We start from the raw sequence: 44707 nt of genomic DNA, 5'->3' as shown, positions 1-44707 counted from the left end.
CCTCCATGATCGAGTGCCCCTCGGCGCATTCCAGCACGATCCGCGAGCGCAAGGCCAGAGCCTGGGCCGTCGAACGACGCCGCATCCAGCCCTCCAGCACCACCCGCTGGGCATCGGTCACCGACAATGGCGGAATCTTCGGACCCGGACGACTCATGCCCAACCAACGACAAATCTCCGACTCAGGTCACTAGGGTTTGCTTCCTTGGTGGTAGGCCCTCGCAGTGGGATGCCAGTCCCGGCGGGGGCCGAAGTATTTCTCGGTCGTTTGCGCTGAGAGTAGGGGAGTCGGGGACCCGAAAAGCCAGCCGAGCCGGTGATGTTCACCCGCCCGAGTGACGACGTGCCTCGGGCGGGAGGGGTGGGGCTTGGTGGGGTTCTTTTCGCCGAGTTCTTGTTATTGGTAAGGCGCCGATGGCACCGCAACCTCAAAACGTGGGTCGCGGTGCCGTAAAGCTCAGTTCCGCCCAGACGGTCTTGCGCGGGATGCGGCCCTCGGTTACTCCCCAGCGGTCCGCGAGCGTTTCCACGAGCAGCAGGCCACGGCCGGATTCGGCGTCGGGGGCGGGTGCTTGGGGGCGGGGGAGTTCCTGGCCTCGGGTGTCGGTGACCTCGATACGGAGGGTCTCGCCGACGACGTAGAGCGTGAGCCGGAAATCGCGGCCGGGGACGCGTCCGTGGTCCGCCGCGTTGTTGGCCAGTTCGGCGACGAGGAGGCGTGCCGGATCCAGGGGCAGTTCCCAGGAGCGGAGCTGCTCCGTCGCGAGCAGTCGGGCGAGGCGGGCGCCGCGTGGCGTGGGGGAGAGCTGCACGCTGAAGTTGCGGACGGCGGTCGTGAGTTCGGCGGATTTCTGGTTCACGTCACTCAGCGTGGAGCCGTGTGCGTACCGTGAGAAGTGACTCAGTGAGTACGCGCGATCACTGTCCGGGGGTCGTCCGGTGGTGTCGGTGCTGTCGGAGGCGTGGGGTTACGTGCCGCTGTCGCACGTCACGCGTCGTGAACATTTCGACGATTTTGTCCCTGGAGTGCTCGAATGAGCGTGCTGTGAACATTTTCGGGGAGTTGTTCACGGTTTTCTGGGGGTGGTCGAGGTGGCGGGCGGGGTGCCTAAAAATATGAATTGTGCGTTTTCTTCACCGAGAGGCAGTGTCGCGATCTAGCGTGAGTGGTGCCCGGTCGGTTGCGTGGTGTGACTGTCCGGTGCTGTCCGGACGGTCGGAGTGGTTGGTACGGGTAGGGCGTCGCGGTACGGCGCGGGACGACGGAGGGGTGCGGCATGACGGCGGTGGACGGTGAGATGGTACGGCCCGTGGAGGCTGCGGGTGAGGTGGACGAGCCGGGGTGGGAGGTGGACCCGGACGACGAGTGGGGCGTCGCGGTCATCACCACGGTGGGGCGGCAGTTGAAGCTGCGGCGCGAAGCGGTGGGCATGCGCGCCGGTGACTTCGGGGCGGCGGTGGGGTACGGGGAGGACCTCGTATACAAGGTCGAGGGCGGGAAGCGGATTCCCCGTCAGGAGTATCTGGACAGGGCCGACGAGGTGTTGGAGGCCGGTGGGCTCATCTCGGCGGCTTGGGAGGACGTGAAGAAGGTCCGGTACCCGAAGAAGGTTCGGGAGCTGGGGAAGTTGGAGTCGCAGGCGGTTGAGGTCGGGGTGTACGAGTGCAACATCATCCCGGGCTTGTTGCAGACGTCAGAGCACGTGCGGATCTTGATCCGGGCAGCGCAGCCTCCGTACTCACCGGATGACGTGGAACGCATGGTGGCCGCTCGGCTGGCCCGGCAGTCGGTGTTTGAACGCGACCCTGCTCCGTCCATCCACTTCGTGGTGGAAGAGGCGCCGCTGCGCCGACAGGTTGGGGGCACAATGGTGTGGCGACAGCAGCTCGAACACCTGCTGGAGGTAGGGCGATTGAACAGCGTCACGCTTCAGGTCATGCCGACCAACACGGATGCTCACCCAGGCTTGGACGGCAGGATCGAGCTGCTGAAGTTCCCGGACGGTACGGCTGTGGGGCGCGCTGACGGCCTGTTCAACGGACGGCCCGTCTCCGACCCGAAGCAACTCCGCATCCTGGAGTTGCAGTACGGCACCATCCGGGCGCAGGCACTCCCGCCTCGGGAGTCGCTGGCCTTCGTCGAGAAACTGCTGGGAGAGACATGATGCGCAAGGCCTCCGCCGGGGATGCCTCCGAACTGGCGTGGTTCAAGAGTAGCTACAGCGGTGGTACCAACGGCGAGTCCTGCGTCGAGGTCGCCGCCACCCCCGGCACCATCCACATCCGCGACTCCAAGACCACCGAAGGCCCCCGCCTGACCCTCACCCCCGTCGCCTGGGCGGACTTCCTGCCGTACGCGTCGGAGAACTGACCGCCGACTCGGCGACGACCTCCTGCGTCCCCACCACCGCGAGCAGCTCCAGCAGCCCCGCGCTGTCCGTCCCCACGGCCGGTGTGAACCAGAGCAGCCGCTGCCGCCCGTCCTCGCTGATCAGGTTGAGGCAGTTGACCTCGACGAGACCCAGCGTGGGGTGGAGGAGCCGTTTGCGGTCCTCCCGCCGGAACGCCACGTCATGGTCGGCCCACAGCGCGGCGAACTCGGGGGAGACGTCGAGCAGCGTACGGATCATCGTGCCGGTCTCCGCGTCCTTCGCGTCCCGCCTCGCGGCGGCGGCCCGCAGGTCGGCGACGAAGGAGCGGGACTTGCCCGCGTGGTCGGCCTCGGGATACAGGTTCCGGGCGTCGGGTTCGGTGAACCAGCGGTGGACGAAGCTGGCCCGGGGCCCCCGGAAGCCGGACTGGTCGCCCAGCAGCGCCACCGCCAGCGGATTCTGTACGAGGGTGACGTGCAGGTCCGTGATCACCTGGGCCGGGGTCGAGGTCATCCGGCCGAGCAGGTCGAGCATGCCGGGGTGGACGTGCGAGGCGGCCCCGCCCTGTGCGGGCACCGGGCGGTCGGCGAGCCGGTAGAGGTAGTCCCGCTCGTCGACGGTCAACCGCAGCGCCCTCGCCAGCGCGGCGATCATCTGCTCGGACGGCTGGGATCCGGCGCCGCGCTCCAGCTCGTTGTAGTAGTCCACGGACGCCCCGGCGAGCTGGGCGACCTCCTCACGGCGCAGCCCCGGCACCCGGCGGCGCGGTCCGACCGGGAGGCCGACGTCGGCCGGGCGGATGCGCTCGCGCCGCGAACGCAGGAAAGCTCCCAGCTCGGCGTACTTCACAGGGCTCATGCCGTCCATTCTGCGTCCCGTCGGGGTGGCGACCCAGGGGATGACATCCCCTGGTTGCGCGGGCCGGCCGCGCGCATCGTGGAGTCATGAGCACGCACACACATCAACAGACGACCGCACCGGAGGCCGGCACCCGGAGGGTCGCCGTCGTCACCGGCGGATCGCGCGGCATCGGCCGGGCGGTCTCGCAGAGGCTCGCCGAGGACGGACTGGACGTCGTCGTCAACTACGCCCGCGACGCCTCGGCCGCCGACGAGACGGTGAAGGCGATCGCCGGGGCCGGCGGACGGGCGATCGCCGTACAGGCGGACGTGGCGGAGGAGAAGGAGGTCGCCGCGCTGTTCGACCGGGCGGAGGAGGAGTTCGGCGGCGTCGACGTGGTCGTGAACTCGGCCGGGCGGATGACTCTGTCGCCGATCGCCGACCTCGACCTGGCGGCGCTCGACGCCATGCACCGCACCAACATCCGCGGCACCTTCGTCGTCGCCCGGCAGGCGGCGCGGCGACTGCGGGCCGGGGGGTCGTTCGTGGGGTTCTCGACGTCCGTCGTCGGCACGCAGTTCCCCACGTACGGCGCCTACGCGGCCAGCAAGGGAGCCGTGGAGGCGATGACGCTGATCCTGGCGCGGGAGCTGCGCGGTCGGGACATCACCGTGAACACGGTCGCACCCGGGCCGACGGCCACGGACCTGTTCCTCGACGGCAAGACTCCCGAGCAGATCGACCAGCTCGCGAAGACCCCGCCCCTGGAGCGGCTGGGCACCCCCGACGACATCGCGGCCGTGGTCGCCTTCCTCGGCAGTCCCGCCGGGCACTGGGTGAACGGCCAGATTCTGCGCGCAAACGGAGGAATGATCTGACATGCCTTTCGCACACTTCAAGGTCCCCGCGGGCACCCTCACCGCCGAGGACAAGAGGAAGATCGTCGAGCGCACCACCGACCTGTACGCGGAGATCTACGGCGAGCGGGCCCGCCCGACCACCGTCGTCCTCGTCGACGAGGTCCTCGACGGTGGCTGGGGCGTCGGCGGCGGCGTCCTGACCGCCACCATGCTCAACGGCGACGCTTGACCGCTGTCCGGGACGCTCGGGTAACCTTCGTCCCGGACATCCGTTAACGACCGGTATGCGAAAGATCGGTCTCACATAGTGGTCACGCCCTGCGCGGGGTACTGGCCAGGATGTTTACATGCGCGTAACACTTAGGTGTCCCGCGCACGGCAACGGCGCCGAGCGCCCACCACCGGACCGACCCGGACGACGGCCTGTACGGCCAGGGCCCCGTACATCTGCGTACGCCCCCACACCCCCCGTACCCCCGTCCCTCCGCCCCGGTCTCCGGTGCCCGCCGTGCCAGAAAGGCCCCCTGTGACGACGCGAAGCGAGACCAGGACCGCGCTCGACCACCTGCTCACCGAGATCGAACACCGCAACCCGGCCCAGCCCGAGTTCCACCAGGCCGCCCACGAGGTGCTGGAGACGCTCGCGCCGGTGCTCGCGGCCCGCCCCGAGTACGCCGAGCCGGGCCTCGTCGAGCGGCTGGTCGAGCCCGAGCGGCAGGTCATCTTCCGGGTGCCGTGGCAGGACGACCAGGGCCGGGTCCACGTCAACCGCGGCTTCCGCGTCGAGTTCAACAGCGCGCTGGGCCCCTACAAGGGCGGCCTGCGCTTCCACTCCTCCGTCAACCTGGGCGTCATCAAGTTCCTGGGCTTCGAGCAGATCTTCAAGAACGCGCTGACCGGCCTCGGCATCGGCGGCGGCAAGGGCGGCAGCGACTTCGACCCGCACGGGCGGAGCGACGCGGAGGTCATGCGGTTCTGCCAGTCGTTCATGACGGAGCTGTACCGGCACATCGGCGAGCACACCGACGTCCCCGCGGGTGACATCGGCGTCGGCGGCCGGGAGATCGGCTACCTGTTCGGCCAATACCGCCGGATCACCAACCGCTGGGAGGCCGGTGTCCTCACCGGCAAGGGCGCGGGCTGGGGCGGCTCGCTGATCCGCCCGGAGGCCACCGGATACGGCAACGTGCTCTTCGCGGCGGCCATGATGCGCGAGCGCGGTGAGGACCTGGAGGGCCAGACCGCGGTCGTGTCCGGCTCCGGGAACGTCGCCATCTACACCATCGAGAAGCTGGCCGCCCTCGGCGCGAACGCCGTGACCTGCTCGGACTCCTCCGGCTACGTCGTCGACGAGAAGGGCATCGACCTCGACCTGCTGAAGCAGATCAAGGAGGTCGAGCGCGGCCGGGTCGACACGTACGCCGAGCGTCGCGGCGCCTCGGCCCGCTTCGTGCCCGGCGGCAGCGTCTGGGACGTCCCGGCCGACCTCGCGCTCCCGTCCGCCACGCAGAACGAGCTGGACGAGAACGCCGCCGCCACCCTCATCCGCAACGGCGTGAAGGCGGTCTCGGAGGGCGCGAACATGCCGGCGACGCCCGAGGCCGTTCACCTCCTCCAGCGTTCCGGCGTCGCCTTCGGCCCCGGCAAGGCGGCCAACGCGGGCGGCGTCGCGGTCAGCGCGCTGGAGATGGCGCAGAACCACGCCCGTACGTCGTGGACGGCGGCGCGGGTCGAGGAGGAGCTGACGCACATCATGAACGACATCCACACCACCTGCCACGAGACCGCCGAGCGCTACGACGCCCCCGGCGACTACGTGACGGGCGCCAACATCGCGGGCTTCGAACGCGTCGCCGACGCGATGCTGGCCCAGGGCGTCATCTGACGGACCGACCCCCGAGGGGCGGGCCCTCCCGGGGCGCAGGCTGAACCCCGGGAGAACAACCCGCGAACACGGCACGGAGCGCGGGCGGCGGCTTGCTCAAACCCCTACCGCTCGTGTGAACACTGTTCTTGTCTGTTCGAATGGTGCGCGCAGCGGACAGTGAGACATCGGTGCCCGAGCGGGCGGAGGAGCGGTCGAAGCAGCCGCTCCCGCCGCTCGCCATAACGGTGCCGACGGGCCGGCCGTCACTCGCCGGGCCTCGCGCCCGCCCCCGTGGGCAGGCCGCGCAGGGCGGGAAGCGCGCGGGCGGACGCCTGTACGTCATCGACGGCATCCGCCTGCTCGCCGCGCTGATGGTGGTCGCACACCACTACGCCGGCACCTGGCGCGCCGACCGCCCCGGCAACCTGATCTGGGACCGCCCGGTGTCCGAGATCATGCCCACGGTGTTCCGCGTCGCCTCCTACGGCTGGATCGGCGTCGAGATCTTCTTCGTGATCAGCGGCTTCGTGATCTGCATGTCGTGCTGGGGCCGCACACCGCGCCAGTTCTTCATCTCCCGCGTGATCCGGCTCTACCCGGCGTACTGGTTCGCGGTCGTGTTCACCACGGCCGTGCTGATCGCCGTACCCGGTGTGTGGGAACGCCTCCGCCTGCGCGAGGTCCTCCTCAACCTGACCATGCTCCAGTCCGGCTCCGGCGTACCGAACGTCGACGGCGTCTACTGGACCCTCTGGTCCGAGCTGCGCTTCTACCTGCTCTTCCTGGTCGTCGTCGCCATGGGCCTGACGTACCGCAGGGTCGTGCTCTTCTGCTGCGTGTGGGGCGCGGTCGCGATGTTCGCCCCGGTCGCCGACCTCCACCTGCTGGAGCTGGTCGCCAACCCGGACGGCGCCTGGTACTTCATCGCCGGCCTCGCCCTCTACCTCATGCACCGCTTCGGCCAGGACCTGCTCCTGTGGGGCATCCTCGCCATGGCGTGGCTGATGGGCCAGCTGGAACTGGGCGACCGCATCGACGAGGTCGAACGCGTCTCGGGCTGGCGCGGGAGCGTGGCGATCTTCACCGTCTTCCTGCTCTTCATGGTCGCCGTGGCGCTCGGCCACACGGACCGGATCCGCTGGAAATGGCTGGTCACGGCCGGTGCCCTGACGTACCCGCTCTACCTGGTCCACTACGCGGCCGGCACGACCCTCATCGCCCGCCTCCACGACACGATGGACCCCCGGCTGCTCCTCGCCCTGCTCACCACGGGCTTCCTGCTCCTGAGCTGGCTCATTCACCGCTTCGTGGAACGGCCGGTGTCGCGGCTGCTGAAGAAGGGCCTGGACACGTCCTTCGCACGGTTGCGGAACGCGGACGCCCGGGGGTGACGGCCTGACGGCCACGGCGTCACCCGAACGCGGTGACCGGTCACGCGGCGCCGGAGCCGGTTCCGTCTCCGGTGCTGTCGTCCGTACCCGGGGCTGACGCCTTCGCCAGGCGGCCCAGCAGCCTGGCGTAGACCGTCGTCGCCGCCGCGACGACCGTCGCGATGGTCGACAGGGCCAGGATCCCGAGCAGCGCCGGCCACTGGCGCAGTTCGCTGTCGCAGAGGGAGCCGTCCCGCTGGAACGGGTCGATCAGCGGGCCCTCGCAGCGCGGGACACCGTCGTAGGACTCGGGGCCGTACGAGGAGAGCATCAGGAACGCGAAGTACATCCACAGCGCGAGCGCCAGCAGAATCCACACGACCGACCACTTGTCCACGCGGCCGGCGTCCCGAAGTGCCTTCGACGCCTCACCCTTGGTCGCCTCCCTAACCGTCACGCGATCCCCCAAGTGTCCGCCCTGGTCCCGTCGGTGACCCTACGTGGTGATCGGGGAGCGTCCGTGCGGCGCGGTCCCCGACCGACGGGACGGAAGGGCGAAGCCCGGTACGGCAGCCGAGCGGGTCGGCCGGACTCACCCCGCCCGTACGCGCCGGTCCCGGCTCCGCCGCCGTTCCCACACCGGCAGGTCGTCCATGTGAGCCGAGCGCGTCGCCAGTACCGCCGCCACCCCGGCGACCGCCACCCCGGCGACCGCCACCCCGGCGAGCGGCAGATAGCCCGTGAGGTGGGACGCCGTACCGGTCAGCAGGGGCACCGCGCACGCGCCCACCACCGCGTAGAGCGCGACCAGCCCCAGGCGCACGACCGGGGACGTGCCGCACAGGCCCGGCCAGTCGCGCACGTGGAAGGACGGGTCCGTGGACTGCTCCGAGGCCACTTCGCGCTCCCGCAGGCGACCCAGGTCCGCGGGGTAGGCCGCGCAGTGGAAGATCCGGCCGTCCGGGGCGACGAAGACGCAGACGACAGCCTTGCTCTCGCGCACCAGGCGCCAGCGCGTCGCCCACATCAGCCGGCCGCCCGCCGGGCCGAACTCCGCCGCCAGCGCGGGTATCGCGGCGTCCGGCACGAGCAGCCGCAGCCTGCCGCCGTCGTGGACGGCATAGAGGGTACGGAGGACGTCCACCCGCGTCGTACCGGCCCGGGCGCCGACCGTCGTGTGCTCGTTGCGGACCGCCGTCAGCGCGGTGACTCGCAGCGACTTCACCCGGCCTGTCGCGGCGTCCTCCACCAGCACCCGGCGCGGCCCGTCCGCACCGCGGTGGCGGCCGAAGACGGCGATCACCACGATCGCCGCCAGGAGGGTCGCGAGCCACGGGCCGACGGAGAACGGAGGGCGCCAGGTCTGGGCGTACGCGCCGAGGTCCGTGCTGTCGTCCACCCAGCCGCCCAGCTCGGGGCGGCCGGGGGAGTGCAGGACGTCGACCTCGTTCCCCTGGTAGGGGAGCCCGGCCACGATGCCCCGGTCCACGGTCAGCCGGGTACCGTCGGGCAGCTCGGTGGTGAGGTCGGCGTACCAGTAGCTGCCGAACTTGCGTCCGGAGACGCCCACGTTCGACTTCTCCTCGGAGCTGACGCCGGTGATCGTCCCCGTCGAGACGACGGCACCCGCGTCCTGGATGCCGGCCAGCGCACGGCCCTGGTGGCCGTCGGGCTGCCAGGCGAGGAGGAGGGCCGGGACCAGCGCGAACCCGGCGAGGGCGGCGGCGGGCAGGCGGCCCAGCGAGGCGAACGGGGTCCGGGGGATCACCGCGGGCAAGCGGTCGGTGGGGACCGCGGTGACGGGGGCGTCGTCCGGTGGGGCGGTGTACCGGGGTGCCCGCCAGGTCGCCGCCACCCAGGCGAGGCCGCACAGCAGCGTCGCGCCCAGGACGACCAGAAGGTCCCAGCGCGGTACGGGCGCCCCGTACCGCAGCAGCGGCAGCAGCGCCGCCACCGCCGCGCATATCAGCGCCGCACCGCCCCAGCGCCTGGTCCAGACCGTGGATCTTCGCATGGACGCATACAACCGTCTGGCCCGTGGACACGGATAGCCTCGTGCGCCGGTTTCGCCCGGTTCCCGGAGGTCCCGTGGCCGCGGCTCGGGCCCGGTGAGGTCGCCTCCGCGCGAGCGCCTGTTTGACCTCCGTCACCTTCGGGGTATTCTCTCCGGCCCGATTGGCCAGGCCCCCGCCCCGTATGGCAGACTAGCGGAGTTGCTCGGTCGAGTGCCGATGCTGCGCGCCTCCCGCCGGGGGGACCGGAAGCGAGTCCCACAGTACTCGTCGTCCCACGTATTACATCGAGAGGTGTAGGGGCGGACGTACGGGAATCTTCCGGGAAGCGTCAGCGGGGTGCAGACCAGGCGCCCGGTGGGCCTCTCGCCCCCGCCCCGCGGTTCCGGAAGGGCCCGCGACTCCCACTGCAGGGAAGTCCCGAAAGGGACATCCGTTTCAGCGAGAGCGCGACACGCCCGACCGCGTGGGTCGGAGGGGGAGCGGAAGAAAAGGGACCACCGGGTCCAGAGCGTTTCGAGAGACAGGACTACTGAGTAGCCATGGCGGGACAGAAGATCCGCATCCGGCTCAAGGCCTACGACCACGAGGTCATCGACTCTTCGGCGAAGAAGATCGTCGAGACGGTGACTCGCACTGGTGCGTCGGTCGCGGGCCCGGTGCCGCTGCCCACTGAGAAGAACGTGTACTGCGTCATCAAGTCGCCGCACAAGTACAAGGACTCGCGCGAGCACTTCGAGATGCGCACGCACAAGCGCCTGATCGACATCCTCGACCCGACGCCCAAGACCGTTGACTCTCTGATGCGACTCGACCTCCCGGCCGGTGTCGACATCGAGATCAAGCTCTGAGGGCCGGTGATCTGAAGATGAACAAGCAGGTCAAGGGCATCCTGGGCGAGAAGCTCGGCATGACGCAGGTGTGGGACGAGAACAACCGTGTTGTTCCGGTCACCGTCGTCAAGGCCGGCCCGAACGTCGTCACCCAGGTCCGTACGAACGACGTCGACGGCTACGAGTCGGTCCAGATCGCCTTCGGCGAGATCGACCCGCGCAAGGTGAACAAGCCCCTCAAGGGCCACTTCGCCAAGGCCGACGTCACCCCCCGTCGTCACCTCGTCGAGATCCGTACCGCTGGTGCCAGCGAGTACACCCTCGGCCAGGAGATCACCGCTGAGGCCTTCGAGTCCGGCGTGAAGGTCGACGTCACCGCGAAGAGCAAGGGCAAGGGCTTCGCCGGCGTCATGAAGCGCCACAACTTCAAGGGTGGCAAGGCGTCGCACGGTGCCCACCGTGTGCACCGCATGCCCGGATCCATCGGTGGCTGTGCCACCCCCGGCCGTGTCTTCAAGGGCATGCGCATGGCGGGTCGCATGGGCAACGAGCGGGTCACCACCCAGAACCTGACCGTTCACGCCGTTGACGCGGAGAAGGGCCTGCTCCTCATCAAGGGCGCGGTTCCTGGTCCGAACGGCGGCCTCGTCCTGGTCCGCACTGCGGCCAAGGGGGCCTGAGGTAACCGATGAGCACTGTTGACATCCTTTCGCCTGCCGGCGAGAAGACCGGAAGCGTCGAGCTCCCCGCGGAGATCTTCGGCGTGGAGAAGATCAGCATCCCGCTGATCCACCAGGTCGTCGTCGCGCAGAACGCCGCTGCCCGCCAGGGCACGCACAAGACCAAGCGTCGCGGCGAGGTCCGTGGTGGCGGCAAGAAGCCGTACCGCCAGAAGGGCACCGGCCGCGCCCGCCAGGGTTCGACCCGTGCGCCGCAGTTCGCCGGCGGTGGCGTCGTCCACGGCCCGCAGCCGCGTGACTACTCGCAGCGGACCCCGAAGAAGATGAAGGCCGCGGCCCTGCGCCACGCCCTCACCGACCGGGCCCGCCACAACCGGATCCACGTCGTCACCGGCGTCATCGAGGGCGAGAACCCGTCCACGAAGGCCGCCCGGACGCTGTTCGGCAAGATCTCGGAGCGCAAGAACCTGCTCCTGGTCGTCGACCGCGCCGACGAGGCCGCGTGGCTGTCCGCCCGCAACCTGCCCCAGATCCACATCCTGGAGCCGGGCCAGCTGAACACGTACGACGTTCTCGTCTCGGACGACGTGGTCTTCACCCAGGCCGCCTTCGAGTCCTTCGTGTCCGGCCCCAAGGCTGCTGACACCGAAGGGAGCGAAGCCTGATGGCTACGCGTCACCCGAGCATCGCCTCCAAGGCGGCCAAGGCCGCCAAGGCCGCGCGCGTCGCCAAGGCGCGTCGCCACGAGGCCGAGGGCAAGAACACCGTCGTCACGCCGGTCAGCAAGTCGTTCACGGACCCCCGTGACGTGCTGCTGAAGCCGGTCGTCTCCGAGAAGAGCTACGCGCTCCTCGACGAGAACAAGTACACGTTCGTCGTCGCCCCGGGTTCCAACAAGACCCAGATCAAGGAAGCCGTCCAGGCGGTCTTCTCGGTCAAGGTCACCGGGGTCAACACGATCAACCGCCAGGGCAAGCGCAAGCGGACCCGCACCGGCTTCGGCAAGCGTGCCGACAGCAAGCGCGCGATCGTGACCCTTGCCGAGGGCGACCGTATCGACATCTTCGGCGGTCCGACCTCCTGACGGAGGTCCGGATCGTCCGGAATCGGACGAGGACTGAGAAATGGGAATCCGCAAGTACAAGCCGACTACGCCGGGCCGTCGTGGCTCCAGCGTCGCCGACTTCGTCGAGGTCACGCGGTCCACGCCGGAGAAGTCGCTGGTCCGCCCCCTGCACAGCAAGGGCGGCCGTAACAACGCCGGTCGTGTGACCGTTCGCCACCAGGGTGGCGGACACAAGCGCGCCTTCCGCGTGATCGACTTCCGTCGGCACGACAAGGACGGCGTGCCGGCGAAGGTCGCGCACATCGAGTACGACCCCAACCGCACCGCGCGCATCGCGCTGCTGCACTACGCCGACGGCGAGAAGCGCTACATCCTCGCCCCGCGCAACCTGCAGCAGGGTGACCGCGTCGAGAACGGTCCCGGGGCCGACATCAAGCCGGGCAACAACCTGGCCCTCCGCAACATCCCGGTCGGTACCACGATCCACGCGATCGAGCTCCGTCCCGGTGGCGGTGCCAAGTTCGCCCGCTCCGCCGGTGCCTCCGTGCAGCTGCTCGCGAAGGAGGGCTCGATGGCCCACCTGCGCATGCCGTCCGGAGAGATCCGCCTGGTCGACCAGCGCTGCCGCGCCACGGTCGGCGAGGTCGGCAACGCCGAGCAGAGCAACATCAACTGGGGCAAGGCGGGCCGTAAGCGCTGGCTGGGCGTTCGCCCGACCGTGCGTGGTGTGGTCATGAACCCGGTGGACCACCCGCACGGTGGTGGCGAAGGCCGTACCTCGGGTGGTCGCCACCCGGTGTCCCCCTGGGGCAAGAAGGAAGGCCGTACTCGTTCGCCCAAGAAGGCGTCGAACAAGTACATCGTCCGCCGCCGCAAGACGAACAAGAAGCGCTAAGGACGGGTTGAGATGCCTCGTAGCTTGAAGAAGGGACCCTTCGTCGACGACCACCTGATCAAGAAGGTGGACACGCAGAACGAAGCCGGTTCCAAGAACGTCATCAAGACCTGGTCCCGTCGCTCGATGATCGTCCCGGCGATGCTCGGCCACACGATCGCGGTGCACAACGGCAAGACCCACATCCCGGTGTTTGTCACCGAGTCCATGGTCGGCCACAAGCTCGGCGAGTTCTCGCCGACGCGCACCTTCCGGGGTCACGTCAAGGACGACCGGAAGTCGAAGCGCCGCTAGTCAGCGGGGTGTGAAAGATCATGACAAACACTGAAGGGACAACCATGGAAGCCAGGGCCCAGGCGCGGTACATCCGCGTCACGCCCATGAAGGCCCGCCGCGTGGTGGACCTCATCCGTGGCATGGATGCCACGGAGGCTCAGGCGGTCCTGCGTTTCGCCCCGCAGGCCGCGAGCGTGCCGGTCGGCAAGGTGCTGGACAGCGCCATTGCCAACGCCGCGCACAACTACGACCACACCGACGCCGACAGCCTCGTCATTTCCGAGGCCTACGTCGACGAGGGCCCGACCCTGAAGCGGTTCCGCCCGCGCGCCCAGGGCCGCGCCTACCGGATCCGCAAGCGGACCAGCCACATCACCGTGGTCGTCAGCAGCAAGGAAGGAACCCGGTAATGGGCCAGAAGGTAAACCCGCACGGGTTCCGGCTCGGTGTCACGACCGACTTCAAGTCGCGTTGGTACGCCGACAAGCTGTACAAGGACTACGTCAAGGAAGACGTCGCCATCCGTCGGATGATGACGTCCGGCATGGAGCGCGCCGGCATCTCGAAGGTGGAGATCGAGCGCACCCGTGACCGCGTGCGTGTGGACATCCACACCGCTCGTCCCGGCATCGTCATCGGCCGCCGCGGCGCCGAGGCCGACCGTATCCGCGGTGACCTGGAGAAGCTGACCGGCAAGCAGGTCCAGCTGAACATCCTCGAGGTCAAGAGCCCGGAGACGGACGCTCAGCTGGTGGCCCAGGCCGTCGCCGAGCAGCTCTCCTCCCGCGTCTCCTTCCGTCGTGCCATGCGCAAGAGCATGCAGGGCACGATGAAGGCCGGCGCCAAGGGCATCAAGATCCAGTGCGGTGGCCGCCTCGGTGGCGCCGAGATGTCCCGCTCGGAGTTCTACCGCGAGGGCCGTGTGCCCCTGCACACGCTCCGCGCGAACGTGGACTACGGCTTCTTCGAGGCCAAGACGACCTTCGGCCGCATCGGCGTGAAGGTCTGGATCTACAAGGGCGACGTCAAGAACATCGCCGAGGTCCGCGCCGAGAACGCCGCTGCCCGCGCCGGCAACCGCCCGGCCCGTGGTGGCAACGACCGCCCGGCCCGTGGTGGCCGCGGTGGCGAGCGTGGCGGTCGCGGTCGCAAGCCGCAGCAGCAGTCCGCGCCGGCTGCCGAGGCCCCCAAGGCCGACGCTCCCGCCGCCGCTGCCGCTCCGGCTGAGAGCACCGGAACGGAGGCCTGACCGAAATGCTGATCCCCCGTAGGGTCAAGCACCGCAAGCAGCACCACCCGAAGCGCCGCGGTATGGCCAAGGGCGGTACGCAGGTTGCGTTCGGCGAGTACGGCATTCAGGCCCTCACGCCGGCGTACGTGACCAACCGCCAGATCGAGGCGGCCCGTATCGCGATGACCCGCCACATCAAGCGTGGCGGCAAGGTCTGGATCAACATCTACCCGGACCGCCCGCTCACGAAGAAGCCGGCCGAGACCCGCATGGGTTCCGGTAAGGGTTCCCCCGAGTGGTGGATCGCGAACGTGCACCCGGGCCGGGTCATGTTCGAGCTGTCCTACCCCAACGAGAAGATCGCCCGTGAGGCGCTGACTCGTGCGGCCCACAAGCTGCCGATGAAGTGCCGGATCGTCAAGCGCGAGGCAGGTGAAGCGTGATGTCGGCCGGTACCAAGGCGTCCGAGCTGCGCGAACTGGGTGACGAGGAGCTTCTCGCGAAGCTCCGCGAAGCCAAGGAAGAGCTGTTCAACCTCCGCTTCCAGGCGGCGACGGGTCAGCTCGAGAACCACGGTCGGCTCAAGGCCGTCCGCAAGGACATCGCGCGGATCTACACCCTGATGCGTGAGCGCGAGCTGGGCATCGAGACGGTGGAGAGCGCCTGATGAGCGAGAACAACGTGACTGAAGAGACGAAGGCCGGCCGCGGCTTCCGCAAGACCCGTCAGGGTCTGGTCGTCAGCGACAAGATGGACAAGACCGTCGTCGTCGCCGTCGAGGACCGCGTGACCCACGCCCTGTACGGCAAGGTCATCCGCCGTACCGAGAAGCTCAAGGCCCACGACGAGCAGAACACCGCCGGTGTCGGCGACCGTGTCCTCCTCATGGAGACCCGGCCGCTGTCCGCGACGAAGCGCTGGCGCGTCGTCGAGGTCCTCGAGAAGGCCAAGTAAACCTCCTGCGGGGCAAACCCATGCAGGTCAGTTCCGCCAGGCTCGGCAGGGGCCCTCGTACTGAGGCCCCTGCCGGGAACCGGCAGACAATCAGGAGATAGACGTGATCCAGCAGGAGTCGCGGCTGCGTGTCGCCGACAACACGGGTGCGAAGGAAATTCTCACCATCCGTGTGCTCGGTGGCTCGGGCCGCCGCTACGCGGGTATCGGTGACGTCATCGTCGCCACCGTCAAGGACGCGATCCCCGGTGGCAACGTGAAGAAGGGTGACGTCGTCAAGGCGGTCATCGTTCGCACCGTCAAGGAGCGCCGCCGTCCCGACGGCTCGTACATCCGCTTCGACGAGAACGCCGCCGTCATTCTGAAGAACGACGGCGACCCTCGCGGCACCCGTATCTTCGGCCCGGTGGGCCGTGAGCTGCGCGAGAAGAAGTTCATGAAGATCATCTCCCTCGCGCCGGAGGTGCTGTGAGCATGAAGATCAAGAAGGGCGACCTGGTCCAGGTCATCACCGGTAAGGACAAGGGCAAGCAGGGCAAGGTCATCGCGGCCTTCCCCCGTGAGGACCGTGTCCTGGTCGAGGGTGTCAACCGGGTCAAGAAGCACACCAAGGCCGGGCCGACCGCTCGCGGTTCGCAGGCCGGCGGCATCGTGACCACCGAGGCCCCGATCCACGTCTCCAACGTCCAGCTGGTCGTGGAGAAGGACGGCAACAAGGTCGTCACGCGCGTCGGTTACCGCTTCGACGACGAGGGCAACAAGGTTCGCGTTGCCAAGCGGACGGGTGAGGACATCTGATGGCTACCACCACCACTCCGCGTCTCAAGACGAAGTACCGCGAGGAGATCACGGGCAAGCTGCGTGAGGAGTTCTCGTACGAGAACGTCATGCAGATCCCCGGCCTCGTCAAGATCGTGGTCAACATGGGTGTGGGCGACGCCGCCCGCGACTCCAAGCTGATCGACGGCGCGATTCGCGACCTCACCACGATCACCGGTCAGAAGCCGGCCGTCACCAAGGCCCGTAAGTCCATCGCGCAGTTCAAGCTGCGTGAGGGCCAGCCGATCGGTGCCCACGTCACGCTCCGTGGCGACCGCATGTGGGAGTTCCTGGACCGCACCCTGTCGCTCGCGCTGCCGCGCATCCGCGACTTCCGTGGTCTGTCCCCCAAGCAGTTCGACGGCCGTGGCAACTACACCTTCGGTCTCACCGAGCAGGTCATGTTCCACGAGATCGACCAGGACAAGATCGACCGCACCCGGGGTATGGACATCACCGTGGTGACCACGGCGACCAACGACGCTGAGGGCCGCGCGCTCCTTCGTCACCTCGGCTTCCCCTTCAAGGAGGCGTGAGCGAGATGGCGAAGAAGGCTCTGATTGCCAAGGCTGCTCGCAAGCCCAAGTTCGGTGTACGTGGCTACACGCGCTGCCAGCGCTGCGGCCGCCCGCACTCCGTCTACCGCAAGTTCGGCCTGTGCCGCGTGTGCCTTCGTGAGATGGCTCACCGTGGCGAGCTGCCGGGCGTGACCAAGAGCTCCTGGTAATCCGGTAATTCCGGGTTATTCAGACTCTCGGTAAGCAACCGGGTCGGCAGAGGCCCGGCTCCGCATGCCTTAGGCTTGTGGGGTTGGGCGTCTGCCACCCGTACGCCCGCAGGCAGTGCCTGCAAACATTTGCTTACTACGCCGTAGGTCCACCGCGCCGCACCCGTCCCGTCTCGGATCGGGGAGAGGGATGGCGCATCAGGAAACCACGGCGAGAGAGGCCGAAGGCCAATTCATGACCATGACTGATCCGATCGCAGACATGCTTACGCGTCTGCGGAACGCGAACTCGGCGTACCACGACTCCGTGACGATGCCGGCGTCCAAGATCAAGTCTCACATCGCGGAGATCCTCCAGCAGGAGGGCTTCATCACGGGCTGGAAGACCGAGGACGCCGAGGTCGGCAAGAACCTCGTCCTCGAGCTGAAGTTCGGCCCGAACCGTGAGCGCTCCATCGCGGGCATCAAGCGGATCTCCAAGCCCGGTCTCCGGGTGTACGCGAAGTCCACCAACCTGCCCAAGGTGCTGGGTGGCCTCGGCGTGGCGATCATCTCCACGTCGCAGGGTCTCCTCACTGGACAGCAGGCCGGCAAGAAGGGCGTAGGCGGAGAAGTCCTCGCCTACGTCTGGTAACGGAAGGGAACGGAGGAAACAGCTATGTCGCGCATCGGCAAGCTCCCCATCGCGGTTCCCGCCGGCGTGGACGTCACCATCGACGGCCGTACGGTCGCGGTCAAGGGCCCCAAGGGCTCGCTGACCCACACCGTCGTGGCGCCGATCGACATCGCCAAGGGTGAGGACGGCGTTCTGAGCGTCACCCGCCCCAACGACGAGCGTCAGAGCAAGGCCCTGCACGGCCTGTCCCGCACGCTGGTGGCGAACATGATCACCGGCGTGACCCAGGGTTACGTGAAGAAGCTCGAGATCAGCGGTGTCGGTTACCGCGTGCTCGCCAAGGGTTCGAACCTGGAGTTCTCCCTCGGCTACAGCCACTCGATCACCGTCGAGGCCCCCGAGGGCATCACCTTCAAGGTGGAGTCCCCGACCCGTTTCTCGGTCGAGGGCATCGACAAGCAGAAGGTCGGCGAGGTTGCGGCCAACATCCGCAAGCTGCGCAAGCCCGACCCGTACAAGGCCAAGGGCGTCAAGTACGAGGGCGAAGTCATCCGCCGCAAGGTCGGAAAGGCGGGTAAGTAAGCCATGGCATACGGACAGAAGATCCTCAAGGGCGACGCCTACAAGCGCGCCGCGATCAAGCGTCGCCACATCCGGATTCGCAAGAATCTCTCGGGTACGGCGGAGCGTCCCCGTCTGGTCGTTACCCGCTCGAACCGCCACATCGTGGCCCAGGTGATCGACGACCTCAAGGGTCACACCCTTGCGTCGGCGTCCACCCTGGACACCTCGATCCGTGGTGGCGAGGCGGACAAGTCCGCGCAGGCCAAGCAGGTCGGCGCCCTGGTCGCCGAGCGCGCCAAGGCCGCGGGTGTCGAGGCTGTCGTGTTCGACCGCGGTGGCAACCAGTACGCCGGGCGCATCGCCGCTCTGGCGGACGCGGCCCGCGAAGCCGGACTGAAGTTCTGAGCCGCCCGTCGCAGCAGCGGCCCAGGTCGTTGCGTGGCTACGGAAACAGAGAGAGGTAATTCCAATGGCTGGACCCCAGCGCCGCGGTGGCGGTGCCGGTGGCGGCGAGCGGCGGGACCGGAAGGGCCGTGACGGTGGCGCAGGTGCCGCCGAGAAGACCGCTTACGTTGAGCGCGTCGTCGCGATCAACCGCGTCGCCAAGGTTGTGAAGGGTGGTCGTCGCTTCAGCTTCACCGCGCTGGTCGTGGTGGGCGATGGTGACGGCACCGTGGGTGTCGGTTACGGCAAGGCCAAGGAGGTGCCGGCCGCCATCGCCAAGGGTGTTGAGGAGGCCAAGAAGCACTTCTTCAAGGTCCCCCGTATCCAGGGCACCATCCCGCACCCCATCCAGGGTGAGAAGGCTGCCGGCGTCGTGCTGCTCAAGCCCGCGTCCCCGGGTACCGGTGTTATCGCCGGTGGTCCGGTGCGCGCCGTGCTCGAGTGCGCCGGTATCCACGACGTGCTGTCGAAGTCGCTCGGCTCCGACAACCAGATCAACATCGTGCACGCGACCGTGGAGGCCCTCAAGGGCCTGCAGCGTCCCGAGGAGATCGCGGCCCGCCGTGGTCTGCCGCTCGAGGACGTCGCCCCCGCGGCTCTTCTCCGTGCACGTGCCGGGGCGGGTGCGTAATCATGGCGCAGCTCAAGATTACGCAGGTCAAGTCCTACATCGGCAGCAAGCAGAACCACCGTGACACCCTGCGTTCCCTTGGTCTCAAGGGGATCAACACGCAGGTCGTCAAGGAGGACCGCCCCGAGTTCCGCGGCATGGTGCAGACCGTCCGCCACCTCGTGTCGGTCGAGGAGGTCGACTGATCATGGGTGAGCAGAACCCGCTCAAGATCCACAACCTCCGTCCCGCCCCGGGCGCCAAGACCGCGAAGACCCGTGTCGGTCGTGGTGAGGCGTCGAAGGGTAAGACGGCCGGTCGTGGTACCAAGGGTACGAAGGCCCGTTACCAGGTTCCGGAGCGCTTCGAGGGTGGCCAGATGCCCCTCCACATGCGTCTTCCGAAGCTGAAGGGCTTCAAGAACCCGTTCAAGACCGAGTTCCAGGTCGTGAACCTCGACAAGCTGGCCGCGCTCTACCCCGAGGGTGGCGAGGTCACCGTCGAGGGTCTGGTGGCCAAGGGTGCCGTTCGCAAGAACAGCCTCGTCAAGGTCCTCGGCCAGGGCGAGATCTCCGTGGCGCTGCAGGTGACGGTCGACGCCGTCTCCGGCTCCGCCAAGGAGAAGATCTCCGCCGCCGGCGGCACCGTCACCGAGCTCGTCTGAACCCTTCAGGCGCCTCGATGACTTGAGCGATCCCAACCGGGGATGCCCCACAAAAGGGGTATCCCCGGTTGGTCGTTCCAAGGAAAGTACTCCCGCCGGTAAGGTGGCCTGCGCTGCCCTCTTTCACGGGTGCGTCACATGGGGCACCCTGGGCGGCAGTTGACCGTTACTTACTAAGTCGTCAGTCGAATCCTCAAGACCGTCACCCTTGACGCAGTAGCGCGGGGGTCGCAGGAGGCACCGTGCTCACCGCGTTCGCCCGGGCGTTCAAGACGCCCGACCTGCGCAAGAAGCTGCTCTTCACGCTCGGCATCATCGTGGTCTACCGGCTCGGTACCCACATCCCCATCCCAGGCGTCGATTACAAGAACGTCCAGGAGTGTGTGGACCAGGCGTCCGGCAACCAGGGCCTCTTCGGTCTGGTGAACATGTTCAGCGGCGGCGCCCTGCTGCAGATCACGGTCTTCGCGCTCGGCATCATGCCGTACATCACGGCGAGCATCATTCTGCAGCTGCTGACCGTGGTGATCCCGCGCCTGGAAGCCCTGAAGAAGGAGGGCCAGGCGGGTACGGCGAAGATCACGCAGTACACCCGCTACCTGACCATCGCGCTGGCCATCCTCCAGGGCACCGGCCTGGTGGCCACCGCCCGCAGCGGCGCCCTGTTCTCCGGCTGCACCGTCGCCGGTCAGATCGTCCCGGACCAGGCCATCTTCACCACCGTCGTCATGGTGCTCACCATGACCGCCGGTACGGCCGTCGTCATGTGGCTCGGCGAGATCATCACCGACCGCGGCGTCGGCAACGGCATGTCGATCCTGATGTTCATCTCGATCGCCGCGACCTTCCCCTCCGCCCTGTGGGCCATCAAGAAGCAGGGCGAGCTGGCGGACGGCTGGATCGAGTTCGGCACCGTCATGATCGTCGGATTCGTCATGGTCGGCCTGGTCGTCTTCGTGGAGCAGGCCCAGCGCCGTGTTCCGGTGCAGTACGCGAAGCGCATGATCGGCCGCCGGTCCTACGGCGGTACCTCGACGTACATCCCGCTCAAGGTGAACCAGGCGGGTGTCATCCCCGTCATCTTCGCCTCGTCGCTGCTCTACATCCCGGCGCTGATCGTCCAGTTCTCCGGTTCGCAGGCGGGCTGGGCCACCTGGATCCAGAAGAACCTCGCCGACACGGCCGCGACTCCGCACATCATTCTGTACTTCCTCCTGATCGTGTTCTTCGCCTTCTTCTACGTGGCGATCTCGTTCAACCCCGAGGAAGTCGCGGACAACATGAAGAAGTATGGTGGGTTCATCCCGGGCATCCGGGCTGGCCGACCGACCGCTGAGTATCTGAGCTACGTACTCAACCGGATCACCTGGCCGGGTTCGCTGTATCTGGGCCTGATCTCTCTCGTACCGACAATGGCGTTGGCCGGTTTCGGGGCAAACCAGAACTTCCCGTTCGGCGGGACCAGCATCCTCATCATCGTGGGTGTGGGTCTTGAGACGGTGAAGCAGATCGAGAGCCAGCTCCAGCAGCGCAATTACGAAGGGTTCCTCCGCTGATGCGAATCGTCCTCGTCGGGCCGCCGGGTGCCGGTAAGGGAACGCAGGCCACCCGCCTTGCCGAGACGCTGCACATTCCGCACATCTCCACGGGTGACCTGTTCCGCGCGAACATCAGTCAGCAGACCGAACTGGGCAAGCTCGCCAAGTCGTACATGGACGCCGGCAACCTCGTACCGGACGAGGTCACCATCGCCATGGCGAAGGACCGGATGGGGCAGCCCGACGCCGAGGGCGGCTTCCTGCTGGACGGCTTCCCGCGCAACGTCTCCCAGGCCGAGGCGCTGGACGAGCTGCTCGAGACCGAGGACATGAAGCTCGACGCGGTGCTGGACCTGGAGGCCCCGGAGGACGAGGTCGTCAAGCGGATCGCCGGCCGGCGCGTCTGCCGCAACAACTCGGCGCACGTCTTCCACGTGACGTACACGCCGCCGAAGAAGGAAGGCGTCTGCGACGTCTGCGGCGGCGAGCTGTACCAGCGGGACGACGACTCCGAGGGGACGGTCCGCAAGCGGCTCGAGGTCTACCACACGCAGACCGAGCCGATCATCGACTACTACAAGTCGCAGGGCCTGGTCGTCACCATCGCCGCGACGGGACCGGTGGACGAGGTCACGGGCCGTGCGCTGGAGGCGCTCAAGCGCGACCAGTAGTGCTCACAGCCTGGCTGCAGCCGCGGTCCCTCGCTCAGGGGCCGCGGCTGTGCTGTGGGGTGGGGACGCCCGCCCCGTATCGTGGGAGGCGTCAGTCCTCCTTCCCGTGTCCTCCGTCTCTCCGGTCCAGAAAGGCCGCAGTCCCCATGGTGCAGATCAAGAGCCCCGAGCAGATCGCCAAGATGCGTGAGGCGGGGCTGGTCGTCGCCGCCATCCACGCGGCCACGCGCGAGGCCGCCGTGCCCGGCGCCACGACCAAGGACCTGGACCAGGTCGCCCGCAAGGTGCTCACGGAGCACGACGCCAAGCCGAACTTCCTCGGGTACGGCGGCTTCCCGGCGACCATCTGCACCTCGGTGAACGAGGTCGTCGTCCACGGCATCCCGTCCGACGACGTCGTCCTCAAGGACGGTGACGTCATCTCCATCGACTGCGGCGCGATCATCGACGGCTGGCACGGCGACGCCGCCTACACCGCCTTCGTCGGCTCCGGTCACTCCCCGGAGCTGGTCGAGCTCTCCCGGGTGACCGAGGAGTCCATGTGGGCCGGCATCGCGGCGATGAAGCAGGGCAACCGGCTCGTGGACGTGTCCCGGGCCATCGAGACGTACATCCGCCGCCAGCCGAAGCCCGGCGGCGGCAAGTACGGGATCATCGAGGACTACGGCGGCCACGGCATCGGCACCGAGATGCACATGGACCCGCACCTGCTGAACTACGTCGAGCGCCGGCGCGGCAAGGGCCCGAAGCTGGTGCCCGGCTTCTGCCTGGCCATCGAGCCGATGGTGTCCCTCGGCACACCGCGCACGGAGGTCCTGCCGGACGACTGGACGGTCATCACGACGGACGGGACCTGGTCCTCCCACTGGGAGCACTCGGTGGCCCTGACGGAGCAGGGCCCGCTGGTCCTGACAGCCCCTGACGGCGGCAAGGCGAAGCTGGCGGAGCTGGGCATCACTGCGGCGCCGGACCCGCTGGGCTGAGGGCCGCGGCTCCCGCCCGCCGGTCGGAGGCCGGCGCAGCCGCTCGAAGCCAGTGAGGCGCCCCCGGCGCCGAGCCCGCGAGAGGGGCGTGAAGGTCAGGTCGGCGGCAAGGCGAAGCTGGCGGAGCTGGGCATCACGGCGGCGCGGACCCGCTGGGCTGAGGGCCGCGGCTCGCGGGCCCGCTGGGCCGAGGGTCCCCGCATAACGATCGCCCGAGTGGGGCAGACTTCCTCGTTTCGCCTTTCCGGGTGTGCTGACGTAGACTGACTCGTCGGATCTCGTGCACCCGCATGCCTGCATGCACTCGTGCGGCGTACGAGAATCGATCAAGGTAGTCGATTCGAAGGGCGAAGCGTGGCCAAGAAGCAAGGTGCCATCGAGATCGAGGGCACTGTCGTCGAGTCTCTCCCCAACGCGATGTTCAGGGTCGAGCTCCAGAACGGCCACCAGGTCCTGGCACACATCAGCGGCAAGATGCGTATGCACTACATCCGCATCCTCCCTGACGACCGGGTCGTGGTGGAGCTGTCTCCGTACGACCTGACGCGTGGCCGGATCGTCTACCGGTACAAGTGAGCTTGGGCGGGTCCCGTACCCGCCCCGGCGGCCGGGAGGGTCGTCGATGGACAGGTTCGTCCTGTCAATCTCCCCGGAGCGATCCAGGGGAGCTTCTCCAACGGTACAAGTAGATCTTTCCCCTGCCCCGGCACCGTATGGCGCGGGGGCACTGAGCCCGGAGAACTTCACTCAATGAAGGTCAAGCCGAGCGTCAAGAAGATCTGCGACAAGTGCAGGGTGATCCGCCGCCACGGCCGGGTCATGGTTATCTGCGACAACCCGCGCCACAAGCAGCGCCAGGGCTGACGCACAACCTTCCCTCCGCGATTCGCAGGACTTCGCGCGACGCGAGCTGAATATGTTCATACGCAGGACCCGGGCGCCGAGGCGTCCGACACCCCCGGTTCGGAGGCCGGGGACCCGATCCGTACCTGACACGGCGGCGCGGGAACCGGTTCTGTGGAAGACCTCCGAAGATCACCAGGAGCCATTGAATGGCACGCGTTTCCGGTGTTGACATCCCGCGCGAAAAGCGCGTCGAGATCGCCCTCACCTACGTGTTCGGCATCGGCCGGACTCTCTCGCAGCAGACGCTGGCTGCCACCGAGGTGGACCCGAACACCCGTGTTCGTGACCTCACCGAGGAGCAGCTCGTCGCGATCCGCGAGTACGTCGACAACAACATCAAGACCGAGGGTGACCTCCGTCGCGAGGTCCAGGCCGACATCCGCCGCAAGGTCGAGATCGGCACGTACCAGGGTCTCCGCCACCGTCGCGGCCTGCCCGTCCGCGGTCAGCGCACCAGCACCAACGCCCGCACCCGCAAGGGCCCGCGTCGCGCCATCGCCGGTAAGAAGAAGCCGGGCAAGAAGTAGTCCACAGCGGACTCGCCGTCCAGCGGTCTTCGCTGTAGGACCGACCACCTCCCCTGTAGGAGAACGACATGCCCCCCAAGGGACGTCAGGGCGCTGCCAAGAAGGTGCGCCGCAAGGAAAAGAAGAACGTCGCTCACGGCCACGCGCACATCAAGAGCACGTTCAACAACACGATCGTGTCCATCACGGACCCGACCGGCAACGTGATCTCCTGGGCCTCCGCCGGCCACGTCGGCTTCAAGGGCTCGCGCAAGTCCACGCCGTTCGCCGCGCAGATGGCCGCCGAGTCGGCTGCCCGTCGCGCGCAGGAGCACGGCATGCGCAAGGTCGACGTCTTCGTCAAGGGCCCGGGTTCCGGTCGTGAGACCGCCATCCGCTCCCTGCAGGCGACCGGCCTCGAGGTCGGCTCGATCCAGGACGTCACCCCGACGCCGCACAACGGCTGCCGTCCGCCGAAGCGTCGTCGCGTCTGATCCGTCGCGTCCTTGACCGACGCGTCTGATCTCGCTTCACCAGGGTTCTCACGGGCGGTACGGCTCTTTCGGGTCGTATCGCCCGTACCCTTGCAGTAATGGTCGGGCGTCAAATAGCGGGCGCCCCTGACTGAAGGAACACCACATGCTGATCGCTCAGCGTCCCTCGTTGACCGAAGAGGTCGTCGACGAGTTCCGCTCCCGGTTCGTCATCGAGCCGCTGGAGCCGGGCTTCGGTTACACCCTCGGCAACTCCCTCCGCCGCACCCTCCTCTCGTCGATCCCCGGCGCTGCTGTCACCAGCATCCGCATCGACGGTGTCCTGCACGAGTTCACCACCGTGCCGGGCGTCAAGGAGGACGTCACCGACCTGATCCTCAACATCAAGCAGCTGGTCGTCTCCTCGGAGCACGACGAGCCGGTCGTGATGTACCTGCGCAAGCAGGGCCCGGGTCTGGTCACCGCCGCCGACATCGCGCCCCCGGCCGGTGTCGAGGTGCACAACCCCGACCTCGTCCTCGCCACGCTCAACGGCAAGGGCAAGCTGGAGATGGAGCTGACCGTCGAGCGCGGTCGCGGCTACGTCTCCGCCGTGCAGAACAAGCAGGTCGGTCAGGAGATCGGGCGCATCCCGGTCGACTCGATCTACTCGCCGGTCCTCAAGGTCACGTACAAGGTCGAGGCCACGCGTGTCGAGCAGCGCACCGACTTCGACAAGCTGATCGTCGACGTCGAGACCAAGCAGGCCATGCGTCCGCGCGACGCCATGGCGTCGGCCGGCAAGACCCTGGTCGAGCTGTTCGGTCTCGCCCGCGAGCTGAACATCGACGCCGAGGGCATCGACATGGGTCCGTCCCCGACGGACGCCGCGCTCGCCGCCGATCTGGCGCTGCCGATCGAGGAGCTGGAGCTCACCGTTCGGTCGTACAACTGCCTCAAGCGTGAGGGCATCCACTCCGTGGGCGAGCTCGTCGCGCGTTCCGAGGCGGACCTGCTCGACATCCGCAACTTCGGTGCGAAGTCGATCGACGAGGTCAAGGCCAAGCTCGCGGGCATGGGTCTCGCGCTCAAGGACTCGCCTCCCGGGTTCGACCCGACCGCCGCCGCGGACGCCTTCGGCGCCGACGACGACGCGGACGCGGGGTTCGTGGAGACCGAGCAGTACTGATCCATTCCTTCCGGGGCGTCCCTTCGGGGCTGCCCCGGATCTCCGACAGGCGACCGCCTGCTCGGATACTGACTCCGGTACCTGATACGGCCGGGGCAGACACCTAGGAGAAGAAAATGCCGAAGCCCAGCAAGGGTGCCCGTCTGGGCGGCAGCGCCGCGCACGAGAAGCTGCTCCTCGCGAACCTCGCGAAGTCGCTCTTCGAGCACGGCAAGATCACGACCACCGAGGCGAAGGCGCGCAAGCTGCGTCCGTACGCCGAGCGTCTGGTCACCAAGGCGAAGAAGGGCGACCTTCACAACCGCCGTCAGGTGCTCCAGGTGATCACGGACAAGAGCATCGTGCACACGCTCTTCACCGAGATCGGCCCGCGCTACGAGAACCGTCCCGGTGGCTACACCCGGATCACCAAGGTCGGTAACCGCCGTGGCGACAACGCGCCCATGGCCGTCATCGAGCTGGTCGAGGCGCTGACCGTGGCGCAGGAGGCGACCGGCGAGGCCGAGGCCGCCACCAAGCGCTCCGCGAAGGACGCCGAGGCTGCCGAGACCAAGGTCGACACGACCAAGGCCGACGACGAGGCTGCCGCCGAGGAGTCCAAGGACGCGTAAGCGTCTGCCGGGGGCTGTGCGACGGCGGCTGCGGCTTCGTCGTGGCTGGTCGCGCCCGCGCGGCGGAGCCGCAAACCGAGCGCAGTCCCGCGCCCCTTGAGGGCGTTGCGGGTCCGTTCCTTTCGAGGGGCGGGCCCGCTTTCGTTCTGCTGAGAGGATCTCTGGGTGAGTGACGAAGTGGAGCCCGGGTTCGTACGGGTGCGGCTGGACCTTTCCTACGACGGGGCCGGGTTCTCCGGCTGGGCCAAACAGGCCGGCGGGCGACGGACCGTGCAGGGCGAGATCGAGGACGCGCTGCGGACGGTCACGCGGTCCCGGAAGACGTACGAGCTGACCGTGGCCGGTCGGACCGACGCCGGCGTGCACGCCCGGGGCCAGGTCGCCCACGTGGACCTGGAGCGCGAGGTCTGGGCCGAGCACCACCCGAAGCTGCTCAAGCGGCTGGCCGGCCGGCTGTCCAGGGATGTGCGGGTGTGGGCCCTGCGCGAGGCGCCCAGCGGCTTCAACGCCCGGTTCTCCGCGGTCTGGCGGCGCTACGCCTACCGGGTCACCGACAACCCCGGCGGCGTCGACCCGCTGCTGCGCGGACACGTCCTGTGGCACGACTGGCCCCTCGACGTGGACGCCATGAACGAGGCCGCCCGCGGCCTGCTGGGCGAGCACGACTTCGCCGCCTACTGCAAGAAGCGGGAGGGGGCCACGACCATCCGGACCCTCCAGGAGCTGAGCCTGGTCCGGGGCGACGACGGGATCGTCACCGCCACCGTCCGGGCCGACGCCTTCTGCCACAACATGGTGCGCTCGCTCATCGGGGCCCTGCTGTTCGTCGGCGACGGCCACCGCACGCCCGACTGGCCCGCCGAGGTGCTCGCCGCCGGCGTCCGGGACTCGGCCGTGCACGTCGTACGGCCGCACGGGCTGACGCTGGAGGAGGTCGGCTATCCCGCGGACGGGATGCTGGCGGCGCGCAACCTCGAAGCGCGGAACAAGAGGACGCTGCCGGGGAGCGGTTGCTGCTGAACGCACGGTGCGGCGCCGGGGTGCCCCGCTAGACTGCTGTTCGACGACGCCTCGTTCACATCATCCGCTGGAATCTTCGCCGGTGGGGTGTTGGGGGACCGCGAGGCCGTCGGGCCGCCACGACTCCTGTCCTGACACCTGTCCCGCACACCGGACGCGCCCATGGGGAGCGGCCGTCCGGTGCCGTCGCGTGCGGCCGGATCTTCTGAGAGCCGGGGAGCCACTTTGTCCAGAGCCAGAAAGCACTCGGCGTCGGCGTCCGCCGAACGGGATTCCAGGGCGAAGGTGGGCCGGCGTTCGGCCCTCGGCCTGATGGGCCTCGGCGGCCTGCTGACGGCCGGTGGCGCGGCCGCGGGCGTGGTGGGCAAGGACCTGATCCTGCCCGCGTCGGCCCGGAGCGGCTCCGGAGCCGTCGATCTCGGTGCGGGCGGGTCTGTCGAGAATCTGACCGCGCCGACGTACGCCCCGTCCGGGCGCCGCCCGCGCTACCGGCGGGCGACCTGGAGCGAGCAGTTCCAGGAAGGGAACGAGTGGGCGCCCGGCGGTGAGGGCACCGCGTCCTCCGGTTCCGACGCCGAGGTCTTCACCCGGGGCGACCGCTCGTGCCGGGTCACCACGCGCGGCGACGGTGTCCAGTCCTTCGTACGCCGGACCGGTATGGAGTCGATGGACCTCAAGGGGAAGATGCTCCGTCTCGTCTTCCAGGTGGAGGACGTGGCCCATCTGAAGCGGATGGAGTTCTACCTGGGCAGCCGGAAACTGGCGAACCACTTCAGCTGGACCTTCCATCACCACGCGGCCAAGGGCACCAACTACGTGCAGTCGGGGGACTGGGTCACCGTCCACCTGCAGTGGGCGGACGTCACCGGCGCGTCCGGCGAGTACGAGCTGTCGTCGCGCGGTGAGCCGTCGGACCGGTCCGGCTTCACCGACATGTCGTTCGCCGTGTACGACGACGGGAAGGGGCCGGTCACGTACCGCCTCCAGGCCGTCGAGGTGGTGCCGGACACCACGGACGTCTTCCCCAAGGGCGTCGTCTCGATCACCTTCGACGACTCGCACAAGTCGGTGCACGACTTCGCCCGCCCGGTCATGGACCGGTACGCGATGCCCGGCACGCTCTACAACATCGCCGACGCGATAGACACCGAGCCCTTCATGCGCATCGGACAGATGCGTTCCCTTCAGGACTCGTCCGGCTGGGAGATGGCCGGACACGCCTACTCGCTGAAGGCACATGACGCGAGCTACCCGGAACTGGCCGCGGAGGAGGTCGACGAGGACTTCCGCAAGCTGCGCGAGTGGCTGGTCGGACGCGGTTTCACCAGCGACCACTTCGCCTACCCGCACGGGGCGTTCGGGAAGACCCGCGACGGTGTGCCCGTCGACCTGCTGGCCGCCCGGCACTTCACCACCGCGCGTTCCATCATCTCCGAGACGACCGAGAGCTTCGCTCCGGCGATGCCGCACCGGCTCAAGGCGCTGACCGGGATCAACGACGGGACGGAGACGGGCGGGGAGACGCTCGCCGACGTGATCGGGGCGGGCGGCGCGCTGGACCGCTGCGCGCGCGGCGGCGACTGGCTCATCCTGTGTCTGCACCGGATCGTCGAGGGTGTCCCCACGGAGAACACGGAACTGAGCACGAAGGGCCTCGACCGCCTGATGCGGGAGATCGACAAGCGGGGCATCGAGGTGCTGACGGTGCAGGAGGCGATGGCGCACTACACGTGATGGCGCACTACACGTGACGCGACAGCCCGGCCGTCCGCCGGACGGCCGGGCTGTGTGCTGTGCGCGGGGTGCGGTCAGGAGCGGCGTGCGCGCCTGCCGCCGCCGGCCGCCCGGCGGTCATGGCGGCTCCGCTTGACGGAGAGTATCCAGCCCAGCACGGTGAGGGTGACGGCCAGGCAGGTGAAGGTGAGGACGACGAGCTCGACCTGGGTGACCTTCGCGACGGTGTAGGCGATGCCCGCGAGAACCGCGCAGGCTCCGAGGCCTCTGAGGGTGTTCATTTTTCTCCTGCGCCTGTCTGTCTGTTACTTCCAGGCGGACACACGGGTCACGAAGGACTTGAGGATGGACGACACGAGCCAGTAGGCCCGTACGACGGTGTAGACGAGCTCGGGGACGAGCAGGGCCTCGACGAGCATCGCCTTCCAGCCCAGGGGCCGTACCCGCAGCGCGGGATAGACGATCCAGAAGGCGAGCAGGGCCCACAGCAGCGGGTGCGTGTCCAGGCTGTACTGGGCCGCGGAGATGAGCTGGCGGGCGCCCCAGATGAAGATGTACGCGAAGCCGAACAGGCCCAGGATCATGGTGATGATGGAGTGCCAGGTGAACTTGGTCCAGCCACGGCGGCGCAGTGCGTCCACGGTGCCCCGGCTCCACCGCTCGCGCTGCTGGATCAGCTCGCGCAGGGTGGGCATGAGGTCGGTGTACGCGATGCACAGCTGATTGGCCGTGACCTTCCAGCCGGACTCCTTGAGCGCCAGCGTGGTCTCGTAGTCCTCGACGAGGTTGCGGTGGTCCTCCCAGAACACCTCGCCGCGCCAGTCGATCAGGCCCTGCAGGGCCTCGGCGCGGTAGAAGGAGCCGGCGCCCGACATGGTGTGGACGTCCTTGCGGAAGCGTGAGTTCGCCGCCCGGCCGTACTCGATGATCTGCATGCCGAGCAGGAAGCGCTGCCAGGGGTTGCGCCACAGGTCGGTACGGCCGAGGCAGGCCGCGCTGACGCCGCCGATCTCGGGGTCGGACAGGATGACGTTCCGGGCGCGCTCGATGAACCGGGAGTGCAGTTCGGTGTCGGCGTCCATGACGAGGATGTGGCCCACGCGGCCGTTGAGACGGCCGCCGACGGACTCCCTGAGCCAGTTCAGGCCGTAGTTGAGGGCGCCGGCCTTCTTGTGGGGGTTGTCCGGGATGTTCAGCACGACGGTCGGCGGCGTGCTCTCGTCCTCGGCGAACTGGAGCGCGTAGTCCTCGGTGCGGTCGGTGGAGTTGTTGACCACTACGACGATCAGGTCGGGCCGGCGGGTCTGCCGGGCCAGAGACTCGAGAGAGGTGAAGACTCCGACCTCCTCGTTCCTCGCGGGAACCAGGATGACGGTCTCGTAGACCAGGGTGGTCTCGGCGGGGGCGGCGCGGACGGGCCCACCGCGGCCTCTTCGGTGCCGGCTCCGAGCCGCCGGCTGCGACTCAGCCCAGTCGTGGCCCGTGTCGGTGACGGACAAGGCGATCCCCCCACCCTGTTTTCTTTTGAGGCGACAGGCCCACGCTGTGTGGGCCGTGCGAATGCGCTTGTGAAGATACCGCAAGCATGTGCGGCTCTTGAAGGTTTGATCAATCGACTGTGAGTCGGGGTATTCGTCCCAAATTGGACAGCGGGTTAGTCCTTAGTTGTCCGTTACTGCCTTACGAATCCATTCAATTCAGGCAATCACGGCAAGGGTTGTGCGATTTCGACGTGAACAAGGTCACGCCTGTGACCGGATGGGGTTGGTTGTGAGGGTCCGGTGAGCGTGTGCCTAAGATTCGCTCGACAGTCAGCCATGGAATCCGGGGTATTTCATGACCCATCGCAGTAAGTCCTCTGGTAAGGGTCGAAGCTTCCTTATCATCACGTCTGTGGTGGTCCTGCTGGCCGCCGCCGGTGCGGCCGCCTACCGATGGTGGCCGTCGGAGGGGGACCCCGCGGCCCTGACCGTCCGCTACCGCACCGAAGGCGCGGCGGTGACGGACGCCGCCAAGCCCTGGCTGGAAGTCGTCAACACGTCCGGCAAGGCGGTGGACCTCGCCGACGTCACCGTCCGGTACCACTACACCGCCGACGACGGTGCCCAGTTCGCGGCCAACTGCGTGCAGACGTCCCTCGACTGCTCCAAGGTCACCCTGCGCACGGCCGCCGCGCAGAAGGCCGGCCCGAAGGCCGACCACTACCTGGAGATAGGTTTCACGGGCGAGGCCCGCACTCTGGAGTCCGGCGGGACGACCCAGGCGATCGGGCTCCAGCTGTACCGCGTCGACCAGAAGAAGCTGGACCAGTCGGACGACTACTCGTTCGACGCGGAGAAGACGTCGTACCAGGAGTCCGAGCGGGTCACGGCCTACCTGGCCGGGGCCCAGGTGTGGGGCGAGGGCCCCGACGGCGAGACCACGGGGTCCGGGCCACGCGCGAACGCGGGCGCCCCCGCCGAAGCGGCGCGGCCGCCCGCCGGAATCCTCTTCGACGACTTCGCCTACGCCGGCCCCGAGGACCCGGCGCTCGCCGCCAACGGCTGGGAGGTGCGCGACGGCGCGGGCGGCCCGGGCATCGAGGACTCATGGTCGGCGAAGGGCGTCACGTTCCCCGCCGGTGAGAACGGTGACGGCGGACAGGCGCTGCGACTGGAGGCCCGTACCGACGGCACCGCGAAGGGAACGGTGCAGTCCGAGTTCCACACCACGCGTCCGGTGTTCCGCGAAGGCACACTCGTCGCCCGCGTGTACTTCAGCGACGAACCGGTGAGCGGCCAGGACGGTGACCACGCTTCCCAGTCGGTCTTCGCCATCTCGCCGGACCACAGGTCGAAGAAGTACAGCGAACTCGACTTCGAGTACATGGCGAACGGCGGCTGGGGCCGCTACGGTCCGATTCTCGACACCACCAGCTGGCGCAGCAGCGACCTGGGCGACCGGGTCACCAAGCCCCACCAGGTGAAGCTCGGCGGCTGGCACACCCTGGCCATGACCGCGGCCGACGGCAAGGTCACCTACTCGGTGGACGGCGAAACGCTGTTCACCAGTGGGAAGGCGTACGTGCCGCGCGAGGCGATGAGCGTCAACTTCAGCAACTGGTTCATCGACCTCCCCTTCAAGGGGGAGCGTTCCTGGGAGATGAAGGTCGACTGGGTGTACCTCAAGTCCGACCAGGCCGTCTCCGCGGACGACGCGACGAAGGCCGCGGCAGGCTACGCCGCCGCGGGCACGAGGCACGTGAACACGCTCGCGGGGAGTGACTGACAGGGCGGCCCTCAGCCCGCCTGGGCGGCCGCCGACGCCTGGGCCTCGCCGCGTCGGCGGATCTGCCGGAAGGCGAACTCGGCCAGGTCGTCGCCGGCCCGGAACACCTCCGTGGACTTCTCCGTCACGTCCTTGCCGTTCGTGAAGCCGGCGACGGTGAAGTAGGCGTAGCGGCCGTAGGAGTTGGTGGTGGAGCGGCAGACGGCGCCGGTGCAGAAGGACTTGACGCCGCCGCCGGACAGGGAGCGCACGATGCTCTTCTTGTCGGCCTGCTGCTTGGCCTTGACGGCCTGCGCCTCGGTGCCGAAGACGGCCACGCCGACCGTCACCGCGGTGTCGCCCTTGGTGTACGTGACGCGGAGCAGCCGGGTGCAGTCATTGGCGTCCAGCACCTTGGGCAGGGTGCCCTGGGCGGCGGAGCCGCAGGTACGGGTGTCGGCCGTCGGGCCCTTCTTGTAGACCGTCTCGCCCATGGTCAGCTGGGTGCCGGGGAAGAGCAGGTCGGGGCTGATCGGGGCCTTGTCCTTGGCGGCGCTGGAGACGAAGTCCTTCGGGTCCAGTGGAGGCGGGGCACTGGTCGGGGCGAACGACGGGGTCGTGGCCGACGCGCTGGGTATGTCCGCCGTCGCGGGCAGCTGCGAGGAGGGGCCGTCGGACGCCTGACCGGAGCCGTTCGCCGAGACCACGGCCACGGCGACGGCACTGGCTATCGCCACGGTGGCCAGCGCGCCGCCACCGATGAGGAACAGACGACGCCGCTTGGCCCTGGCCTCCGAGGCCTCGGCGAGAGCCGCCCAGTCGGGGGAGGCACCCGCGTCGCCACCGTTCCACGGCTGCTGCTGGGGCTGCTGCTGCGATGGCTGCTGCGATTGCGGTTTCCAGGGATCCCACTGCGACTGAGGTCCCCCCTGCCCAAAGCTCATGGGCCGCATCTTAGACGGGCCGAATGGCGTGCTGGTGCGCATCGAGAGGCCTCGCAGGGCCTAGCGTTCCGGTCATGCGGACGGGCAAAAGCGACATCTCCGGGTGGTTGGTGCGGCCCGCGGGCGGACCCGCGTGGGCCGTGCTCGTGGCGGTGCTGGCGGCGTCCGCGGTGCACGCGGGGCGCGTGACCTCGGACGGCGGGATGGACAACGCGATCGTCGTGCGGGCCGCCCGCACCTGGCTGGCCGGCGGCTCCCCGTACGACGATCCGCACTTCCTCTACCTCCCGAGCGCGGTCCTGGCCGCGGCCCCGCAGGCGCTGCTGCCCGGGGCCGTGCTGCGGGTGCTGGTCCCGTGCGCGGTGACCGCGCTGCTCGCGCTGGCCTGGGGCTGTGCGCTGCGGCTGCACCGGGTACCGCTGGGCAGCCGGCTGGCGGTCCTCGGGCTGACCGGGCTCGCGGTGGGCTTCGCGCCGTTCGGGCACCTGGTCCGCCTCGGCAACTGGACGGTGACGGCGGCGGTGGCCCTGCCCCTGGCGCTGCTGCTGGCGAGCCGGGGCCGGTGGACGGCGGCGGGAGCCGTCATCGGCGCGGCCGTCGCGCTGAAGCCGCTGCTCGCGCCCGTCGTCCTTCTCTTCCTGTTCGCCGGACGGTGGCGGGCGCTGGCGGTGGCCGTCCTGGTGCCCGCGCTGGCCTCCGGCACGGCGGCCCTGGCGATGCCCGACCCGGCCGGCTTCTTCACCCGCACCCTGCCCTTCCTGTTCCACGGCGACGACGGTTTCGTACGGCTCTACGAGGCGTCCCCGGCGGCCGTACTGCCCCGGCTGGGGGTGCCGGGGGCGCTCGCCCAGGGCATCGCGGTGGCCGGGGCCGGTGCCGGGGTGCTCTGCGCGTACCTGCGCTGGCGCCGCGCCGATCCCGGGCCGCTGCGGCTCGCGGAGACCGGCGCGGGCCTGATGCTCTCGGCGTTCCTCGTCTCCCGCCCCTCCTACGACCACTACCTCCTGGTCGCCGTTCCCCTGCTGCTCGCCGGGCTGCCGTACGCCGGTTCGGTGGCCCGCGGTGCCGGGTTCTGGGTGGCCCTGGCGCCCCAGGTACCGGGGCTGACCTGGCCCTGGCTGGAGTCGGAGCGGCGGCGGGCCTTCAAGGACGCGTTCACGCTGTGCGTGCTGGCGGCGTCGGTCACCCGGCGGGCCCTGTCCGGCGCGGCGGCCCCCGGCGGTCACCCGGACGCCGGGCGCGCGCCGGAGCCCGTGCGGGCCTCGGCGGGCCCGCGGTGAGCCGGTCGCGGCCCCGTTCCGAGCCGGCCATGGCCCCGTTCGCAGCAGGTCGCGACCCCGTTTTGACCCGGCTATGGGGGCCCGGGTATTCTGCACAGTCGTATGTGTATTGGCTTGCTCATTCTCACGTGAGGGGCCCTTACACCGGTCCACCGGGACCGATGACCAGCGATCTGCACGCGGTTGCGTCACCGCAGTGCGGTCAGGGCTGTCGTGATCGTCTTCGGTGACCATGTCAGGACCACTCACTGAAGAAGCGAAGGCTACGAACCGTGCGTACGTACAGCCCCAAGCCCGGCGATGTGACGCGCCAGTGGCACGTCATCGACGCTCAGGACGTCGTCCTGGGTCGTCTGGCCACCACTGCGGCCTCCATCCTGCGTGGCAAGCACAAGCCGATCTACGCGCCCCACGTCGACACCGGTGACTTCGTCATCATCATCAACGCCGACAAGGTGCACCTCTCCGGCAACAAGCGGACCCAGAAGATGGCGTACCGCCACTCCGGCTACCCGGGCGGTCTGCGCTCGGTGCGCTACGACGAGCTGCTGGACAAGAACCCCGAGAAGGCCGTCGAGAAGGCCATCAAGGGCATGCTCCCCAAGAACTCCCTGGGCCGTCAGATGCTCTCGAAGCTGAAGGTCTACAAGGGTGACCAGCACCCGCACGGCGCGCAGCAGCCGCAGCCGTTCGAGATCACCCAGGTCGCGCAGTAGTTCCGGCCACCCCCTAAGACTGAACAGAATCTGAGGAGCATCGTGGCCGAGACCACTGCCGAGCAGCCGCTCGAAGAGATCGACATCGACAGCTACACCACCGAGTCCGAGGTGCCCGTCGAGGGCGAGTACACCTCGGAGTCCATGGCCTCCGCGTTCGGCGAGCCCCAGCCGGCCGCCGGCCTGGGCCGTCGCAAGAACGCCATCGCCCGTGTCCGGATCGTTCCGGGCACCGGCAAGTGGAAGATCAACGGCCGCACCCTCGAGGACTACTTCCCGAACAAGGTGCACCAGCAGGAAGTCAACGAGCCCTTCAAGGTGCTCGAGCTCGAGGGCCGTTACGACGTCATCGCCCGCATCGCCGGCGGCGGCGTCTCCGGCCAGGCCGGTGCGCTCCGTCTCGGTGTCGCCCGCGCCCTGAACGAGGCCGACGTGGACAACAACCGCGGCGCCCTCAAGAAGGCCGGCTTCCTGCGCCGCGACGACCGTGCGGTCGAGCGGAAGAAGGCCGGTCTGAAGAAGGCCCGCAAGGCTCCGCAGTACAGCAAGCGCTAAGTCGCACCCGGCTGTACTCCGAACGCCCCGGCGGCACGCCACTGTGCTGCCGGGGCGTTCGTCTATCCCGGCCGTTGGGCGTATAACGGCACAAGACGTTCAAAATCTCAGACGTTCAGAACATCAAACGTTCAAAGGCTTGTGTGATCGGATGGCCGGGCAGCGCGTGCCCAGGACCACGGGAGCCGACTGCGTGGGCCGCACTCATCGACAGCCGCTTCCGGAATTGACGTTTCCTCAGGAGGACAAGTGGGACGACTCTTCGGTACGGACGGCGTGCGCGGTGTCGCCAACGCGGATCTGACGGCCGAGCTGGCACTCGGTCTCTCCGTCGCCGCGGCGCACGTACTGGCCGAGGCCGGCACCTTCGCCGGGCACCGGGCGACCGCGGTGGTGGGACGGGACCCGCGCGCCTCCGGGGAGTTCCTGGAAGCCGCCGTGGTCGCGGGCCTGGCCAGCGCCGGCGTGGACGTGCTGCGGGTCGGCGTGCTGCCGACGCCGGCGGTCGCCCACCTCACCGGCGCGCTCGGCGCCGACCTCGGCGTGATGCTCTCCGCGAGCCACAACGCTATGCCCGACAACGGCATCAAGTTCTTCGCCCGCGGCGGCCACAAGCTCGCCGACGAGCTGGAGGACCGCATCGAGTCCGTCTACGCCGAGCACCGCACCGGCGCCCCCTGGGACCGCCCGACCGGCGCCGGCGTGGGCCGGGTGCGGGACTACGACCAGGGACTCGACCAGTACGTCGCCCACCTCGTCGGCGTCCTCCCGAACCGCCTCGACGGGCTGAAGATCGTCCTCGACGAGGCGCACGGCGCGGCCTCCCGGGTCTCGCCGGAGGCGTTCGCGCGGGCCGGCGCCGAGCTGGTCACCATCGGCGCGGTGCCGGACGGCCTCAACATCAACGACGGCTGCGGCTCCACCCACCTCGACCTGCTCAAGGCCGCCGTCATCGAGCACGGCGCCGACCTGGGCATCGCCCACGACGGCGACGCCGACCGCTGCCTGGCCGTGGACCACACCGGCGCCGAGGTGGACGGCGACCAGATCCTCGCCGTGCTCGCGCTGGCGATGCGGGAGCGCGACGCGCTGCGTTCCGACACCGTCGTCGCGACCGTCATGTCCAACCTGGGCTTCAAGCTGGCCATGGAGCGCGAGGGCATCCGGTTCGCGCAGACCGGCGTCGGCGACCGGTACGTCCTGGAGGAGATGAAGGAGCACGGCTACGCCCTCGGCGGCGAACAGTCCGGCCACGTCATCATCCTCGACCACGCCACCACCGGTGACGGCACGCTGACCGGCCTGATGCTGGCGGCACGGGTCGCGCAGACCGGCCGTACGCTCCGGGACCTCGCGTCCGTCATGGAGCGGCTGCCGCAGGTGCTGATCAACGTGCCCGACGTGGACAAGTCGCGGGTGACGACGTCCGCGGAGCTGGCGACCGCCGTCACGGAGGCCGAGCGGGCGCTGGGCAGCACCGGGCGGGTGCTGCTGCGGCCGTCGGGGACCGAGCCGCTGGTGCGCGTGATGGTCGAGGCCGCCGACATCGAGCAGGCCCGGTCGGTGGCCGGGCGGCTGGCCGACGCGGTGAAGTCGGCGCTGGGTTAGTTTCCCGGGGCCCGGGCTCGGGCTCCGGCTTGGGCACTGGGGCTTGGGCACTGGGGCTTGGGCTCGGGCCGGGGTTCGGCCCCGGCCCGAGCCCCTTGTTGCTCACAGGCGCTCTGGGCGTCCGTGGCGTGGCTTCCTCACCCGGCGTCGTCCGGCTTCGTGAGCCGGCCGCGCTGGGTGGCCCACAAGCCCTTCTGGACGAGCAGCGTCAAGGTGCCGGCCAGGACGATGGCGGACAGGTTCAGCAGAAGCTGTTCGGCGGCGCCCACCGTCTGCCCGGCCTGGCCGAAGCTCAGGGCCACGGCCGCGTTCGCGGCGGCCGGGACCGTGGTGACGGAGATGGCGACGCCGATCAGGGTTCCCGACTTGGCGGAGGTCAGGGAGAGCGTGCCCGCGGCCCCGGCGAGAAGGGCCACGGCGAACGAGACGGCGTCGGGGGCGTAGACGAAACCGGTGTTGGGCCGGTCGGCCTCCAGCCTCGCCTCGCTGAACTCGCCGAGCGCGCTCATGATCCAACTGAACACCACGGTGACCACGATCGCCGCCGCGAAGCCCACCAGCAGGGCCGTCGCCGAGCGCAGGGCCAGCCGCGGTGCCCGCTGCACGATCGCGGTGCTGATGCCGGCCAGCGGCCCGAACTCCGGCCCGACCGCCATCGCGCCCACGATCAGGATCGGGTTGTCCTGCACCACACCGCAGGCCGCGATCATCGTGGCGATCGTGATGAAGGCGACGTACGTGATCGACAGGGTCGACTCCTCGTTCGTCGCCTCCTCCAGCTCCTCCCACAGCACCGCGTCGGCGGGCTCGCCGGGAGCCTCCCTCTCCGCCTTCTCCGAGCGCTCGGACACCGACAGCTCGACCTTGTCGGCGGTGATGGCACCGCTGCGGCCGATGCCCAACCGCTCCAGGCCGTTGACGAGCTGGTCGCCGCTCTCGCGCGCCACGAAGCAGGTGACGACGTCGCCGCCCTCGGGCTCGCGGGCGACGCCCGGCAGGACCACCAGGTGCGCGGTGCCCACCGTCCGGTCGATCAGGTCCACGACCTCGTCGGTCCGGTCGGCCGGGGTGATCAGGCGCAGACGGAGCATGGCGGCAGCGTAGCGGCGCGGGCCGCACGGGCCGGGGTGCCACGTGCCTCCCGGCGCCACCGGTCCGTGCTCACCACTGAGCCCGCGATTACCGCTGTTTCAGGACACCTTGGCCGAAGAGAGCGGTCAGAGCTTGCGCAGGCTCAGCCGCTGCACCTTGTGGTCGGGGCCCTTGCGCAGGATCAGGGTGGCCCGGCCCCGGGTGGGGGCCACGTTCTCCACCAGGTTGGGCTTGTTGATGGTCCGCCAGGTGGTGCGGGCGTAGTCGAGCGCCTCCTCCTCCGACACCTGGGTGTACTTGCGGAAGTACGAGGACGGGTTCTGGAAGGCGGTCTCGCGCAGCTTGCGGAAGCGGCTGAGGTACCAGTGCTCGATGTCCTCGGTGCGGGCGTCGACGTACACACTGAAGTCGAAGTAGTCGGCGAGGCCGACCCTGGTGCGGCCGTCCTTGCCGGGCAGCGCGGGCTGGAGCACGTTGAGGCCCTCGACGATCAGGATGTCGGGGCGGCGGACGACGAGCTTCTGGTCCGGGACGATGTCGTAGATGAGGTGGGAGTAGACCGGCGCGGTCACCTCGCTCTTGCCCGCCTTGATGTCGGCGACGAACCGGGTCAGCGCCCGGCGGTCGTACGACTCGGGGAAGCCCTTGCGGGACATCATGCCGCGGGCCTGGAGCTCCTTGGTGGGCAGCAGGAAGCCGTCGGTCGTGACCAGCTCCACGCGCGGGTGCTCGGGCCAGCGGGACAGCAGTGCCTGGAGCAGGCGGGCGACGGTGGACTTGCCGACCGCGACCGAGCCGGCGACCCCTATGACGAAGGGCGTGCCGGACTGTGAGCCCCGCTCGCCGAGGAAGGTGTTCAGCGCGCCGCGCAGGCCGTCGGCGGCACCGACGTAGAGGTTGAGGAGCCGGGACAGCGGGAGGTAGATGTCCCGCACCTCGTCGAGGTCGATGACGTCGCCGAGGCCGCGCAGCTTCTCCACCTCCTCGGCGGTCAGCGGCAGCGGTGTCTTGTCGCGCAGCGCGCTCCACTCGGGACGGGTGAGGTCGACGTAGGGAGTCGCCTCCGGCCGCTGCCGGTGGGCGCTCCTGGGTATCGAGGAGACCGGTGAGATCACAGTCCATTGTTAACGGAGTTCGAACGGGGTGACAGGTGGGCTGTGTCACGCCGGCCGGTCCGCCGTCCGTGGCCGAGGGGCCGCCGAGGGCCGCCGGGGCACCCCGTCGAAGTTACGGTCCGGTACCGAGTGGCCGATTATCGATCACTTGTGTGAATGCGTTTGTACCGTGCACAAAGCCGAGCGGAATCCGTCCGGCTGGACCGACACATCTCCACACATCCCGACGCGGCACCGCCGTTACCCCACGTAACCGACGAAAGAGTGCAGACGTGAGATCGACCGCTGTTCGCCGCACCGCCCTCGCGGCCTCCGCCGCCGCCCTGACCCTGCTCGTCACGGCCTGCGGCGGGTCGTCCGGCGACGGTGCCGACGACGCCAAGGCCAAATCGGACCAGTCCGCCCCGGCGGGAGACGACAAGGCCGGGTCGGAGCAGGCCGCCCCGGCGGGCGACGCGCTGAGCGCCGCCGACCTGGAGAAGGTCGCCCTCGCCCAGGCCGACGTCAAGAGCGGCGAGGTCGCCACCAAGATCCCGGCGGACCAGGACGTCGCCAGGGACAAGGTCTCGACGGACGACAAGGCCTGTCTGCCGATCGCCCTCAGCGTCGCCGCGTTGGCCCAGGGTGAGCCGGGTGCCGAGGTGAAGCGCTCCTGGCAGGGGCAGACGGACTCGCTCTCCAAGGGCTCGGGCCCGGACGGCCAGGACATGACCGAGACCCAGGTGAACATGATCAGGCTGAGCGTCGCCTCCTACGCGGGCGGCGGGGCCGAGCAGGCGCTGGCGGAACTGAAGACGGCCACCGAGAAGTGCGCCGGCGGCTTCGTCGCGACCGTGGACGGCGAGAAGATGCCGGTCGCCGAAGTCACCACGACCGCCGCCCCCAAGGGCGGGGACGAAGGCGTCGCCGCCACCGTCGGCATAGACGTCGGCAAGGAAGCCGCCGCGCCCATGAAGGTCGTCGTGGTCCGCAAGGGCGACACGCTCGCCACCTTCAGCGCCACCAACCTCTCCTCCATGATGAACGGCGCGGACTTCGAGGTCCCCATGGACGTCGTGGACGCGCAGGTCGCCAAGCTCGGCTGACGCCGGGTACGCCCGACGGCGTTCGTACCCCGGTGGGAATTTCCGATTTCGGGCACGGAGGACCGGTTCGTGTCCCGGCTTACGGCCGTTTCTGATCGTAGGCTGCCGTGCATGTGCGGAATCGTGGGATATGTGGGGTCTCAGTCAGCGCTCGATGTCGTCATGGCCGGACTGAAGCGACTCGAATACCGGGGATACGACTCGGCGGGCGTGGCCGTGCTCGCGGACGGCGGCCTCGCCACCGCCAAACGCGCCGGAAAGCTCGTCAACCTGGACAAGGAGCTGTCCGAACGGCCACTGCCCGCCGCCGTCACCGGCATCGGCCACACCCGCTGGGCCACGCACGGCGGACCGACCGACGCCAACGCCCACCCGCACCTCGACAACGCGGGCCGGGTGGCCGTCGTCCACAACGGCATCATCGAGAACTTCGCCTCGCTCCGCGCCGAACTGGCGGAACGCGGCCACGACCTGGCCTCCGAGACCGACACCGAGGTCGTCGCCCACCTGCTCGCCGAGGAGTTCTCCGCCCGCACCGACCTCGCCGAGGCGATGCGGCAGGTGTGCCGGCGGCTGGAGGGCGCCTTCACGCTGGTCGCGGTGCACGCGGACGCGCCCGACGTGGTCGTGGGCGCACGCCGCAACTCGCCGCTCGTGGTGGGGGTGGGGGAGGGCGAGTCCTTCCTCGCCTCGGACGTGGCGGCCTTCATCGCCCACACCCGGGACGCCGTAGAACTGGGCCAGGACCAGGTCGTCGAGCTGCGCCGGGACGGTGTGACGGTCACCGGCTTCGACGGCAGCCCGGCCGACGTCCGCTCCTACCACGTCGACTGGGACGCCTCGGCCGCGGAGAAGGGCGGCTACGCCTCCTTCATGCTCAAGGAGATCGCCGAGCAGCCGAAAGCGATCGCCGACACCCTCCTGGGCCGCATCGACGGCTCCGGCACACTGAGCCTGGACGAGGTGCGCATCCCCGCGGAGGTGCTCCGGGAGGTCGACAAGGTCGTCGTCGTCGCCTGTGGTACGGCCTTCCACGCCGGGCTGATCGCCAAGTACGCCATCGAGCACTGGACGCGGATCCCCTGCGAGGTGGAGCTGGCCAGCGAGTTCCGCTACCGCGACCCGATCCTCGACCAGCGGACCCTGGTCGTCGCGATCTCCCAGTCCGGCGAGACCATGGACACCCTGATGGCTTTGCGCCACGCCCGCGAACAGGGCGCCAAGGTACTGGCCATCTGCAACACCAACGGCTCGACCATCCCCCGCGAGTCCGACGCGGTCCTCTACACGCACGCCGGCCCCGAGGTCGCCGTCGCCTCCACCAAGGCCTTCCTCACCCAGCTGGTGGCCTGCTACCTGGTCGCCCTGTACCTCGGCCAGGTGCGGGGCACGAAGTACGGCGACGAGATCCGCGACGTCGTCCGCGACCTCTCCCGCATCTCCGGCGCGGTCGAACAGGTCCTGGAGACGATGACGCCCGTACGGGAACTGGCACGCTCCCTCGCCCACAAGAACACGGTGCTGTTCCTGGGCCGGCACGTCGGCCACCCCGTCGCCCTCGAGGGCGCCCTCAAGCTCAAGGAACTGGCGTACATGCACGCCGAGGGCTTCGCGGCGGGCGAGCTGAAACACGGGCCGATCGCGCTGATCGAGGAGGACCTGCCGGTCGTCGTGGTCGTCCCGTCACCGCGCGGCCGCTCCGTCCTCCACGACAAGATCGTGTCCAACATCCAGGAGATCCGGGCCCGGGGCGCCCGCACCATCGTCATCGCCGAGGAGGGCGACGAGACGGTCGCCCCCTACGCCGACCACCTCGTCCGCGTCCCGGCCACCCCGACGCTGCTCCAGCCCCTGGTGGCGACGGTCCCGCTCCAGGTCTTCGCCTGCGAACTGGCGACGGCCCGGGGCAACGAGGTGGATCAGCCCCGGAACCTGGCGAAGTCGGTGACGGTGGAGTGAGCGGGCTTCAGGGCGTCGAGGAAGGCGGCGAAGGCTCCGGCCGGGAGGGTGAGGACCGCTCCGTCCCGGACCTTTGAGTCACCCGTCGGCCGGGTGCACCGCCGTGACCAGGCGAAAGCGTTCCAGGACCGCCGCTGTCGTGTCGTCCACCGTGAAGCCCGGGTCGTTCAGGGCCGCGCGCATCTCCTCGCTGTGCCAGAACCGCTCGTGACCCGCCCGCCACTCGGCCACGGTGGTGTAGCCCTCGCCCTCGCCCACCGCGTGGGCGAGATCCACCCGGCCCAGCGGGACGACGCGCACGTCGGTCACCTCGATGACGGCGACCGGGCGGTCCTGGGAGTCGACGACCACCTCGCGGCGCCCTGCTTCCGGCAGCGCTTCCCCCGCGTGCTCGTAGTCGACGACGAGGCCGGTCGTGGAGGTCTTCGAGCCGTCGAGGATCGCCGCCACGAGCTGGTCGCGCAGCGGGCCGGGGAAGGCGAACTCGGCCCTGGGCAACGAGGCGAGGTCCGTGGGGTCCGAGGCGGAAGTCGGCGTCATGCGAACACCGTAAGACCCGGGAGCGCCCCACGACACACCCCTGCTCACTCCACCCTGGCCACATCCCGCCACGCCCCCGGGATCGCCTCCGCGACGTCGTGCGCTCCCGTCGGTGCCCCGTCCGCCGCGAAGCGTCCCGCCAGGCCGTGGACGTACGCCGCTACACTCCCCGCGTCCAGCGCCGAGAGCCCCGCCGCCAGCAAAGAGCCGGCCAGGCCCGACAGTACGTCCCCGCTCCCGGCCGTGGCGAGCCACGACGTCCCCGTGGAGTTGACGCGTACCGGGCCTCCTTCCGCCCCGGCCACCACCGTCGTCGACCCCTTCAGCAGCACCGTCGCCCCGTACCGCCCCGCCAGCTCCCGTGCCGAGGCCAGCCGCGCCGCCTCGACCTCCTCCCGGGCCACCCCGAGCAGCGCCGCCGCCTCCCCGGCATGCGGTGTCATCAGCGTCGGCGCCGTACGGTCCCGTACCGCCCCCGCGTCCGCCAGCCGCAGTCCGTCCGCGTCGATCAGCACCGGCACCTCCGTCGCCAGTACCTCCGCCACCGTCCCGGCGTCGTCACCGGCCCCCGGACCGACGACCCACGCCTGCACCCGCCCCGCCCGCTTGGGGCCCTGGTCGGACACGAGCGTCTCCGGGTAGCGGGCGATCACCGCGTCCCCGGCCGGACCGACGTACCGCACCGCCCCGGCCCCGCCCCGCAGCGCCCCGGCGACGGCGAGCACGGCGGCGCCCGGATAACGGGCCGACCCGGCGGCGATGCCCACGACCCCGCGCCGGTACTTGTCGCTCTCCGCGCCCGGCACCGGCAGCAGCCGCGCCACGTCCGCGTGCTGCAAGGCCTCCAGCCCGGCAGCGTCGTTCGGCAGCGGCAGCCCGATGTCCACCAGCCGCACCGACCCGGCGTACTCCCGCGCCGGGTCGACCAGCAGCCCCGGTTTGTGCGCCCCGAACGTCACCGTCAGGTCGGCCCGGACCGCCGCCCCCCGCACCTCCCCGGTGTCCGCGTCGACCCCGCTCGGCAGATCGACGGCGAGCACGGCGGCCCGCGACCGCGCCGCCGCGTCGGCGAGCGGCACCGCCGCCTCCCGCAGCCCGCCCTTGCCGCCGATCCCGACAATGCCGTCGACGACCAGATCGGCCCGCTCGATCGACTCCTCGATCGACTCCTCGATCGACTCCTCGGCCGACCCGGCCTCCGCGACCCGTCCGCCCGCCCGGCGCAGCGCCGCCAGC

Annotated in this window: 56 protein-coding genes (1 of these 56 cut by a window edge); 45 read left to right on the top strand and 11 right to left on the bottom strand. The window is 69.2% G+C overall.

The features are described from left to right. Positions 1 to 428: 428 nt before the first annotated feature. Complete coding sequence (locus tag QC283_RS06585; protein ID WP_279560380.1) at positions 429 to 860, bottom strand: ATP-binding protein; 432 nt, start codon at positions 858 to 860, stop codon at positions 429 to 431. A 417-nt stretch (positions 861 to 1277) separates the two neighbouring features. Here QC283_RS06585 and QC283_RS06580 point away from each other — a divergent pair, with 417 nt between their 5' ends. Together QC283_RS06580 and QC283_RS06575 are read left to right on the top strand one after the other, a co-directional pair. Further along, on the top strand, positions 1278 to 2165 hold the full coding sequence (locus QC283_RS06580) for a helix-turn-helix domain-containing protein (protein ID WP_279560379.1): 888 nt from the start codon (positions 1278 to 1280) through the stop codon (positions 2163 to 2165). Continuing rightward, a complete protein-coding gene (locus QC283_RS06575; protein ID WP_279560378.1) occupies positions 2162 to 2371 on the top strand; it encodes a DUF397 domain-containing protein in 210 nt (69 codons plus the stop codon). The genes QC283_RS06580 and QC283_RS06575 overlap by 4 nt, the downstream gene beginning before the upstream one ends. On the opposite strand, the gene QC283_RS06570 is transcribed toward QC283_RS06575, so the two are convergent. Beyond that, positions 2322 to 3239 carry a helix-turn-helix transcriptional regulator gene (locus QC283_RS06570; protein ID WP_443032556.1) on the bottom strand — a complete coding sequence of 306 codons (918 nt, stop codon included), beginning with the start codon at positions 3237 to 3239 and terminating at the stop codon, positions 2322 to 2324. The genes QC283_RS06575 and QC283_RS06570 overlap by 50 nt on opposite strands. Positions 3240 to 3316: 77 nt before the next feature. Between QC283_RS06570 and QC283_RS06565 the strand changes: the two genes are divergently transcribed. From QC283_RS06565 to QC283_RS06550, 4 genes are all read left to right on the top strand, one after another. After that, positions 3317 to 4090 (top strand): SDR family oxidoreductase, encoded by a 774-nt coding sequence (locus tag QC283_RS06565; protein ID WP_279560376.1) that lies wholly within the window; start codon positions 3317 to 3319, stop codon positions 4088 to 4090. Position 4091: 1 nt separating this feature from the next. Next, positions 4092 to 4301, top strand: coding sequence for a tautomerase family protein (locus QC283_RS06560; RefSeq protein WP_279560375.1), 210 nt, complete (start codon positions 4092 to 4094; stop codon positions 4299 to 4301). A 297-nt stretch (positions 4302 to 4598) separates the two neighbouring features. Continuing rightward, the gene (gene gdhA / locus QC283_RS06555; protein ID WP_279560374.1) at positions 4599 to 5957 is read left to right on the top strand and encodes an NADP-specific glutamate dehydrogenase; all 1359 of its coding nucleotides are present in this window, start codon (positions 4599 to 4601) and stop codon (positions 5955 to 5957) included. Between the two features lie 140 nt (positions 5958 to 6097). After that, positions 6098 to 7330, top strand: coding sequence for an acyltransferase family protein (locus QC283_RS06550; protein WP_279560373.1), 1233 nt, complete (start codon positions 6098 to 6100; stop codon positions 7328 to 7330). A gap of 40 nt (positions 7331 to 7370) precedes the next feature. Here the strand turns inward: QC283_RS06550 and QC283_RS06545 are convergent, their stop codons facing one another. Both QC283_RS06545 and QC283_RS06540 read right to left on the bottom strand, forming a co-directional pair. Next, positions 7371 to 7766 carry a hypothetical protein gene (locus QC283_RS06545; RefSeq protein WP_279560372.1) on the bottom strand — a complete coding sequence of 132 codons (396 nt, stop codon included), beginning with the start codon at positions 7764 to 7766 and terminating at the stop codon, positions 7371 to 7373. A gap of 135 nt (positions 7767 to 7901) precedes the next feature. Then, positions 7902 to 9323: a hypothetical protein gene (locus QC283_RS06540; RefSeq protein WP_279560371.1), complete on the bottom strand. Its 1422-nt coding sequence runs from the start codon at positions 9321 to 9323 to the stop codon at positions 7902 to 7904. A gap of 540 nt (positions 9324 to 9863) precedes the next feature. Here QC283_RS06540 and rpsJ point away from each other — a divergent pair. The 32 genes from rpsJ to QC283_RS06380 all read left to right on the top strand — a co-directional run bounded on the left by rpsJ (position 9864) and on the right by QC283_RS06380 (position 29331). Then, the gene (gene rpsJ, locus QC283_RS06535) at positions 9864 to 10172 is read left to right on the top strand and encodes a 30S ribosomal protein S10 (RefSeq protein ID WP_003948644.1); all 309 of its coding nucleotides are present in this window, start codon (positions 9864 to 9866) and stop codon (positions 10170 to 10172) included. 17 nt (positions 10173 to 10189) lie between these two features. Further along, positions 10190 to 10834 carry a 50S ribosomal protein L3 gene (gene rplC, locus QC283_RS06530; protein WP_279560370.1) on the top strand — a complete coding sequence of 215 codons (645 nt, stop codon included), beginning with the start codon at positions 10190 to 10192 and terminating at the stop codon, positions 10832 to 10834. A gap of 8 nt (positions 10835 to 10842) precedes the next feature. Further along, on the top strand, positions 10843 to 11499 hold the full coding sequence (gene rplD, locus QC283_RS06525; RefSeq protein WP_104634711.1) for a 50S ribosomal protein L4: 657 nt from the start codon (positions 10843 to 10845) through the stop codon (positions 11497 to 11499). Further along, positions 11499 to 11918 (top strand): 50S ribosomal protein L23, encoded by a 420-nt coding sequence (gene rplW, locus QC283_RS06520; RefSeq protein WP_210957938.1) that lies wholly within the window; start codon positions 11499 to 11501, stop codon positions 11916 to 11918. Before rplD ends, rplW begins: the two co-directional genes overlap by 1 nt. 40 nt (positions 11919 to 11958) lie before the next feature. Beyond that, positions 11959 to 12795: a 50S ribosomal protein L2 gene (rplB, locus tag QC283_RS06515; RefSeq protein WP_279560369.1), complete on the top strand. Its 837-nt coding sequence runs from the start codon at positions 11959 to 11961 to the stop codon at positions 12793 to 12795. A 12-nt stretch (positions 12796 to 12807) separates the two neighbouring features. Then, positions 12808 to 13089 (top strand): 30S ribosomal protein S19, encoded by a 282-nt coding sequence (gene rpsS, locus QC283_RS06510; protein ID WP_055418366.1) that lies wholly within the window; start codon positions 12808 to 12810, stop codon positions 13087 to 13089. Between the two features lie 44 nt (positions 13090 to 13133). Next, positions 13134 to 13481 (top strand): 50S ribosomal protein L22, encoded by a 348-nt coding sequence (gene rplV, locus QC283_RS06505; RefSeq protein ID WP_030619142.1) that lies wholly within the window; start codon positions 13134 to 13136, stop codon positions 13479 to 13481. Next, positions 13481 to 14320: a 30S ribosomal protein S3 gene (gene rpsC, locus QC283_RS06500; RefSeq protein ID WP_055418365.1), complete on the top strand. Its 840-nt coding sequence runs from the start codon at positions 13481 to 13483 to the stop codon at positions 14318 to 14320. Before rplV ends, rpsC begins: the two co-directional genes overlap by 1 nt. Positions 14321 to 14325: 5 nt before the next feature. Continuing rightward, complete coding sequence (rplP, locus tag QC283_RS06495) at positions 14326 to 14745, top strand: 50S ribosomal protein L16 (protein WP_003974260.1); 420 nt, start codon at positions 14326 to 14328, stop codon at positions 14743 to 14745. After that, positions 14745 to 14969, top strand: a complete 225-nt coding sequence (gene rpmC, locus QC283_RS06490; protein ID WP_003998824.1) for a 50S ribosomal protein L29 — start codon at positions 14745 to 14747, stop codon at positions 14967 to 14969. The genes rplP and rpmC overlap by 1 nt, the downstream gene beginning before the upstream one ends. Beyond that, positions 14969 to 15256 (top strand): 30S ribosomal protein S17, encoded by a 288-nt coding sequence (gene rpsQ / locus QC283_RS06485; RefSeq protein ID WP_279560368.1) that lies wholly within the window; start codon positions 14969 to 14971, stop codon positions 15254 to 15256. The genes rpmC and rpsQ overlap by 1 nt, the downstream gene beginning before the upstream one ends. A 103-nt stretch (positions 15257 to 15359) precedes the next feature. Continuing rightward, entirely contained in the window at positions 15360 to 15728 is a 369-nt protein-coding gene (rplN, locus tag QC283_RS06480; protein WP_003974257.1) for a 50S ribosomal protein L14, read from the top strand. A 2-nt stretch (positions 15729 to 15730) separates the two neighbouring features. Next, positions 15731 to 16054, top strand: a complete 324-nt coding sequence (gene rplX / locus QC283_RS06475; protein WP_003974256.1) for a 50S ribosomal protein L24 — start codon at positions 15731 to 15733, stop codon at positions 16052 to 16054. Further along, positions 16054 to 16611 (top strand): 50S ribosomal protein L5, encoded by a 558-nt coding sequence (gene rplE, locus QC283_RS06470; protein WP_279560367.1) that lies wholly within the window; start codon positions 16054 to 16056, stop codon positions 16609 to 16611. Before rplX ends, rplE begins: the two co-directional genes overlap by 1 nt. A 5-nt stretch (positions 16612 to 16616) precedes the next feature. Beyond that, on the top strand, positions 16617 to 16802 hold the full coding sequence (locus QC283_RS06465; RefSeq protein WP_003948630.1) for a type Z 30S ribosomal protein S14: 186 nt from the start codon (positions 16617 to 16619) through the stop codon (positions 16800 to 16802). A gap of 235 nt (positions 16803 to 17037) precedes the next feature. Next, complete coding sequence (gene rpsH / locus QC283_RS06460) at positions 17038 to 17436, top strand: 30S ribosomal protein S8 (protein WP_279560366.1); 399 nt, start codon at positions 17038 to 17040, stop codon at positions 17434 to 17436. A 24-nt stretch (positions 17437 to 17460) separates the two neighbouring features. After that, a complete protein-coding gene (rplF, locus tag QC283_RS06455; protein WP_279560365.1) occupies positions 17461 to 18000 on the top strand; it encodes a 50S ribosomal protein L6 in 540 nt (179 codons plus the stop codon). A 3-nt stretch (positions 18001 to 18003) separates the two neighbouring features. Continuing rightward, a complete protein-coding gene (gene rplR, locus QC283_RS06450; RefSeq protein WP_121748663.1) occupies positions 18004 to 18387 on the top strand; it encodes a 50S ribosomal protein L18 in 384 nt (127 codons plus the stop codon). 64 nt (positions 18388 to 18451) lie between these two features. Further along, on the top strand, positions 18452 to 19057 hold the full coding sequence (rpsE, locus tag QC283_RS06445; RefSeq protein ID WP_133887695.1) for a 30S ribosomal protein S5: 606 nt from the start codon (positions 18452 to 18454) through the stop codon (positions 19055 to 19057). A gap of 2 nt (positions 19058 to 19059) precedes the next feature. Next, positions 19060 to 19242 carry a 50S ribosomal protein L30 gene (gene rpmD, locus QC283_RS06440; protein WP_114534099.1) on the top strand — a complete coding sequence of 61 codons (183 nt, stop codon included), beginning with the start codon at positions 19060 to 19062 and terminating at the stop codon, positions 19240 to 19242. Positions 19243 to 19244: 2 nt separating this feature from the next. Beyond that, a complete protein-coding gene (gene rplO, locus QC283_RS06435; protein ID WP_279560364.1) occupies positions 19245 to 19700 on the top strand; it encodes a 50S ribosomal protein L15 in 456 nt (151 codons plus the stop codon). Positions 19701 to 19942: 242 nt separating this feature from the next. Then, the gene (gene secY, locus QC283_RS06430; RefSeq protein ID WP_279560363.1) at positions 19943 to 21256 is read left to right on the top strand and encodes a preprotein translocase subunit SecY; all 1314 of its coding nucleotides are present in this window, start codon (positions 19943 to 19945) and stop codon (positions 21254 to 21256) included. Continuing rightward, positions 21256 to 21909 carry an adenylate kinase gene (locus QC283_RS06425; RefSeq protein WP_279560362.1) on the top strand — a complete coding sequence of 218 codons (654 nt, stop codon included), beginning with the start codon at positions 21256 to 21258 and terminating at the stop codon, positions 21907 to 21909. Before secY ends, QC283_RS06425 begins: the two co-directional genes overlap by 1 nt. 146 nt (positions 21910 to 22055) lie before the next feature. Beyond that, entirely contained in the window at positions 22056 to 22892 is an 837-nt protein-coding gene (gene map / locus QC283_RS06420; RefSeq protein WP_279560361.1) for a type I methionyl aminopeptidase, read from the top strand. A gap of 354 nt (positions 22893 to 23246) precedes the next feature. Next, positions 23247 to 23468, top strand: a complete 222-nt coding sequence (infA, locus tag QC283_RS06415) for a translation initiation factor IF-1 (protein ID WP_004927214.1) — start codon at positions 23247 to 23249, stop codon at positions 23466 to 23468. 174 nt (positions 23469 to 23642) lie between these two features. Continuing rightward, the gene (rpmJ, locus tag QC283_RS06410; protein WP_003974245.1) at positions 23643 to 23756 is read left to right on the top strand and encodes a 50S ribosomal protein L36; all 114 of its coding nucleotides are present in this window, start codon (positions 23643 to 23645) and stop codon (positions 23754 to 23756) included. Positions 23757 to 23944: 188 nt separating this feature from the next. Then, positions 23945 to 24325 carry a 30S ribosomal protein S13 gene (gene rpsM / locus QC283_RS06405; protein ID WP_279560360.1) on the top strand — a complete coding sequence of 127 codons (381 nt, stop codon included), beginning with the start codon at positions 23945 to 23947 and terminating at the stop codon, positions 24323 to 24325. Positions 24326 to 24393: 68 nt separating this feature from the next. After that, on the top strand, positions 24394 to 24798 hold the full coding sequence (gene rpsK, locus QC283_RS06400) for a 30S ribosomal protein S11 (protein ID WP_003948617.1): 405 nt from the start codon (positions 24394 to 24396) through the stop codon (positions 24796 to 24798). 145 nt (positions 24799 to 24943) lie between these two features. Further along, positions 24944 to 25966, top strand: a complete 1023-nt coding sequence (locus tag QC283_RS06395; protein ID WP_003966937.1) for a DNA-directed RNA polymerase subunit alpha — start codon at positions 24944 to 24946, stop codon at positions 25964 to 25966. Positions 25967 to 26082: 116 nt separating this feature from the next. Further along, complete coding sequence (rplQ, locus tag QC283_RS06390) at positions 26083 to 26577, top strand: 50S ribosomal protein L17 (RefSeq protein ID WP_279560359.1); 495 nt, start codon at positions 26083 to 26085, stop codon at positions 26575 to 26577. A gap of 165 nt (positions 26578 to 26742) precedes the next feature. Next, positions 26743 to 27597 carry a tRNA pseudouridine(38-40) synthase TruA gene (truA, locus tag QC283_RS06385; RefSeq protein ID WP_279560358.1) on the top strand — a complete coding sequence of 285 codons (855 nt, stop codon included), beginning with the start codon at positions 26743 to 26745 and terminating at the stop codon, positions 27595 to 27597. A 225-nt stretch (positions 27598 to 27822) separates the two neighbouring features. Next, on the top strand, positions 27823 to 29331 hold the full coding sequence (locus tag QC283_RS06380) for a polysaccharide deacetylase family protein (RefSeq protein WP_279560357.1): 1509 nt from the start codon (positions 27823 to 27825) through the stop codon (positions 29329 to 29331). Positions 29332 to 29405: 74 nt separating this feature from the next. Here QC283_RS06380 and QC283_RS06375 read toward each other — a convergent pair whose 3' ends face one another. Continuing rightward, positions 29406 to 29612 (bottom strand): hypothetical protein, encoded by a 207-nt coding sequence (locus tag QC283_RS06375; RefSeq protein WP_279560356.1) that lies wholly within the window; start codon positions 29610 to 29612, stop codon positions 29406 to 29408. Positions 29613 to 29636: 24 nt separating this feature from the next. Beyond that, positions 29637 to 30830, bottom strand: coding sequence for a glycosyltransferase family 2 protein (locus QC283_RS06370; protein ID WP_279560355.1), 1194 nt, complete (start codon positions 30828 to 30830; stop codon positions 29637 to 29639). A gap of 394 nt (positions 30831 to 31224) precedes the next feature. On the opposite strand from QC283_RS06370, the gene QC283_RS06365 reads away from it, so the two are divergent. Beyond that, entirely contained in the window at positions 31225 to 32598 is a 1374-nt protein-coding gene (locus QC283_RS06365; RefSeq protein WP_279560354.1) for a cellulose binding domain-containing protein, read from the top strand. Positions 32599 to 32609: 11 nt separating this feature from the next. On the opposite strand, the gene QC283_RS06360 is transcribed toward QC283_RS06365, so the two are convergent. Then, positions 32610 to 33521 (bottom strand): hypothetical protein, encoded by a 912-nt coding sequence (locus tag QC283_RS06360; protein ID WP_279560353.1) that lies wholly within the window; start codon positions 33519 to 33521, stop codon positions 32610 to 32612. 74 nt (positions 33522 to 33595) lie between these two features. On the opposite strand from QC283_RS06360, the gene QC283_RS06355 reads away from it, so the two are divergent. From QC283_RS06355 to glmM, 4 genes are all read left to right on the top strand, one after another. After that, positions 33596 to 34801 carry a glycosyltransferase family 87 protein gene (locus QC283_RS06355; protein WP_279560352.1) on the top strand — a complete coding sequence of 402 codons (1206 nt, stop codon included), beginning with the start codon at positions 33596 to 33598 and terminating at the stop codon, positions 34799 to 34801. Between the two features lie 272 nt (positions 34802 to 35073). Continuing rightward, the gene (gene rplM / locus QC283_RS06350) at positions 35074 to 35517 is read left to right on the top strand and encodes a 50S ribosomal protein L13 (protein WP_003974239.1); all 444 of its coding nucleotides are present in this window, start codon (positions 35074 to 35076) and stop codon (positions 35515 to 35517) included. 42 nt (positions 35518 to 35559) lie between these two features. Beyond that, a complete protein-coding gene (rpsI, locus tag QC283_RS06345; RefSeq protein ID WP_055418350.1) occupies positions 35560 to 36072 on the top strand; it encodes a 30S ribosomal protein S9 in 513 nt (170 codons plus the stop codon). A gap of 249 nt (positions 36073 to 36321) precedes the next feature. Next, a complete protein-coding gene (gene glmM, locus QC283_RS06340; RefSeq protein ID WP_279560351.1) occupies positions 36322 to 37680 on the top strand; it encodes a phosphoglucosamine mutase in 1359 nt (452 codons plus the stop codon). 137 nt (positions 37681 to 37817) lie between these two features. On the opposite strand, the gene QC283_RS06335 is transcribed toward glmM, so the two are convergent. Both QC283_RS06335 and coaA read right to left on the bottom strand, forming a co-directional pair. Next, complete coding sequence (locus QC283_RS06335) at positions 37818 to 38771, bottom strand: DUF389 domain-containing protein (protein WP_279560350.1); 954 nt, start codon at positions 38769 to 38771, stop codon at positions 37818 to 37820. Between the two features lie 126 nt (positions 38772 to 38897). Continuing rightward, the gene (coaA, locus tag QC283_RS06330; protein WP_279560349.1) at positions 38898 to 39887 is read right to left on the bottom strand and encodes a type I pantothenate kinase; all 990 of its coding nucleotides are present in this window, start codon (positions 39885 to 39887) and stop codon (positions 38898 to 38900) included. 272 nt (positions 39888 to 40159) lie between these two features. On the opposite strand from coaA, the gene QC283_RS06325 reads away from it, so the two are divergent. After that, positions 40160 to 40972: a hypothetical protein gene (locus QC283_RS06325; protein ID WP_279560348.1), complete on the top strand. Its 813-nt coding sequence runs from the start codon at positions 40160 to 40162 to the stop codon at positions 40970 to 40972. 111 nt (positions 40973 to 41083) lie between these two features. Continuing rightward, positions 41084 to 42931, top strand: a complete 1848-nt coding sequence (gene glmS, locus QC283_RS06320) for a glutamine--fructose-6-phosphate transaminase (isomerizing) (RefSeq protein ID WP_279560347.1) — start codon at positions 41084 to 41086, stop codon at positions 42929 to 42931. Between the two features lie 78 nt (positions 42932 to 43009). On the opposite strand, the gene QC283_RS06310 is transcribed toward glmS, so the two are convergent. Both QC283_RS06310 and QC283_RS06305 read right to left on the bottom strand, forming a co-directional pair. After that, the gene (locus QC283_RS06310; protein WP_279560346.1) at positions 43010 to 43471 is read right to left on the bottom strand and encodes an ASCH domain-containing protein; all 462 of its coding nucleotides are present in this window, start codon (positions 43469 to 43471) and stop codon (positions 43010 to 43012) included. Between the two features lie 44 nt (positions 43472 to 43515). Beyond that, a protein-coding gene (locus tag QC283_RS06305) for an NAD(P)H-hydrate dehydratase (RefSeq protein ID WP_279560345.1) crosses the window boundary here: on the bottom strand, positions 43516 to 44707 show its 3' portion. Its footprint extends 284 nt past the window's final position; 1192 of the gene's 1476 nt are visible here — the last part of the coding sequence; its start codon lies off the right edge, out of view; its stop codon occupies positions 43516 to 43518.

The organism is Streptomyces sp. DH41 (assembly GCF_029813785.1).
In the GTDB taxonomy this organism is placed as follows: domain Bacteria; phylum Actinomycetota; class Actinomycetes; order Streptomycetales; family Streptomycetaceae; genus Streptomyces.
The sequence above is the reverse complement of the archived record's forward strand: the minus strand, read 5'-3'. Positions and strand labels throughout refer to the sequence as shown.

What these genes read in the sequence shown, in the direction of transcription:
- QC283_RS06565 (WP_279560376.1), top strand. Translation starts at nt 3,317, where the DNA reads ATGAGCACGCACACACATCAACAGACGACCGCACCGGAGGCCGGCACC.
- map (WP_279560361.1), top strand. Translation starts at nt 22,056, where the DNA reads ATGGTGCAGATCAAGAGCCCCGAGCAGATCGCCAAGATGCGTGAGGCG.
- QC283_RS06355 (WP_279560352.1), top strand. Translation starts at nt 33,596, where the DNA reads ATGCGGACGGGCAAAAGCGACATCTCCGGGTGGTTGGTGCGGCCCGCG.
- QC283_RS06580 (WP_279560379.1), top strand. Translation starts at nt 1,278, where the DNA reads ATGACGGCGGTGGACGGTGAGATGGTACGGCCCGTGGAGGCTGCGGGT.
- rplO (WP_279560364.1), top strand. Translation starts at nt 19,245, where the DNA reads ATGGGTGAGCAGAACCCGCTCAAGATCCACAACCTCCGTCCCGCCCCG.
- rplC (WP_279560370.1), top strand. Translation starts at nt 10,190, where the DNA reads ATGAACAAGCAGGTCAAGGGCATCCTGGGCGAGAAGCTCGGCATGACG.
- rpsM (WP_279560360.1), top strand. Translation starts at nt 23,945, where the DNA reads ATGGCACGCGTTTCCGGTGTTGACATCCCGCGCGAAAAGCGCGTCGAG.
- rplD (WP_104634711.1), top strand. Translation starts at nt 10,843, where the DNA reads ATGAGCACTGTTGACATCCTTTCGCCTGCCGGCGAGAAGACCGGAAGC.
- rpsK (WP_003948617.1), top strand. Translation starts at nt 24,394, where the DNA reads ATGCCCCCCAAGGGACGTCAGGGCGCTGCCAAGAAGGTGCGCCGCAAG.
- rpsQ (WP_279560368.1), top strand. Translation starts at nt 14,969, where the DNA reads ATGAGCGAGAACAACGTGACTGAAGAGACGAAGGCCGGCCGCGGCTTC.
- QC283_RS06465 (WP_003948630.1), top strand. Translation starts at nt 16,617, where the DNA reads ATGGCGAAGAAGGCTCTGATTGCCAAGGCTGCTCGCAAGCCCAAGTTC.
- rplV (WP_030619142.1), top strand. Translation starts at nt 13,134, where the DNA reads ATGGAAGCCAGGGCCCAGGCGCGGTACATCCGCGTCACGCCCATGAAG.
- rplQ (WP_279560359.1), top strand. Translation starts at nt 26,083, where the DNA reads ATGCCGAAGCCCAGCAAGGGTGCCCGTCTGGGCGGCAGCGCCGCGCAC.
- rpsJ (WP_003948644.1), top strand. Translation starts at nt 9,864, where the DNA reads ATGGCGGGACAGAAGATCCGCATCCGGCTCAAGGCCTACGACCACGAG.
- QC283_RS06540 (WP_279560371.1), bottom strand. Translation starts at nt 9,323, where the DNA reads ATGCGAAGATCCACGGTCTGGACCAGGCGCTGGGGCGGTGCGGCGCTG.
- QC283_RS06395 (WP_003966937.1), top strand. Translation starts at nt 24,944, where the DNA reads ATGCTGATCGCTCAGCGTCCCTCGTTGACCGAAGAGGTCGTCGACGAG.
- rpsS (WP_055418366.1), top strand. Translation starts at nt 12,808, where the DNA reads ATGCCTCGTAGCTTGAAGAAGGGACCCTTCGTCGACGACCACCTGATC.
- QC283_RS06560 (WP_279560375.1), top strand. Translation starts at nt 4,092, where the DNA reads ATGCCTTTCGCACACTTCAAGGTCCCCGCGGGCACCCTCACCGCCGAG.
- rpsH (WP_279560366.1), top strand. Translation starts at nt 17,038, where the DNA reads ATGACCATGACTGATCCGATCGCAGACATGCTTACGCGTCTGCGGAAC.
- glmS (WP_279560347.1), top strand. Translation starts at nt 41,084, where the DNA reads ATGTGCGGAATCGTGGGATATGTGGGGTCTCAGTCAGCGCTCGATGTC.
- rplF (WP_279560365.1), top strand. Translation starts at nt 17,461, where the DNA reads ATGTCGCGCATCGGCAAGCTCCCCATCGCGGTTCCCGCCGGCGTGGAC.
- rplX (WP_003974256.1), top strand. Translation starts at nt 15,731, where the DNA reads ATGAAGATCAAGAAGGGCGACCTGGTCCAGGTCATCACCGGTAAGGAC.
- rplR (WP_121748663.1), top strand. Translation starts at nt 18,004, where the DNA reads ATGGCATACGGACAGAAGATCCTCAAGGGCGACGCCTACAAGCGCGCC.
- rpmD (WP_114534099.1), top strand. Translation starts at nt 19,060, where the DNA reads ATGGCGCAGCTCAAGATTACGCAGGTCAAGTCCTACATCGGCAGCAAG.
- rplE (WP_279560367.1), top strand. Translation starts at nt 16,054, where the DNA reads ATGGCTACCACCACCACTCCGCGTCTCAAGACGAAGTACCGCGAGGAG.
- QC283_RS06550 (WP_279560373.1), top strand. Translation starts at nt 6,098, where the DNA reads ATGGTGCGCGCAGCGGACAGTGAGACATCGGTGCCCGAGCGGGCGGAG.
- rpmC (WP_003998824.1), top strand. Translation starts at nt 14,745, where the DNA reads ATGTCGGCCGGTACCAAGGCGTCCGAGCTGCGCGAACTGGGTGACGAG.
- rpsE (WP_133887695.1), top strand. Translation starts at nt 18,452, where the DNA reads ATGGCTGGACCCCAGCGCCGCGGTGGCGGTGCCGGTGGCGGCGAGCGG.
- rpsC (WP_055418365.1), top strand. Translation starts at nt 13,481, where the DNA reads ATGGGCCAGAAGGTAAACCCGCACGGGTTCCGGCTCGGTGTCACGACC.
- QC283_RS06360 (WP_279560353.1), bottom strand. Translation starts at nt 33,521, where the DNA reads ATGAGCTTTGGGCAGGGGGGACCTCAGTCGCAGTGGGATCCCTGGAAA.
- rplW (WP_210957938.1), top strand. Translation starts at nt 11,499, where the DNA reads ATGGCTACGCGTCACCCGAGCATCGCCTCCAAGGCGGCCAAGGCCGCC.
- QC283_RS06575 (WP_279560378.1), top strand. Translation starts at nt 2,162, where the DNA reads ATGATGCGCAAGGCCTCCGCCGGGGATGCCTCCGAACTGGCGTGGTTC.
- rplP (WP_003974260.1), top strand. Translation starts at nt 14,326, where the DNA reads ATGCTGATCCCCCGTAGGGTCAAGCACCGCAAGCAGCACCACCCGAAG.
- QC283_RS06335 (WP_279560350.1), bottom strand. Translation starts at nt 38,771, where the DNA reads ATGCTCCGTCTGCGCCTGATCACCCCGGCCGACCGGACCGACGAGGTC.
- QC283_RS06425 (WP_279560362.1), top strand. Translation starts at nt 21,256, where the DNA reads ATGCGAATCGTCCTCGTCGGGCCGCCGGGTGCCGGTAAGGGAACGCAG.
- QC283_RS06310 (WP_279560346.1), bottom strand. Translation starts at nt 43,471, where the DNA reads ATGACGCCGACTTCCGCCTCGGACCCCACGGACCTCGCCTCGTTGCCC.
- QC283_RS06375 (WP_279560356.1), bottom strand. Translation starts at nt 29,612, where the DNA reads ATGAACACCCTCAGAGGCCTCGGAGCCTGCGCGGTTCTCGCGGGCATC.
- rplB (WP_279560369.1), top strand. Translation starts at nt 11,959, where the DNA reads ATGGGAATCCGCAAGTACAAGCCGACTACGCCGGGCCGTCGTGGCTCC.
- rpmJ (WP_003974245.1), top strand. Translation starts at nt 23,643, where the DNA reads ATGAAGGTCAAGCCGAGCGTCAAGAAGATCTGCGACAAGTGCAGGGTG.
- QC283_RS06570 (WP_443032556.1), bottom strand. Translation starts at nt 3,239, where the DNA reads ATGGACGGCATGAGCCCTGTGAAGTACGCCGAGCTGGGAGCTTTCCTG.